The sequence below is a fragment of the Streptomyces aureus genome (assembly GCF_001418135.1).
Lineage (GTDB): Bacteria > Actinomycetota > Actinomycetes > Streptomycetales > Streptomycetaceae > Streptomyces > Streptomyces aureus_A.
On record NZ_LIPQ01000096.1, the window covers coordinates 1 to 43,252 of the forward strand.

At 69.3% G+C, this 43,252-nt stretch carries 41 protein-coding genes, 4 tRNA genes and 1 pseudogene; 30 read left to right on the forward strand and 16 right to left on the reverse strand.

Going from position 1 to position 43,252, the window contains the following annotated elements; genetic code table 11:
* Positions 1-64: 64 nt before the first annotated feature.
* The 11 genes from AOK00_RS09680 (at position 65) to AOK00_RS09730 (ending at position 10,610) form a co-directional block, all read left to right on the forward strand.
* Positions 65-1,033, forward strand: a complete 969-nt coding sequence (locus tag AOK00_RS09680) for a complex I subunit 1/NuoH family protein (RefSeq protein WP_055599902.1) — start codon at positions 65-67, stop codon at positions 1,031-1,033.
* Positions 1,033-1,605 (forward strand): NuoI/complex I 23 kDa subunit family protein, encoded by a 573-nt coding sequence (locus AOK00_RS09685; protein ID WP_055599903.1) that lies wholly within the window; start codon positions 1,033-1,035, stop codon positions 1,603-1,605. The genes AOK00_RS09680 and AOK00_RS09685 overlap by 1 nt, the downstream gene beginning before the upstream one ends.
* A gap of 47 nt (positions 1,606-1,652) precedes the next feature.
* Positions 1,653-2,198 carry an NADH-quinone oxidoreductase subunit J family protein gene (locus tag AOK00_RS09690; RefSeq protein ID WP_055599932.1) on the forward strand — a complete coding sequence of 182 codons (546 nt, stop codon included), beginning with the start codon at positions 1,653-1,655 and terminating at the stop codon, positions 2,196-2,198.
* On the forward strand, positions 2,198-2,587 hold the full coding sequence (gene nuoK / locus AOK00_RS09695) for an NADH-quinone oxidoreductase subunit NuoK (RefSeq protein WP_055599904.1): 390 nt from the start codon (positions 2,198-2,200) through the stop codon (positions 2,585-2,587). Before AOK00_RS09690 ends, nuoK begins: the two co-directional genes overlap by 1 nt.
* The gene (locus tag AOK00_RS09700) at positions 2,584-4,575 is read left to right on the forward strand and encodes an NADH-quinone oxidoreductase subunit 5 family protein (protein ID WP_055599905.1); all 1,992 of its coding nucleotides are present in this window, start codon (positions 2,584-2,586) and stop codon (positions 4,573-4,575) included. The genes nuoK and AOK00_RS09700 overlap by 4 nt, the downstream gene beginning before the upstream one ends.
* 27 nt (positions 4,576-4,602) lie before the next feature.
* The gene (locus AOK00_RS09705; RefSeq protein WP_055599933.1) at positions 4,603-6,156 is read left to right on the forward strand and encodes a complex I subunit 4 family protein; all 1,554 of its coding nucleotides are present in this window, start codon (positions 4,603-4,605) and stop codon (positions 6,154-6,156) included.
* Entirely contained in the window at positions 6,153-7,691 is a 1,539-nt protein-coding gene (locus tag AOK00_RS09710) for an NADH-quinone oxidoreductase subunit N (protein WP_055599906.1), read from the forward strand. The genes AOK00_RS09705 and AOK00_RS09710 overlap by 4 nt, the downstream gene beginning before the upstream one ends.
* A gap of 37 nt (positions 7,692-7,728) precedes the next feature.
* Positions 7,729-8,178: a large conductance mechanosensitive channel protein MscL gene (locus AOK00_RS09715; protein ID WP_055599907.1), complete on the forward strand. Its 450-nt coding sequence runs from the start codon at positions 7,729-7,731 to the stop codon at positions 8,176-8,178.
* 159 nt (positions 8,179-8,337) lie between these two features.
* Positions 8,338-9,201 carry a zinc metalloprotease HtpX gene (htpX, locus tag AOK00_RS09720; protein ID WP_055599908.1) on the forward strand — a complete coding sequence of 288 codons (864 nt, stop codon included), beginning with the start codon at positions 8,338-8,340 and terminating at the stop codon, positions 9,199-9,201.
* A complete protein-coding gene (locus tag AOK00_RS09725; RefSeq protein ID WP_055599909.1) occupies positions 9,198-9,596 on the forward strand; it encodes a YccF domain-containing protein in 399 nt (132 codons plus the stop codon). The genes htpX and AOK00_RS09725 overlap by 4 nt, the downstream gene beginning before the upstream one ends.
* Positions 9,597-10,610, forward strand: coding sequence for a hypothetical protein (locus AOK00_RS09730; protein WP_055599910.1), 1,014 nt, complete (start codon positions 9,597-9,599; stop codon positions 10,608-10,610).
* Here AOK00_RS09730 and AOK00_RS09735 read toward each other — a convergent pair.
* The 4 genes from AOK00_RS09735 to AOK00_RS09750 form a co-directional block, all read right to left on the reverse strand.
* Entirely contained in the window at positions 10,576-11,814 is a 1,239-nt protein-coding gene (locus AOK00_RS09735; protein WP_055599911.1) for an APC family permease, read from the reverse strand. The genes AOK00_RS09730 and AOK00_RS09735 overlap by 35 nt on opposite strands.
* Before the next feature lie 10 nt (positions 11,815-11,824).
* Positions 11,825-12,514: an alpha-ketoglutarate-dependent dioxygenase AlkB family protein gene (locus AOK00_RS09740; RefSeq protein ID WP_107097350.1), complete on the reverse strand. Its 690-nt coding sequence runs from the start codon at positions 12,512-12,514 to the stop codon at positions 11,825-11,827.
* Positions 12,511-13,008, reverse strand: a complete 498-nt coding sequence (locus AOK00_RS09745) for a methylated-DNA--[protein]-cysteine S-methyltransferase (RefSeq protein ID WP_055599912.1) — start codon at positions 13,006-13,008, stop codon at positions 12,511-12,513. Before AOK00_RS09745 ends, AOK00_RS09740 begins: the two co-directional genes overlap by 4 nt.
* 104 nt (positions 13,009-13,112) lie before the next feature.
* Complete coding sequence (locus AOK00_RS09750) at positions 13,113-13,604, reverse strand: YajQ family cyclic di-GMP-binding protein (RefSeq protein ID WP_015035522.1); 492 nt, start codon at positions 13,602-13,604, stop codon at positions 13,113-13,115.
* A 170-nt stretch (positions 13,605-13,774) separates the two neighbouring features.
* On the opposite strand from AOK00_RS09750, the gene AOK00_RS09755 reads away from it, so the two are divergent.
* A tRNA-Tyr gene (locus tag AOK00_RS09755) sits at positions 13,775-13,856 on the forward strand.
* A gap of 199 nt (positions 13,857-14,055) precedes the next feature.
* Here AOK00_RS09755 and AOK00_RS09760 read toward each other — a convergent pair.
* From AOK00_RS09760 to AOK00_RS09790, 7 genes and pseudogenes are all read right to left on the reverse strand, one after another.
* A pseudogene (locus tag AOK00_RS09760) lies at positions 14,056-14,367 on the reverse strand (site-specific integrase); the annotation flags it as partial.
* Positions 14,368-15,215: 848 nt separating this feature from the next.
* Complete coding sequence (locus AOK00_RS09770; RefSeq protein ID WP_159041722.1) at positions 15,216-15,839, reverse strand: hypothetical protein; 624 nt, start codon at positions 15,837-15,839, stop codon at positions 15,216-15,218.
* A 219-nt stretch (positions 15,840-16,058) separates the two neighbouring features.
* The gene (locus AOK00_RS38965; RefSeq protein WP_159041723.1) at positions 16,059-16,475 is read right to left on the reverse strand and encodes a hypothetical protein; all 417 of its coding nucleotides are present in this window, start codon (positions 16,473-16,475) and stop codon (positions 16,059-16,061) included.
* Positions 16,472-16,900, reverse strand: a complete 429-nt coding sequence (locus AOK00_RS09775) for a hypothetical protein (protein WP_055599916.1) — start codon at positions 16,898-16,900, stop codon at positions 16,472-16,474. The genes AOK00_RS38965 and AOK00_RS09775 overlap by 4 nt, the downstream gene beginning before the upstream one ends.
* Positions 16,901-17,573: 673 nt before the next feature.
* Positions 17,574-18,002 carry a hypothetical protein gene (locus tag AOK00_RS09780; protein WP_159041724.1) on the reverse strand — a complete coding sequence of 143 codons (429 nt, stop codon included), beginning with the start codon at positions 18,000-18,002 and terminating at the stop codon, positions 17,574-17,576.
* Between the two features lie 1,046 nt (positions 18,003-19,048).
* The gene (locus AOK00_RS09785) at positions 19,049-19,705 is read right to left on the reverse strand and encodes an SDR family oxidoreductase (RefSeq protein ID WP_055599918.1); all 657 of its coding nucleotides are present in this window, start codon (positions 19,703-19,705) and stop codon (positions 19,049-19,051) included.
* A gap of 2 nt (positions 19,706-19,707) precedes the next feature.
* On the reverse strand, positions 19,708-20,988 hold the full coding sequence (locus AOK00_RS09790) for an amidohydrolase family protein (RefSeq protein ID WP_055599919.1): 1,281 nt from the start codon (positions 20,986-20,988) through the stop codon (positions 19,708-19,710).
* Between the two features lie 207 nt (positions 20,989-21,195).
* Here AOK00_RS09790 and AOK00_RS09795 point away from each other — a divergent pair.
* From AOK00_RS09795 to AOK00_RS09830, 8 genes are all read left to right on the forward strand, one after another.
* Positions 21,196-21,268, forward strand: a tRNA-Thr gene (locus tag AOK00_RS09795).
* Between the two features lie 43 nt (positions 21,269-21,311).
* Positions 21,312-21,384: transfer RNA gene (locus tag AOK00_RS09800), tRNA-Met, on the forward strand.
* A gap of 86 nt (positions 21,385-21,470) precedes the next feature.
* Positions 21,471-21,635: a 50S ribosomal protein L33 gene (gene rpmG, locus AOK00_RS09805; protein WP_003956487.1), complete on the forward strand. Its 165-nt coding sequence runs from the start codon at positions 21,471-21,473 to the stop codon at positions 21,633-21,635.
* A gap of 82 nt (positions 21,636-21,717) precedes the next feature.
* Complete coding sequence (locus AOK00_RS09810) at positions 21,718-22,170, forward strand: MaoC family dehydratase N-terminal domain-containing protein (protein ID WP_055599920.1); 453 nt, start codon at positions 21,718-21,720, stop codon at positions 22,168-22,170.
* A 2-nt stretch (positions 22,171-22,172) separates the two neighbouring features.
* Positions 22,173-22,601, forward strand: a complete 429-nt coding sequence (locus AOK00_RS09815) for a MaoC family dehydratase (RefSeq protein WP_055599921.1) — start codon at positions 22,173-22,175, stop codon at positions 22,599-22,601.
* Between the two features lie 97 nt (positions 22,602-22,698).
* The gene (locus tag AOK00_RS09820; protein WP_173861532.1) at positions 22,699-23,268 is read left to right on the forward strand and encodes a TetR/AcrR family transcriptional regulator; all 570 of its coding nucleotides are present in this window, start codon (positions 22,699-22,701) and stop codon (positions 23,266-23,268) included.
* 98 nt (positions 23,269-23,366) lie between these two features.
* Entirely contained in the window at positions 23,367-24,812 is a 1,446-nt protein-coding gene (locus AOK00_RS09825) for an MFS transporter (RefSeq protein ID WP_055599922.1), read from the forward strand.
* A 70-nt stretch (positions 24,813-24,882) separates the two neighbouring features.
* Complete coding sequence (locus AOK00_RS09830; RefSeq protein WP_055599923.1) at positions 24,883-25,941, forward strand: UDP-N-acetylmuramate dehydrogenase; 1,059 nt, start codon at positions 24,883-24,885, stop codon at positions 25,939-25,941.
* A gap of 36 nt (positions 25,942-25,977) precedes the next feature.
* On the opposite strand, the gene AOK00_RS09835 is transcribed toward AOK00_RS09830, so the two are convergent.
* The 3 genes from AOK00_RS09835 to AOK00_RS09845 form a co-directional block, all read right to left on the reverse strand.
* The gene (locus tag AOK00_RS09835) at positions 25,978-26,610 is read right to left on the reverse strand and encodes an NAD(P)-dependent oxidoreductase (RefSeq protein WP_055599924.1); all 633 of its coding nucleotides are present in this window, start codon (positions 26,608-26,610) and stop codon (positions 25,978-25,980) included.
* 16 nt (positions 26,611-26,626) lie between these two features.
* Positions 26,627-27,649, reverse strand: coding sequence for an adenosine deaminase (locus AOK00_RS09840; RefSeq protein ID WP_055599925.1), 1,023 nt, complete (start codon positions 27,647-27,649; stop codon positions 26,627-26,629).
* 118 nt (positions 27,650-27,767) lie between these two features.
* Complete coding sequence (locus tag AOK00_RS09845; protein WP_055599926.1) at positions 27,768-28,994, reverse strand: pyridoxal phosphate-dependent aminotransferase; 1,227 nt, start codon at positions 28,992-28,994, stop codon at positions 27,768-27,770.
* A gap of 207 nt (positions 28,995-29,201) precedes the next feature.
* Between AOK00_RS09845 and AOK00_RS09850 the strand changes: the two genes are divergently transcribed.
* The 10 genes from AOK00_RS09850 to AOK00_RS09895 all read left to right on the forward strand — a co-directional run bounded on the left by AOK00_RS09850 (position 29,202) and on the right by AOK00_RS09895 (position 42,391).
* Positions 29,202-29,274 (forward strand) — tRNA-Trp (locus AOK00_RS09850).
* Positions 29,275-29,377: 103 nt separating this feature from the next.
* Positions 29,378-29,659: a preprotein translocase subunit SecE gene (secE, locus tag AOK00_RS09855; RefSeq protein WP_055599927.1), complete on the forward strand. Its 282-nt coding sequence runs from the start codon at positions 29,378-29,380 to the stop codon at positions 29,657-29,659.
* 44 nt (positions 29,660-29,703) lie between these two features.
* On the forward strand, positions 29,704-30,606 hold the full coding sequence (gene nusG / locus AOK00_RS09860; RefSeq protein ID WP_055599928.1) for a transcription termination/antitermination protein NusG: 903 nt from the start codon (positions 29,704-29,706) through the stop codon (positions 30,604-30,606).
* Between the two features lie 158 nt (positions 30,607-30,764).
* Positions 30,765-31,199 (forward strand): 50S ribosomal protein L11, encoded by a 435-nt coding sequence (gene rplK, locus AOK00_RS09865; RefSeq protein ID WP_030318720.1) that lies wholly within the window; start codon positions 30,765-30,767, stop codon positions 31,197-31,199.
* Positions 31,200-31,279: 80 nt separating this feature from the next.
* Positions 31,280-32,008, forward strand: a complete 729-nt coding sequence (gene rplA / locus AOK00_RS09870; RefSeq protein ID WP_030318718.1) for a 50S ribosomal protein L1 — start codon at positions 31,280-31,282, stop codon at positions 32,006-32,008.
* Positions 32,009-32,123: 115 nt separating this feature from the next.
* Complete coding sequence (locus AOK00_RS09875) at positions 32,124-33,044, forward strand: hypothetical protein (protein WP_055599929.1); 921 nt, start codon at positions 32,124-32,126, stop codon at positions 33,042-33,044.
* A gap of 284 nt (positions 33,045-33,328) precedes the next feature.
* The gene (gene rplJ / locus AOK00_RS09880; RefSeq protein ID WP_030318714.1) at positions 33,329-33,859 is read left to right on the forward strand and encodes a 50S ribosomal protein L10; all 531 of its coding nucleotides are present in this window, start codon (positions 33,329-33,331) and stop codon (positions 33,857-33,859) included.
* A 109-nt stretch (positions 33,860-33,968) separates the two neighbouring features.
* The gene (gene rplL, locus AOK00_RS09885) at positions 33,969-34,352 is read left to right on the forward strand and encodes a 50S ribosomal protein L7/L12 (RefSeq protein ID WP_055599930.1); all 384 of its coding nucleotides are present in this window, start codon (positions 33,969-33,971) and stop codon (positions 34,350-34,352) included.
* A 549-nt stretch (positions 34,353-34,901) separates the two neighbouring features.
* Complete coding sequence (gene rpoB, locus AOK00_RS09890; RefSeq protein WP_055599931.1) at positions 34,902-38,384, forward strand: DNA-directed RNA polymerase subunit beta; 3,483 nt, start codon at positions 34,902-34,904, stop codon at positions 38,382-38,384.
* A 107-nt stretch (positions 38,385-38,491) separates the two neighbouring features.
* On the forward strand, positions 38,492-42,391 hold the full coding sequence (locus tag AOK00_RS09895) for a DNA-directed RNA polymerase subunit beta' (protein WP_015035542.1): 3,900 nt from the start codon (positions 38,492-38,494) through the stop codon (positions 42,389-42,391).
* A gap of 66 nt (positions 42,392-42,457) precedes the next feature.
* Here the strand turns inward: AOK00_RS09895 and AOK00_RS09900 are convergent, their stop codons facing one another.
* Together AOK00_RS09900 and AOK00_RS09910 are read right to left on the reverse strand one after the other, a co-directional pair.
* Positions 42,458-42,721, reverse strand: a complete 264-nt coding sequence (locus tag AOK00_RS09900; RefSeq protein WP_030318708.1) for a hypothetical protein — start codon at positions 42,719-42,721, stop codon at positions 42,458-42,460.
* A gap of 266 nt (positions 42,722-42,987) precedes the next feature.
* Positions 42,988-43,252: peptidoglycan-binding protein (locus tag AOK00_RS09910; protein ID WP_173861533.1), on the reverse strand; the 265-nt coding region annotated here is incomplete at its 5' end.

Sequence of the window (43,252 nt, forward strand, 5' to 3'; positions counted from 1 at the left end):
CCACCAAGCCGACCGGTCCTAGCGGCCCCACCGACCCCACCACCCCCGCCGGAGGCGATCCCGCGTGAACGACGTACTCGACGTCGCCCTCCGGCTTCTCGTCGTCTTCGCCGTCTTCCTCGTCCTGCCGCTCGTCGTCGGCCAGACCGAGCACAAGGTCATGGCCCACATGCAGGGCCGCCTCGGCCCCATGTACGCCGGTGGTTTCCACGGCTGGGCACAGCTCGTCGCCGACGGCGTGAAGTTCGCGCAGAAAGAGGACGTCGTCCCCAAGGACGCCGACCGGCGGGTCTTCCAGCTCGCGCCGGCCGTCGCCCTCCTCCCGTACCTCCTCGTTCTCGTCGCGATCCCGATCGGTCCGAGCGAAGGCGCCGTCGGGCAGGTCGTCGACGCCGGCATCTTCTTCGTGCTGGCCGTGATGGGCGTCGGCGTTCTCGGCAGTCTGATGGCCGGCTGGGCGTCCGCGAACAAGTTCTCGCTGCTCGGCGGGCTCCGTACCGCCGCCCAGCTCCTCGCGTACGAGCTCCCCATGCTCCTCGCCGCCGCATCCGTCGCGATGGCCGCCGGCACCGTCTCGCTCCCCGGCATCCTCAACGCCTTCGAGTGGTGGTGGGTGCCCTGGCAGATCGTCGGCGCCCTCGTGTTCTTCGTGGCGGGTCTCGCCGAGCTCCAGCGCCCGCCGTTCGACATGCCCGTCGCCGACTCGGAGATCATCTTCGGCGCGTACACCGAGTACACCGGTCTCCGTTTCGCGCTGTTCCTGCTCGCCGAGTACGCCGGCATCGTCGTCCTGTGCGGCCTCACCACCGTCCTGTTCCTCGGCGGCTGGCACGGCCCCTTCGGGGGTGACGGTCTCGGCTGGGTGTGGACCCTGCTCAAGACCGCCGTCCTCGCGTTCGTCGTGATCTGGCTGCGGGTCAGCTACCCGCGCCTCCGCGAGGACCAGCTCCAGAAGCTCGCCTGGACGACCCTCGTCCCGCTCGCGCTCGCGCAGATCGCGCTCACCGGCATCGTGAAGGTGGCGATCCAGTAATGCCTCCGATCCCCGGCTCGGGCCTCGCCAAGGGCCTCGCCGTCACTCTCCGCACGATGACGAGGAAGACCGTCACCGCGCAGTACCCGGACGTCCAGCCCGAGCTGCCGCCCCGCACCCGCGGGGTCATCGGGCTGTTCGAGGAGAACTGCACGGTCTGCATGCTGTGCGCCCGTGAGTGCCCCGACTGGTGCATCTACATCGACTCCCACAAGGAGACGGTGCCGGCGGCCGCCCCCGGTGGCCGCGAGCGCAGCCGGAACGTCCTCGACCGCTTCGCCATCGACTTCTCCCTCTGCATGTACTGCGGTATCTGCATCGAGGTGTGCCCCTTCGACGCGCTGTTCTGGTCGCCCGAGTTCGAGTACGCGGAGACCGACATCCACGAGCTGACCCACGAGCGCGACAAGCTCCGCGAGTGGATGTGGACGGTTCCCGAACCGCCCGCCCTCGACCCCGGCGCGGAGGAGCCGAAGGAGATCGCGGCCGCCCGCAAGGCGGCGGAGAAGGCCGCGGCCGCGGCCGCAGCAGAGGCCGAGGCCGCAGCCCAGGCCCAGGGGGAGCAGTCGTGATCCTCGCCGCAGCTCGGCACGTCGCCCAGCAAGCCGCCCAGCAGCCCGTGCTCAACCAGGAGGCCCACGGCTTCCTCTCGCCCACCGGCGTCGAGATCGCCTTCCTCCTCGTCGGTCTCGTCACCCTCGGCGCCGCCCTCGTCACCGTCACCACCCGCCAGCTCGTCCACGCCGCGCTCTGGCTGGTCGTGGCGCTCGGCGGCCTCGCCGTCGAGTACCTGATCCTGACGGCCGAGTTCATCGCCTGGGTCCAGGTCCTGATCTACGTCGGTTCCGTCGTCGTCCTCCTTCTCTTCGGGCTCATGCTCACCAAGGCCCCCATCGGCCACTCGCCGGACGCCGACTCCCGCAACAGACCGGTGGCCGCCGCCGTCGCGCTCGCCGCCGCGGGCGCGCTCGTCTGGGTGGTCGTCGACGCGTTCCGCACGACCTGGATCGACCTCGACGGAGCCGTGCAGGGCTCCACCGAGGTGTCCGGCGAGATCCTCTTCCGGCACTGGGTGCTGCCGTTCGAGGCGCTGTCCGTGCTGCTGCTGGCCGCCCTGGTCGGCGCCATCGTGCTCTCCCGCAGGAAGAAGGAGGAGCAGCGCTGATGCACCTCGCCTACCCGGCCGTCCTCGCCGCCCTCCTCTTCGCCATCGGCGTGTACGGCGTCCTCGCCCGCCGCAACGCGATCCTGGTCCTGATGTCCGTCGAGCTGATGCTCAACGCCGTCAACCTCAACCTCGTCGCCTTCGACGTCTGGCTCCGCGACACCCTGCACGCCGGTCAGGCCCTCACCCTCTTCACCATCGCCATCGCCGCCGCGGAGATCGGCATCGGTCTCGCGATCGTCCTGATGGTCCACCGCAACAGGGGCACCTCGGACATCGACCGGCTCCGGGACACGGCGGAGCCGCCGCAGCCCTGGGACACCGCGACCGAGGACGGCGCGACCACCGACGACACGCCCACCGGCGAGAAGGCCGAGGCCACCGCGTGACCACCACGACCCTCGCCGTCCTCGTCCCCCTCCTCCCCTTCCTCGGCTCCGTCGCCGGCCTCCTGCTCGGCCGTACCGCTCCCGGCTACGTCCGCCCGCTGGCCGTGCTGCCCACCGTCGCCGCCGCGGTCCTGGCCGTGGTCGTCGCCGTACGGCAGGGCGGCGGGAAGGCCATCGACGCCGCGACCCAGCTCACCCCCACCGGCTCGGTCCCCATCGACCTGTCCCTGTACATCGACGGCTTCGCGGCCCTTGTCGCCGTCCTCGTCGGCGTCGTCGCCACCTGTGTGCAGATCTACTCGACCGGCTACCTCCGCGAGGACCCGCGCTACGCCTCGTACGCCGCGCTCGTCTCCCTCTTCACCTCCGCGATGCTGCTCGTCGTCTACTCCGGCGACCTGATGGTGCTCCTGGTCGGCTGGGAGATCATGGGCATCTGCTCGTACTTCCTGGTCGGCCACTACTGGGAGACCCCCGAGGCGCGCGCCGCATCCCTGAAGGCCTTCCTCGTCACCAAGCTCGGTGACGTCCCCTTCCTCATCGGCCTCTTCGCGCTCGCCACCGACGCGGGCACGTTCCAGATCACGGGCGTGCTCGGCGCCGTCGCGCGCGGCGAGATCGACCACCCCACCGTGATCGCGCTGCTGCTGCTCGCCGGTGTGGCGGGCAAGTCGGCCCAGTTCCCGCTGCACACCTGGCTCCCGGACGCCATGGCCGGCCCCACCCCCGTCTCCGCGCTCATCCACGCGGCGACGATGGTCGCCGCCGGTATCTACTTCACGGCCCGGCTGCTGCCCGTCTTCGCCGCCTCCGCCGCCGCGATGACGGTGCTCGCCGTGATGGCCGCGATCACGATGGTCGGCTCGGCGCTCGCCGCGCTCGCCCAGGACGACATCAAGCGGGTCCTCGCCTACTCGACGATCGGTCAGCTCGGCTACATGGCCGGTGCCCTCGCCGTCGGCGACCGCGGGTCCGCCGTCTTCCACCTCCTCTCGCACGGCGCCTTCAAGGCCCTGCTCTTCCTCGCCGCCGGCACCGTCATCCACGCCGCCGGTACGAACTCACTGACCGCCATGTCCCGCATGAGCGGCCTCGCGAAGCGCATCCCCGACGCGTACTGGACGATGACCGTCGCCCTGCTCGCGCTCGCCGCGATCCCGCCCTTCGCCGGCTTCTTCTCCAAGGAGGCCGTCCTGGTGGCCGCCGAGCACACCGCGCTCGGAGAGCGGACCGTCGCCCCCGCCGGGGCCGGCTGGACCGTCCTCGTCGCCGGGCTGCTGACCGCCTTCCTCACCGCCGCGTACGCGCTCCGTCTCTGGCTGCGGACCTTCCGCGGCCGGGGAGCGGAGGCCCCCGACCACGGTCGCCAGCCGATCGCCATGACGTCCGTGCTGTGGGTGCTCGCGGTGCCCTCCCTGGGCTTCGGTCTGGCGGTCACGTACCTCGACGACTGGTTCGACGGGAACGACCTCACCCCGACCGTCACCACGGCCGTCCTCGGCACCGGCCTCGCCGCGGCCGGCGCCGTGATCACGTACGCGCTGTGGCGCACCCTCGCCGCCAGGACCCGGGTGACGGCCGCCGCCCAGGCACCCGCCCCGCACGTGGCCCACCCGGACGCCGACGCCGGTCTCGTCGAGGCCGAGGCGCTGCACCTGCCGCACCCCGCCGAGGACCCGGCCGACCCCGGCCGCGCCCTCCTCGGCCCGCTGCACGGTCCCGCCTCCGACGGCTTCCACCTGGACGCCGTCTACCGGGCGGCGTTCGTCCGCCCCGTCCTCGCCGCCGCCTCCCTGGTCCGCTTCCTGGACCGCGAGGTCGTCGACACCTACGTCCGCGCCGCGGGCACCTCCGCCAAGGGGCTCGGCTGGCTCGTCCGCCGTGCCCAGACCGGCAACGTGCAGACCTACCTCAGCGCCCTGCTCGCCGGCTCCGTCGTCCTGGCGATCGTCGCCGTCGCCCTCGCCAACGCCGTCGCCGGAGCGTGAGCCGTGATCGATATCAGCGAATCCGTGATGCAGTTCCTTCTGGCGTTGATCGTCGCCGGACCGCTCCTCGGCGCGGCCGCCGCCCTTCTCCCCGCCCCGCCGGGACTGAAGGGGAAGTCCCCGGACCAGGCCGTGCTCCGCCACGGCGTCACCGTCACCGGTGTGATCCTGCTGGCCGCGATCGTCCTCGCGCTGGGCTTCGACCACGACCAGCCGTCGAGGATGCAGGCCACCACGGACATCAGCTGGATCCCCGCACTCGACGTGCGGATCCACCTCGGTGTCGACGGCATCTCCCTCCCCCTCCTGGTCCTGACCGCGCTCCTGAGCTTCCTCTGCGCGCTGTACAGCTACTTCAAGATGCCCTCCGGCCCTTCCCCCAAGGGCTTCGTCGCGCTGCTCCTCGTCCTGGAGTCCGGCACCCTCGCCACCTTCGCCGTCCTCGACCTGGTCCTGTTCTTCCTGGCCTTCGAGATGGTCCTCATCCCGATGTACTTCCTCATCGCCCGCTGGGGCGGCGAGGGCAAGCAGGCCGCGGCCTGGAAGTTCATCCTCTACACGCTGCTCGGCTCCGTCGTCATGCTGCTCGGCCTGCTCCTCATCGGTGTGAAGGCGGGCACCTTCGACATGGTGGCACTCGCCGCTGACAACGGCCGTGGACTGACCACATCCGTGCAGGTCATCGCCGTTCTCGCGATCGGCGTCGGGCTCGCCGTGAAGACCCCGATGTGGCCGCTGCACAGCTGGCTCCCGGACGCCCACACCGCCGCCCCCACGGTCGGCTCGGTCCTCCTCGCCGGCGTCCTGCTCAAGATGGGCACGTACGGCTTCGTCCGGATCGTCCTGCCGATCGCCCCCGACGGCATGCGGATCTTCGCCCCCTACCTCGCCGCCTTCGCCGTCGCCGGGATCATCTACGGATCGCTCGCCTGCCTCGCCCTCGCGCGGCCCGGCAACAAGGGCGACCTCAAGCGCCTCATCGCGTACTCCTCCGTCGGCCACATGGGCTTCGTGCTCCTCGGCATCGCCACCATGACCCCCACCGGGGTCAACGGCGCCCTCTTCGCCAACGTCGCCCACGGTCTCGTCACCGGCCTGCTCTTCTTCCTGGTCGGCGCCGTCAAGGACCGGTACGGCACCGCCGACCTCGACACCCTCGCCGGAGCCACCGGCGCCGCCCTCTACGGCCGCGCCCCGCGCCTCGGCGCCCTCCTCGCCTTCGCCGCCGTCGCCTCCCTCGGCCTGCCCGGCCTGGCCGGCTTCTGGGGCGAGATGCTGGCCCTGTTCGGCGCCTTCGAGCCCGCCGAGGGCCTCAGCCGCCCCGCCTTCCTCACCTTCATGGCGATCGGCGCCTTCGGTACCCTCCTCACCGCCGCGTACCTCCTGCTCGTCGTCCGTCGCGTCTGCATGGGCGGCCCCCGCCCCGCCGGGGAGACGCCGATCGCCGACGTCCAGGGGTACGAGTTCGCCGCCTGGACCCCGCTCGTCGCCCTCACCGTCCTCGCCGGACTCTGGCCCGCGGTCCTCCTCGGCCTCACCGACCCGGCCGTCCAGAAGCTCCTCGCCGGAGGCATCCGATGACCCCAGTGACGGCGTTCGCCGACGACTCGCTCGTCCAGTCCGTCGACTGGCTCACGATCGCGCCCCCCACCCTCACGGCCGTGGTCGCCCTCGTCGTGCTCGTCGCCGACCTGTTCGTCCCCGAGGAGCGCAAGCGGCTCCTCGGCTGGACGGCGATCGCCGGCCTCGTCGCCGCCCTCGCCCTCCTCGTCCCGCTACGGGCCGGCGACCGCTCCACCTTCTGCCTCACCGCGGACACCCGGGCCGGCGCGTGCAGCTACACGGCCGACCACTTCACCCTGGTCATCCAGCTGCTCGTGCTCGGCGGCGCGCTCCTGACGGCGCTGCTCTCCGTCACCGAGACCCGCGAGAGGCTCCCGGCCGGCGAGTACTGGTTCCTGCTGCTCTCCTCGGCCGCCGGGGCCGCGCTGCTGCCCGCCTCACGGGACCTCGCGACCCTGGTCGTCGCCCTGGAGGTGGCCTCGCTGCCCGCCTTCGCGCTCGTCGGCCTCAAGCGCGGCGACCGCATGTCCGGCGAGGCCGCGCTCAAGTTCTTCCTGTCCTCCGTGACCGCGACCGCCGTCACCCTGCTCGGCGTGAGTTTCGTGTACGCGGCGACCGGCACCCTCCACCTCACGGAGCTCGCCCAGTCCCTCGACGACGTCCCCGGCCAGCTCCAGACGCTCGCCGAGGCGGGCGTGGCCCTGACCCTCGTCGGCTTCGCCTTCAAGACGGCCGCCGTCCCCTTCCACTTCTGGGTGCCGGACACCTACGTGGGTGCCCCGCTGCCCGTCGCCGCCTACCTGTCGGTGGTCGGCAAGGCCGTCGGCTTCACCGGGCTCATCCTGGTGACGGTCGTCGCCTTCCCCTCGTACGCCGACGTGTGGGGCCCGGCGCTGGCCGCCCTCGCCGCGCTGACCATGACCGTCGGCAACGTGGCGGCCCTCCGGCAGCTGTCCACGCGCGCGTGGAGCGCGGTCCGGCTGCTCGCCTGGTCCTCCGTCGCCCAGGCCGGCTACCTGCTCGTGCCGATCGCGGCCGCCGCGTACTCCAGCGACGACCAGATCGGTGCCACCGTCGCGTACGCCCTGATGTACGCCGTGGTGAACCTCGGCGCGTTCGCCGTCGTCGCGCTCGTCGCCCGCCGGCACCCCGAGAACCGGATCGCGGACTACCGGGGCCTGTACGCGACGAGCCCCGCCGCCGCCCTCGCGCTCGCCTTCTTCCTCCTGAATCTGGCCGGTTTGCCCCCGGGTATCATCGGCCTCTTCGCCAAGGTGACCGTCTTCTCGGCGGCCGTCGACGCGGGCCTCGGCTGGCTGGCCGTGATCATGGGCGTCAACGTCGTGATCGGGCTGTACTACTACCTCCGCTGGACGGCACTGCTGTTCCGCACGCCGGAGGGCGCGGTACGGGAGACGCCTGCCGGGACCCCCGTACCCCACACGGTCCCCGCGCCGATCACCCTGGCGATCGTGCTGACCGCCGCCGCCGGCGTCGTCCTGTCGGGCTACCCGCAGATCGCGCTCCGCTTCGCGACGGACAGCCTGTTCTGACCCCCCACACGACGAAACACCAGGAGCGGGAAACACCGTGCTGAACGGATTCAAGGACTTCATACTTCGCGGGAACGTCATCTCGATGGCCATCGGTCTGGCCGTCGGAACGGCGTTCACGGCGGTCGTCACCGGCTTCAGCAAGGCCTTCATCACCCCGCTCATCGGTCTCGCCACCGGCACCGTCGGCAACTTCAACGACGCGCAGTTCCACGTCGGCAGGACCGTCTTCCCCTACGGCCTCGCCATCTCCGCCGCCATCGCCTTCGTCATCACCGCCGCGGTCCTGTACTTCCTGATCGTCGCCCCGCTGACGAAGGTCCAGGAGCGGTTCGCGAGGGAGAAGGCGGCCGACCCGAAGTCCGAGAAGCGCGACTGCCCCCGCTGCTTCACGGAGATCCCGGCCATCGCCTCCCGCTGCGCCCACTGCACCAGCGAGGTCGAGCCGACCATCATCTTCGAGGAGAAGATCCCGGCCGCCCGCTGATCACCCGAACGGCCCACACCCCGCCACCGGCGCCCCCGGTGCGGCCGGGGGAACCCGAACCTCCCGCCTGGCGTTGACCAGTACGGAAGGGTCCACTGGACGAGTGGATATGACCACGCAGCAAAGGGTTCCCCTGCCGCACCACTTGGAGGGCGTACCGTGCACCGCCGGCACAACGGGCTGAGGACCGCCGTACTTCTCGGAGGGCTCTCCGCCCTCATCATCGTCATCGGCAGCTTCTTCGGCCGTACGGGGCTGATCGTCGCGCTCTTCGTGGCGCTCGGCACCAACGCGTACGCGTACTGGAACAGCGACAAGCTGGCACTGCGGGCCATGCGCGCCCGTCCGGTCAGCGAGTTCGAGGCACCCGCGCTCTACCGGATGGTGCGGGAGCTCTCCACGCAGGCGCGCCAGCCCATGCCGCGGCTCTACATCTCGCCGACCCAGGCGCCCAACGCCTTCGCGACCGGCCGCAACCCGCGCAACGCCGCCGTGTGCTGCACCGAGGGCATCCTCGCGATCCTCGACGAGCGCGAGCTGCGCGGGGTCATCGGCCATGAGCTGAGCCATGTCTACAACCGGGACATCCTCATCTCCTCGGTCGCCGGAGCGCTCGCCTCCGTGATCATGTTCCTGGTCAACTTCGCGTGGCTGATCCCGGTCGGCCGCTCCAGCGACGACGACGGACCGGGCATCCTCGGATACCTCCTGATCCTCATCCTCGGCCCGATCGCCGCCTCGGTCATCCAGCTGGCCATCTCCCGCTCCCGCGAGTACGAGGCCGATACCTCCGGAGCCCAGCTCACCGGCGACCCGCTCGCCCTGGCCAGCGCCCTGCGGAAGCTGGACGCCGGTACCAAGCAGCTGCCGCTGCCCGCCGAGCCCCGGATCGAGACCGCGAGCCACATGATGATCGCGAACCCGTTCGGGCCCGGGAAGGGCCTGTCCAAGATGTTCTCCACCCACCCGCCGATGGCCGAGCGCATCGCCCGGCTCGAACAGATGGCAGGTCGACGCCCGTGAAGACGATCCTCAACATCATCTGGCTGATCCTCTGCGGATTCTGGATGTTCCTCGGCTACATGCTCGCGGGCGTCCTGCTCTGCATCACGATCATCGGCATCCCCTTCGGACTCGCCGCGTTCCGCATCGGGCTGTACGCACTGTGGCCGTTCGGGCACACGGTCGTGGACCGCCGGGACGCGGGCGCGCCCTCCTGCGTGGGCAACGTCCTGTGGCTGATCCTCGCCGGCTGGTGGCTCGCCCTCGGCCACATCACCACCGGCATCGCCCTCTGCATCACGATCATCGGCATCCCGCTCGGCATCGCGAACTTCAAGATGATCCCGGTGTCGCTGCTGCCCCTCGGCAAGGAGATCATCCCCACCGACCAGGCCTACGGCTACGCGGGCCGCTGAGTGCAGAACCCCCGCTACGCGCTCCTCTCCGGCTCGTACGCCGTCGCCCTCTGCAAGGACGTCGACGGCCTGTACGGGGAGCCCGTGCCGGTGCCACCCGTGCGCTACGAGCTCCGCGGCTGCGAGCCGCGCGGGGAGCTCGCCAGGGCCGTCACCGAGGCGCTCGTGGAGGGCACGGCGCCGCTCGGCACGCTGGACGTGGAGGTTCCCGACGGCCTGTGGCGGCTCGAAGGGGTCCGCGTCCTCGGCGCGCGCGGAGACGCCGTGACCGTCGAGACCACGGGCGGCCCGCGCCGACGGCCCCACGGCTCGCATCCGGCCCGCTGCGCGAACCTGATACGGATCTCGCCCGAACCGCCGCCGGAGGTCACGCACACCGAGGTCACCTTCCGCGGCTGCTCCCCGCGCGGGGCGCTGCGCGACGCGCTCGCCGCCGGGGCGGAGGAGTTCGGGACGGTCGACTACCGCGTCCTGGCCTGGGTGGGGGATCTGCACGACGGCGGCGAGGCGGGCCGCGTCACCGGCTGGGACACCTCGGCCGACCACCGCGGCCTGGTCGACCTGACCGTGGCCTTCCCCCGCGCGCGGCTCGTGCCGCCGCAGACCCGCGAGGTCTGGGACCTGTTCTTCGGCGGCAGGCCCGCCGAGCCCGGTACCTGGCGGCGGTTCACCGGTGCGGCGCGCGGCGAGTGGCTGAGACAGGCCGTCCGTCGGCCGCACGGCGCCCCGGAGATCACCCCGGGGGCCACGTACGACCTCGACGGGACCGATGTCGTCGACGAGACGTCGTTCCTGTGCGCCCTCGGGGAGGCGGTGTACGGCCCCGGCCGCGGGCCCGGTGGTGAGGCCGGGGTGTTCGGGGAGGAGTGGGCGGGCATCACGCTCGTCTGGCACCGGGCCGACGTGGCCCGCGCCTGCCTGGGTGTCCAGCCGTGGCTCGGACACCGTCCCGCGACCTTCGAGGAGCTGACCGACGCCCTCAGGAAGGCGGGGACACGGCTCGTCCTCGACTGATCGCCCACGCCACCACGCCCGCGGCGACCACCCCGGACCCCGCGAGGACGGCGCCGAGCGGCAGCGCGAAGGCGAGGGCCGCGCACCCGGCGAGCCCGAGCGCGGCGAGCGGCCGGCGCGCGGGTCCCAGGGTCCAGGCGGAGGCGTTCGCGATGCCGTAGTAGACGAGCACCCCGAAGGACGAGAAACCGATCGCGCCCCGCACGTCCGCCGTCGCCGCGACGACGGCGACCACCGCGCCCACCGCGAGCTCGGCCCGGTGCGGTACCTGGAAACGGGGGTGGACGGCCGCGAGCGCGGTCGGCAGGTAGGCGTCCCTGGCCATCGCGAGGGTCGTACGGGACACCCCGAGGATCAGCGAGAGCAGCGAGCCGAGGGCGGCGACGGCCGCGCCCACCGCGACCACCGGCACCAGCCACGCGGCGCCCGCCGCCCGGGCGGTGTCCGTCAGCGGCGCGGGGGAGACGGCGAGGGCCTCGGGGCCGAGGACGGTGAGCACGCTGACCGCGACGAGCGCGTAGACGGCGAGCGCGATGCCCAGCGCGAGGGGCACGGCCCGGGGGATCGTCCGGGCCGGGTCGCGGACCTCCTCGCCGAGGGTGGCGATGCGCGCGTACCCCGCGAATGCGAAGAAGAGCAAACCCGCGGCCTGCAGAACCCCGCTGGCGGTGAGCTCCGCGCCGAGGGGGAGCGGGTTCGTCCCGCCGGCCCCGAGGCCGACCGCGGCGACCGCGGCGAGGACCGCGAGGACGATCCCCACGATCACCCGGGTGAGCAGTGCCGACTTCTGAACTCCCCCGTAGTTGACGGCCGTCAGGGCCACCACGGCGGCCACCGCCACCGCGTGCGCGTGCTCCGGCCACACGTACGCGCCGACGGTCAGCGCCATCGCCGCGCAGGAGGCCGTCTTGCCGACCACGAACGCCCAGCCGGCGAGGTACCCCCAGAACGATCCGAGGCATTCGCGACCGTACACATAGGTGCCACCCGAACTCGGGTACCGGGCCGCGAGCCGAGCCGAGGCCATGGCGTTGCAGTACGCGACGACGGCGGCGATCCCGAGCGCGAGAAGCAGCCCGCCCCCGGACCCGACGGCCGCCGCGGCGGGCCCGAGGGCGACGAAGATCCCGGCCCCGACCATGGCACCGAGCCCGATCACGACCGCGTCGAAGACACCGAAGGACCGGCGCAGCTCAGCACTCATGCGCCGCAGCCTAGGCCCTGTCGTCAAACTCCCGTCGTCGCCCCAAGGGGCGCGGAGGGGAGTGCGGCGACAGGGCCGGGAGCCCCGTCTCCCGCAGGGTGATGTTGAGTCGCCCGGCGAGCCCGAGTGCGGGATCGGCCGTACCCGGCCGGACCTTCGGCACCCCGTGATGGACCCACCGCGAGGCCCCGCCGAACACGAACAGATCACCGGAGGCCAGCTCGACGTCCTGGTACGGCCGTCCCCGGCTCTCCTCGTTGCCGAAGCGGAACACGCACCGGTCCCCGAGGCTCAGCGACACCACCGGCGCGCCCGAACGCTCCTCGCGGTCCTGGTGCATGCCCATCCGCGCCCCCGGCGCGTAGAAGTTCACGAGCGCGGTGTCGGGAGTGAACCCGCCGTCGTCCCCGTACGCCTCGACGAGCGCCTCCCGGCCCAGGCCCACGAGCCAGTCGGGAAACGGAACCCCGACGGAGTCGAGATAGCGGTACGGCACCCACTGCCGGCCCAGGCACAGCGACCGCACCGACATGACCCCGCCTCCGGGCAGCACGGTCTGCCGGTACGGCACCGGCCCCCGCCCCCACTCCCGGCAGGCGTCCACCAACTCCCGCTGCCGTGCGAGCGGGAGCCACGCGGGCACGTGCACCGCGCCGGGCGCGACCGTCGTCCGCTCGCGGGGAAACAGCCCCTCGGTCACACCGGGGCTCCCTCCAGGCCGAGGAGCCGCTCCTTGCGGTCGACCCCCGCGGCGTACCCGCGCAGACCGCCGTCGGCTCCGATCACCCGGTGGCAGGGCCGCACCACGAGCAGCGGATTGCGCCCGATCGCGGTCCCCACGGCCCGTACACCCGCGCCCGGGGAGCCGACCCGCCGGGCGATCTCGCCGTACGAGACGGTCGTGCCGTACGGGATCTCCTCCAGCGCCCGCCAGACGCGCCGCTGGAACTCGGTCCCGGCGCCGCCGTCGAGCGGCAGGTCGAACCGGTCGCGCCGCCCGGCGAAGTACTCACCGAGCTGCCCGGCGACCTCGGTGAAGGCCTCGGGCGCCAGGGTCCACCCGCCCTCGACCTCGACGGCGCCCTTCTGGCCCGGCAGGGACAGTGAGCGCAGCACGGCACGGCCCCCTTCGGCGAGCCGCCCGACAAGCAGCATCTCGCCCAGGGGGCCGTCGACGTACGCGTACACGGTCATGGCTGGTTCCTCTCCCCGCACGGGTCTTCCACGTCCAGTGTGCGGGGCCCGCCGAGCCTCGGGCCGGCGGTATTCGGACACGAGCCTCACGACCCGATACGAGGTCAGCGGTAGTTCACGAACTGGATCGCGAAGTCGAAGTCCTTGCCCTTGAGCAGCGCCTGAACGGCCTGCAGGTCGTCCCGGCTCTTCGAGCTGACCCGCAGCTCGTCACCCTGGACCTGCGCCTTGACGCCCTTGGGGCCCTCGTCGCGGATGGCCTTCGCGACCTTCTTGGCGTTCTCCTGGGAGATGCCCTCGGTGACCGACGCGAAGAGCTTGTACTCCTTGCCGGACAGCTGCGGCTCACCCTCGACGTCCAGCGACTTCAGCGAGATGCCCCGCTTGATCAGCTTGGTCTGGAAGATGTCGAGGATCGCCATGACGCGCTCCTCGCCGTTGGCCTGCATGAGGATCTTCTCGCCCGACCACGAGATCGAGGCGTTGGTTCCCTTGAAGTCGTAGCGCTGCGAGATCTCCTTCACGGCCTGGTTGAGGGCGTTGTCGACCTCCTGCCGCTCGACCTTGGACACGATGTCGAAACTGGAGTCGGCCATGACTCGTGGCTCCTTGCTCGGATGCTTGGGGTACAGCCCAAAGCCTAGGGGGTGAGCCACGGCCCGAACCGCTGATCAACCGGGTGGCGAACCACCCCCCGGGATCAGGTATTGTTTACGTCGTTGCCACGGAACACCGCCGAAAAGCGGCTCCACGGCAGCGATCTCATGGCGATGTGCCCGAGTGGCCAATGGGAGCGGACTGTAAATCCGTCGGCTTAGCCTACCCAGGTTCGAATCCTGGCGTCGCCACGCGATAAGAACGGCCCCTGATCTGCGGAAACGCGATCAGGGGCCGTTTGCGTGTGTAAGTGAGACAAGGGGTCGACTGTCTCGCCCTGTACCGCCCGATCACCCTCTCTACCAGCGTGTCTGGACGGGCTGTGGACGGGAATCGAGCCCGCCGCGACCGGCTGAGACCGGGGCGCCGGTTAACGGCCGGCGGCGACGCTCACCGGTGCTGGTTCAGACGGGCGGAGATCTTGGCGTTCGCGGCCTCGTCGCCCCCCTTGAGGAACTTCGCGTACACGCGGAAGAGGACCCCCACGGAGTGCCCGGCTCGCGCGGCGACCAGCTGCGGCTCGACGCCGGAACTCAGCCACGTGGAGACGGCGGCGTGACGAAGGTCATACGGCCGCTTGGCGAGCCTCGTCTCCCGCTCGGCAGGGCTCAGGACGTCCTCACGGGCGCCCGCCCAGACCTCCCCGTAGCCGCTCTCCTGGACCATGCCGCCCCGGGCGGTCCGGAACAGCCGGCCGTCGGGCCACCAGGCCATACATGGGTCGCAGCACGGTTGCAGCAGGACGCGGAGGCCTCGGACCGGTTCCGGGGTCTTCTGCGTGTAGATAGCAGCGAGGCGTTACGGTTCGGCGCATGGGGATTCCAAGGTGGGCCGGTCGCGCGACGGCCGCAGTGGTCGTGGCCGGGGCGTTGATCATTCGGCGTATGCTCCAGGATGCTGCGGCGCAGTCAGAGACCACCTCAGACTCCGGGTACGACTGGTCCCAGAACGAGACCAATTGGCACTGGCGTTGCGAGTGCGGCGCCAAGTCTCGTGGCGGCGACATCAAGGCTGAGACGGAGTACAACGCCCAGCGGCACCAGTGGCGCAAGTGGAGCGCAGGTACGGGGCACCCGATGCCTGAGGTCTATCAGAAACCCTTGTAGATCGTAGCCGCTAGGGGCTGTCGACGGGCAACGCTGGAGGCGCTGTTACCGAAGGGGACGAGGGCGGCGCGGTCTCGGTTGCGGTCTCGCTTGCCACCCGTTCCGGGGCTGTCCGCTCGTGTCCACCGGGGCTTGACAACCCTCGTGACGGTCCGCGGAGCCGACTCCGCAGACGCTCGCGGACGCCCCCGGACCAAGATCGGACAATTCGTAATGCGTAGGTCTCGGGTTCGAATCCCGAAGGCGGCTAAGAAAAAGGCCGGGCCGGGCGATGTCCGACCTGGCCTTTTCTGTTGCGCGGAGGGGTGAAGGCCCGAAGGCCTGGCTGCCCGAGCCCAGCTACCCGACCCGGGCGCCCGGGTCGGGTAGCTGGGCTCGGTGCCTGCGGTCGGGTGCCCCGGGCGGTCGGGGTCAGTGGGTGAGGCCCGGCAGACTGATGGAGGGTTAGCGGGATGGTGACGCCGACGAATCCCCAGAGACGCCGTCACGACTGCTGTCTGCAGAGTCTTCGGAGACCGCGACCGCCTCGCCTCGTCGCATCGTGCCATTGACCCGCTCTTCCCCCTCCCCCGTGATGAGTCGGCGCATCCACCATCGAGCGAACTCGCTTCGGGAAACGAGGCGCAGGCCGATGGTCATGTACGGGATCAGGAAGACCGGGGCGAAGGCACCGATCAGCAGCATGACGAAGCCGACACCAGCAATTTGAGTTACTTGCTTGGCCAGGTCCGGGGATGGGAGCCGTTCGGTGGTGGCCAGCCAACGAATCAAACTGACCTCTGCCCAAACGTGCAACACGGCCAAAACGCCCCATGCCAGACCGAAGCACACCTCAAGAAACCTTGCGAACGGAATTTGCCGAACCGGCCGCCTCCGGGGAGGATCTTCGTGATCCGGACTCTCGGTGCCATTATTGGTGATTCGAGCCAGCGCTGTTCTGACCTCGTGGTCGACTGTCGGCCCTTTGGTGGCAACGAAGACGTTCGAGAGCTTCGTCGCCTCAGCCCAACCAAGCAGCAAGATGATGGGGATGACTGTCACCATTGCTGAGGCGAACTCTTCGGTCATCTCATAAGTGTTCATCACGCCCCCCATGAACTCGGCTGCCCCATCAGGAAGGTAGCGGATGCTCCGCAGCGACTCGCCGATGGGCGTGCTTGTTTCTTGAGATGCCCCAGAGTCTGTAGCCGGCCGCGCGGGACAGCACCCGCCGCCGAGCAACACTGAACAGCCGAGTAAGTGCTGGTAGAGACCCCGGCCATCGCGGTGGTGGCCCCTGACGCCTGATCACCACAGGAGGGATGGAACCTGTTGTGTCAGGTCTGCCTCGCCAAGACTGTCAGCCATCTCCTGGGCTTCGCGAAGTCGCTGCTCTACGGGGCCCCAGTCGTCCTCGTAGCGCCTGAAGATCAATGCAGACGAGGGCCTACGCACATAACGATCGCCGCGTCGGGCGCCGAACCAAAATTCGATGGTGGCTGTCAGGCCGAGCGCGTCCGGGATGATGGCGAGACCCACCAGGCGTGTTATTGGGTCATCGTCCGGCCCGGTGCTGTATGACCATTCAAGGGCCCCATGACGATCGCCTCCACGGTTGATCGTCCTGTAGCGGGACCGATCGGGTACCTTGCCGTACTGCATGTGCGGAGCGGCAAAATCAAACCAGTCCTCGAATATGTGTTCCCTGGCGGATCCATCGGTCATGCCAGCACGACCTCCCACTTGGACAGAATCGACTTGGGTTCGAACCCTGCCAGAAGAATGTATTCGATCCCCAGTCCCCACCAAATAAATCGCGGCCCAGCCACGGTCTCCAGCGAGCGAGGGTCCAAGACGAGGGCGAAGGGTCTCTCTAGGGCAACACCTGGCAGCTCCAGATTGCTGATGACCTGGTCAGGCGGATAGGGCGTCGGCGTGGTGTAGATCTCTCGCGTGGTCCCGAGCCGGAACGTCGACAGGTCGGTCAGACTGCAGTACCGAAGAAGCACCCGACCGCCCAGCTCCCGCCCGATCTCATCCCCATTGCGAACTGGTAGGTCCTCGATTGGCGTATCGGGCGGCGCTATGTTGCGATGCCCGATCATCTGGGCGTCGATGTTGGTCGCCAGCAGGCTGACATGTATACCCATGCGATCACCCTCCTCCTCCAGCGTTGCAGTGGCTGCAGATGATCGCATTCTGGCTCAGAACTCCCTCCACAACGCGGTGTGCCGACTGGCGGCTTCATGGTCACGCCGTCCGGGGCGGCGGCCGGCCGTGGGCAGCGTCAGGCCCTCGCCAGCATCACTCGTTGTCCTGGTCTTTGTCCTGTGCGCTGGTGGACGCCAGGGTTCATCGCCGTCCGTGCACTCGGCTGAGCCGTTACGAGAACGGTGGTGAACGCCCGCGAACAGCCACGCGGACAGTTGGAAAGCGTGTTGGGAGCAACCCCTCACGAGTTCGAATCTCGTATCCTCCGCCAGCTCGAAGGGCCGGACCGCGAAGGCGGCCCGGCCCTTCGTCGCTTCCGGACCAAACACGCGTGCCCGCTTTCCGTAGAGAGGGACGTCGCCGCCGTGCTTGCACGCGGCCAGCGGCGGCGGCCCCTCACGCGGCAGCCCTCCCCACCCACTCGCGCGCTCTGAATTCACGCACCCAAACCGATGACATCCCTCACGCTTCGGCCCCTCGCCGCCCCTCTGACCTGACCTTTCCCCTCCCTCCGCTTCCCGCCCAAGTAGCGGCAGCGGTACGAGTAGCCCGCTGCTTAATGTCCATGAAGCTCCTAGTCGGCGAAGGTTGGGGAACGTTCAGGAAGCAGGCCTAGGGAGACCCGGGTGAGCTGAAGAGTCGTTCCTTGTGGATCCAGTACGTGTTGCGCAGGCGGGTGTAGTCGAAGTCGCCGCCCTGTGGAGTCCGCCCTACGGTCAGTAGCTTGTGTCGTTCGAGTTCCTTCCTTCCCTGGGTCCAGGTGTTGTGGGAGACGCCGTACGCTTCGCGCCTCTCCTTCGGAACATACCGGGGCCGGTCGTACCCGCCCTGAGATTCGAGGAGGATGAGTAGTAGGGCAATTGCTGTGGGGCCAAGCTCCACAATCCACCCCCGGCTCCAGAACTCGGTCGGGACACTGATGTAGCGTGCCAGGGCGCTCGCTCGCGAGTAGGGGAGGGCCGGCATATCGAGTGAAAGCATCTGAATCATGGGCGTATTGCCCTGTCGAGGCTTCAACTCAATGAACTTGTTCGCGGCCAACCACTTGAGATTGCTGTTGATTCGCCGGGGGCCGGTCTCAGAGGGCAGGGCGAGCATTCGGGACCAGAGCTGCGGTGTGGGCGGCCTCCGAATGTCGTGCGGTTCCGCAGTGGCCATCATCGTGATGCACAGATAGAGCTTGAGCCGTACTTCACCCCCGCGACCGCCTTGGATGAGCCGAGCCAGCGGTGGGGCGCCTGCGCCCTCCCTCGCCCTTACGAAGGAGGGCCAGAAGGGCACCTGGGTGCGTCGTGCAGCGGTGGTTACTGCCTTGTCCAGGAGCGTGACGGCAGACGGGAACAGGGGGTTCGGCAAAACTCGTCGACCTTTGCGAAGGAGAGACAGGCGGTACCAGGGGTACCAGGGGTCACGGGGGTACTAGTAGTCCTCTTCTTCCTTTCCTGCGCGAAGGGTTGGTCCTTCAATCGCATCGGTCATAGAGCTACTTCACGGCAGTCGTGCGTGTCCAGCAGGAGCGCTTAGTGACACCTTCGCAAAGGTGTATCCATTGCTTTGACCTGCGGTTTTGTGTCTGGCACGGTCGTCGTTGTGATCCCGATGGTCGTCGGGAGACCGTGCGAGCCTGGCGCGCAAACGCCAGGGAGGAGGGCAAGTGAGCTCAACTACCGCTTCGCAGCATGGGGTTTGGCTGGCCGTCATCATGCTCAGCAGCGTGTGTGCGGCGGTTGCTGCGGGAGTGCTCTTCTACGCGCTCGGCGCCGAGCCGACAGGAGTCGTCGCAGGGGCGGGTGGAGCCTTCGTGGCCACAGCGACGTTGGGGATGGCGGCGTATCGCTTCATGAATGAGCGGCCTGACACTGAAAGTTCATGAGCGCTGGACGAGGCGCGGACGACTGCTTCGCCTATGTGAGAACTGGCGCGCTTCGTCGCATGTCAGCGGCACTCCTGAGTGGCAGAAGCCAGAAGACTGTAAATCCGTCGGCTTAGCCTACCCAGGTTCGAATCCTGGCGTCGCCACGCGAAACGGAAGGTCCCCGGTGCTTGCACCGGGGACCTTCCTTCGTTTCGGGAGTGGCGCCCGCCCGTCAGTTTCCGGCCACGTCCTTCACGGCGACCGCGAGCGGGGTCGAGCCCGAGACCAGTTCCAGGGTCAGACCGGCCGTCGCCGGGGTGTCCAGGAGTTCGGCGATCGTCGCCGCCACGTCGTCGCGGGGGACCGGGCCGCGGCCCGTGCGGGCCTCCAGGCGGACCAGGCCGGTGCCCGCGTCGTCCGTGAGGCTGCCGGGGCGCAGGATCGTCCAGTCCAGGGCCGTACGGGACCGGACCTCGTCGTCGGCCGCGCCCTTGGCGCGCAGGTAGGCGTCGAAGACCCCGTCACCCGCGTGCGTGGCGTCCGCGCCCATCGACGAGACGACGATGTACCGGCGTACGCCCGCGCGTTCGGCCGCGTCGGCGAACAGGACCGCCGCCGCGCGGTCCACCGTGTCCTTGCGGTCCACGCCGCTGCCCGGGCCCGCGCCGGCCGCGAAGACGGCCGCGTCGGCGCCCTGGAGCACGGCGGCGACCATCTCGACCGACGCCGACTCCAGGTCCAGGACGACGGGCTCCGCCCCCGCGTCCCGCAGGTCCCCGGCCTGTTCCGGTTTGCGGATGATCCCCGCGACCTCGTGCCCGTGCGCCGAGAGCAGCCTCTCCAGGCGCCGGGCGATCTGTCCGTGTCCTCCAGCGATGACGATGCGCATACTCACGACCGTACGACGGGACCGGCCGGAGGGCTTCCCGGCTCGGGCGGGCGCTCCGGGCGTGCCTGGCGGGGCAGGTCGAGCGCCGCCGCCGAGTCGCAGTACTCGCGCACCGCGCTCGTCCGGGCCACCACCCGCCCCCGGTGCACCACGATCCGGCTGTACGCGAGGGACAGCACGCCCGACAGGCGCTCGCCGCGCACCGCGAGCAGCTCCGCCGGGAAGCCGGCCTCGACCCGCACCTCCGGCAGCCCCATCGATGCCCGTGCCTCCGTGCTCACCGCCGCGTACGCCTCCTCGGGCGGCAGTCCGCCGAGCGAGGCGAGGAGGTACGCCGCCTCCAGCGGATCGCCGCGTCCCACCGGGTTGGCCACGTCCCGCATCGCCCCGCTGCCCGCCGCGAGCCGCACCCCGGCCGCCCGCAGCAGCCGTACCGGCGCCGCGCCGCGCAGCTCGGTACCCCCGCAGCCGCCCTGCGGCAGGCACACCACGGTCACACCGGCCGCGGCGAGCCCGTCCGCCGCGCGCCGTGCCGCGTCGGAGGGGAGCCGGCCGAGGCCCGCGCAGGGTCCGATCGTCACGCCGGGCCGTAGCCCGCCGGCCATCGCCGCGAGCCGGGCGAGCCGTGCCGGGTCGTCCCCGTCGGTGTGCAGGTCGACCGGTACGCCGTGCTCGGCCGCGACCTCCAGGACCGCCTCCACGTACCCCGCCGGGTCGGGGTCGAGGTCCGGGCAGCCGCCCACCACCCCGGCGCCCATCTTCACCGCGTCCCGCAGCATCGCGAGGCCGTCCGCCCCGGCCGCCCCGGTGAGCAGTCTCGGCACCGCGACCGCGGTGAGGTCCACGAGGCCGCGGAGCGAGCGCCTGGCCTGGAGGACGGCTTCGAGCGGCCCGAGCCCGTGGACGTCGCCGATCCGCACGTGGGCGCGCTGCGCGGTCGCGCCGTGGCCGAGCTGGAGCAGCGCCGCCTCGGTGGCCCGGCGCTGCACCTCCTCGGGGGCGTACGAGACGGGCCCGGGGGAGTCGGCGGAGAGTGCGGTGTCGGAGTGGGCGTGGGGTTCGGCGGCGGCGGGCAGCAGCAGATAGCCGGCGAGGTCCACGCGCGCGCCCACGGCGGTGAGGCTGCCGGCCGTGCCGACCGCCTCGATCCGGCCGCCGACGAGCCGTACGTCCACGGTCCGACCGTCGGTGAGGCGTGCGTGGGAGAGCAGGAGCGAGGTCGAGTCGGCCGTGGTGGCGGCCCCGTCCTCGGGCGGCTGGGGCTGCTTGCTTTCGGCTGACATCGGGGCTCCTCAAGGCTCCTCAAGATCAAGATCACGAAGCGTGGGGCAGAGCCTAGGGGCGCCCGGACCGAGCTTCGAGGAGGAGCGCAATAGTCGTACCGATGAGGCCACGAGTGGCGTACGGGACGCCTGGTGAGGAGCGTCGCGGGGGCGTCGCGAAACGGATTTGGGTGATGGGCCGGAGACCGTGTAATGTCTTCCTCGCTCGCCCCAATAGCTCAGTCGGTAGAGCGTCTCCATGGTAAGGAGAAGGTCTACGGTTCGATTCCGTATTGGGGCTCTGGTGAGAAGGACCCGCCTTCGGGCGGGATCCGGATCATCAAAGCGGTGTAGCTCAGTCGGTAGAGCAAGCGGCTCATAATCGCTGTGTCACCGGTTCAAGTCCGGTCACCGCTACACACGGTAGCCGATTGTGGGGTCGGTCCTTCGATCGGCTACTCTTTTATGCGTTCATCCGTCCCATCCGTCCAAGGAGCACTCACGTGGCTGCCACCGACGTCCGCCCGAAGATCACGCTGGCCTGCGTGGAGTGCAAGGAGCGGAACTACATCACCAAGAAGAACCGGCGTAACAACCCGGACCGTCTTGAGATGAAGAAGCACTGCCCCCGCTGCAACTCGCACACTGCACACCGCGAGACGCGCTAACCAGGCTCGTACACGAGGCCGTCCCCACTCGGGGGCGGCCTCGTGTCGTTTGTCGGCAACAAATCCAGGAGGTATCGAGTCCATGGCGCTCGACCAGTCCTTCGTGGGCCGGACTTATCCGCCCACCCCGGCCTACGAGGTCGGCCGCGAGAAGATCCGCGAGTTCGCCGAGGCGATCGGGGACGCGAATCCCGCGTATGTCGACCAGGAAGCGGCCAAGGAGCTCGGGCACCCCGATGTGATCGCTCCGCCGACCTTTGTGTTCGCCATCACGTTCAAGGCGGCCGGCGCGGTCATCGAGGACCCCCAGCTGGGTCTGGACTACAGCCGGGTCGTCCACGGCGACCAGAAGTTCGCCTACGCGCGGCCGGTGCGTGCCGGGGACCGGCTCTCGGTCACCTCCACCATCGAGGCGATCAAGTCCCTCGCGGGCAACGACATCCTGGACATCCGCGGCGAGGTCCACGACGAGTCCGGCGAGCACGTCGTGACCGCCTGGACGAAGCTCGTCTCCCGCGCACCCGAGGGGGCCTGACCATGACCGCGAAGATCGCCTACGACGAGGTCGAGGTCGGCACCGAGCTGCCCGCGCAGACCTTTCCCGTGACGCGCGCCACACTCGTCCGGTACGCCGGCGCCTCCGGGGACTTCAACCCCATCCACTGGAACGAGAAGTTCGCGGTGGAGGTCGGTCTCCCCGACGTCATCGCCCACGGCATGTTCACCATGGCCGAGGCGATCCGCGTCGTCACCGACTGGGCCGGCGACCCCGCCGCCGTCGTCGAGTACGGCGTCCGCTTCACCAAGCCCGTCGTCGTCCCCAACGACGAGGCCGGTGCGCTGATCGAGGTCAGTGCCAAGGTCGCCGCGAAGCTGGACGACCGGCAGGTGCGGGTCGACCTGACCGCGATGTGCGGGGGCCAGAAGGTCCTGGGCATGTCCCGGGCCGTGGTCCGGCTCGCGTAGTCGCACCGATCCATCCCGATCAGGGGCGGGCGGCCGCGGAGAGCGGCCGCCCGCCTTTCCCGTTGCCAAGTTAGTGATTGAGTACTAACTTGGTCGCATGGTCAGGATGAGTGCGGAGGAGCGGCGCGAGAGCGTCATCCGCGCGGCGATGAGCGAGTTCAGCCGCGGTGGGTACTACGGCACGTCCACCGAGGCGATCGCCAGGCGCGTCGGCGTCTCGCAGCCGTACCTCTTCCGGCTCTTCCCGGGCAAGAAGGCCATCTTCCTGGCCGCCTCCGAGCGCTGCATCAGCGACACGATCCGGGTCTTCGAGGAGGCCTCGGAGGGGCTGACCGGCCAGGAGGCCCTGCATGCCATGGCCGCCGCGTACACCCGGATCATCACCGAGGACCCCGACCGGCTCCTCATGCAGATGCAGGTGTACGTGACCGTCGCCGCCGCCGAGGCGGCCGGTGACCACGAGTTCGGCGAGGCCGTACGGGCCGGCTGGACGGCGCTCTGGGAGACCGTCCACCTCGCGCTCGGCGCGGACGCCGACGAGACCACGACCTTCTTGGCGTACGGGATGCTCATCAACACCCTCGTCGCCATGGGCTTCCCGCCCGACCATCGGGTCTGGGAGGGGTTCTACCCCTCCGTCCGGCGCCCCGGCGATCCGGAGGAGTAGCGCCGGCGCACGCCGCCGCGTGTCACGCCCGTACGTCCCCGCTCTTTCATGGGCCCGAAAGTTAGTCAGCAATAACTAACCTAGTCTGAGGGGCAGTAATGAACCAGCCAGCAGCCCGCCGCGGTTCCGCCGCCTGGGCACTCGTCATCACCAGCGCCGCCGGCTTCATGGCGGCCCTCGACAACCTCGTCGTCACCACCGCCCTCCCCTCGATCCGCGAGGACCTCGGCGGAGCACTGCACGACCTCGAATGGACGGTGAGCGCGTACACCCTCACATTCGCCGTCCTCCTCATGTTCGGCGCCGCCCTCGGCGACCGCTTCGGCCGCCGCCGCCTCTTCATCGTCGGACTCACCGTCTTCACCGGCGCCTCCGCCGCGGCCGCCCTCGCCCCCGGCATCGACGCGCTGATCGCCGCCCGCGCCGTCCAGGGCGTCGGCGCCGCGATCATGATGCCGCTCACGCTCACCCTGCTCACCGCGGCCGTCCCGGCCGCCAAGCGCGGGACCGCCTTCGGCATCTGGGGCGCCGTCCAGGGACTCGCCGTCGCCTCGGGCCCCCTCATCGGCGGCGTCCTCACCGAGCACCTCTCCTGGCAGTGGATCTTCTGGCTGAACGTCCCGCTCGGCCTCGCCCTGCTGCCGCTCGCCCGGCTGCGTCTCGCCGAGTCGCACGGCACCGGCGCCCCCCTCGACATCACCGGCACGCTCCTCGCCAGCGGTGGCCTCTTCGGCATCGTGTACGGGCTGATCCGCGGCCCGATCGACGGCTGGACGTCGCTCACCGTCCTCGCCGGACTGATCGCCGGCACCGCGCTCATCGGCGGCTTCGTCCACCACGGCATACGCGCCAAGGCCCCGATGCTGCCCATGCGGCTCTTCCGCAACCGCGCCTTCTCCGGGATCAACGCGGCCAGCCTGCTGATGTTCCTCGGCATGTTCGGCTCGATCTTCCTGCTCAGCCAGTACATGCAGGGCGTCCTCGGCTACTCGCCCACCGAGGCAGGGCTGCGGATGCTTCCCTGGACCGGCATGCCGATGATCGTCGCGCCGCTCGCGGGCGCCCTCTCCGACCGCGTCGGCGGCCGCCCGGTCGTCGCCGCGGGCCTCGCCCTGCAGGCGATCGGCCTCGCCTGGTTCGCGCTCGTCCTGACTCCCGACGCCTCGTACGCCGCCCAGCTCCCCGCCCTCGTCGTGAGCGGCATCGGCATGGCGCTGTACTTCGCGCCGGCGGCCAACCTCGTGATGTCCAGCGTCCGCCCCTCCGAGCAGGGCATCGCGTCCGGCGCCAACAACGCGCTGCGCGAGGTCGGCGGCGCGCTCGGCGTCGCCGTGATGGCCTCGATCTTCGCCGCCCAGGGCGGCTACGAGTCCGGCGAGAGCTTCGTCGACGGCCTGCTGCCCGCGCTGTGGGTCGGCGCGGGAGCGGTGGCCCTCGGCGCGGTCGCGGTGCTGTTCGCGCCGTCGCGGCGCCAGGAGGCCCGGCGGAAGGCGGAGGCGGCGGCCGAGGCGGAGGCCGGGGAGAAGGACCTGATCGCCGCGTGATCGGGACCCGGGCCGTCCCGGCCGGAGACGAGACGTCTCCCGGCCGGGACGGCCCCGTACTCTTGAGCCCGTGCAGCCTCTTCTCGACGCCCCCCTCGCGCCCCTGACCACCTTCCGGCTCGGCGGTCCCGCGGCCCGGCTCGTCACCGCCACCACGGACGACGAGGTGGTCGCGGCCGTTCGCGAGGCCGACGCCACGGGGACGCCGCTGCTGATCATCGGCGGCGGGTCCAACCTCGTCATCGGGGACAAGGGCTTCGACGGCACCGCCCTGCGGATCGCGACCAAGGGCTTCGCCCTCGACGGGACGAGGCTGGAACTCGCCGCCGGTGAGGTCTGGACCGACGCCGTCGCCCGCACCGTCGAGGCCGGGCTCGCCGGGATCGAGTGCCTGGCCGGCATCCCCGGCTCGGCCGGCGCGACCCCGATCCAGAACGTCGGCGCGTACGGGCAGGACGTCTCCGCCACCGTGACCGAGGTCGTCGCCTACGACCGGCGCGCCGACGAGACCGTCACCCTCACCAACGCCGAGTGCGCCTTCTCGTACCGCCACAGCCTCTTCAAGGACCACCCCGAGCGGTACGTGGTCCTGCGCGTCCGCTTCGAGCTGGAGGACGCGGAGGGGCTCTCCGCCCCGATCAAGTACGCGGAGACCGCCCGGGCCCTCGGCGTCGGGGCCGGCGACCGGGTGCCGCTCGCGAAGGCCCGTGAGACCGTCCTCGCGCTGCGCGCCGGCAAGGGCATGGTCCTGGACCCGGAGGACCACGACACCTGGTCCGCGGGCTCCTTCTTCACCAACCCGATCCTCACGGCGGGGGAGTACGAGACCTTCCTCACGCGCGTGGCCGGGCGCCTCGGCGCGGACGTCACCCCGCCGGCCTTCCCCGCGGGCGAGGACGGCGCCGTGAAGACCTCCGCCGCGTGGCTGATCGACAAGGCCGGGTTCACCAAGGGGTACGGCTCCGGGCCCGCGCGGATCTCCACCAAGCACACGCTCGCGCTGACCAACCGGGGCGAGGCGACCACCGAGGACCTGCTCGCGCTGGCCCGTGAGGTCGTCGCCGGGGTCCACGAGGCGTTCGGCATCACGCTGGTCAACGAGCCCGTGACCGTCGGCGTCGCCCTGTAGGAGGTCCCGGGCGTCCCGGTCGCCCAGTACGCGGGTCTAGTACGCGACTCCCACGCCCTGCCGGACCGTGGCCGGGTCGTCGATCATCGCCAGCATCGCGTGCGCCACGTCCGCGCGGGCCAGCGAGCGACCCCGCGACGGGGTGCCGCCGACGACCGTGCGGTAGCGGCCGGTGCCCTGCCTGTCCGTCAGCCTGGGCGGGCGTACGGACGTCCAGTCCGCACGGCTCGCGGCGAGGTCCGACTCCATGAGCCGCAGATCGGCGTAGACGTCCTTCAGGACGCTGTTGATCACCGCGAGGACGGCCTTGTCCAGGACGCCCTGACCGTCCGGTACCGGGCCGAGCGGGGCCGCGCTCACCACGAGGAGACGGCGGACCTTCTCCGCCTCCATGGCCGTGAGCACCGAACGGGTCAGCCGGGCGGCCACGCCCGCGTCGGCGCGGGACCGGGCCCCGAGGCCCGACAGCACCGCGTCCCGGCCCCTGAGAGCCCCGCGCAGGCGCTCCGGGTCCGAGAGGTCGGAGCGGAGGACCGTGAGCCGCGCGCCGGAAGCCGTGAGCCGCGCCGGGTCCCGTACGACCGCCGTCACCTCGTGGCCGGAGGCCAGTGCCTGGGTCACGACCTCGCGGCCGATGCCGCCGGTCGCGCCGAAGACCGTGAGCTTCATGTCGCACCCTCCCCGATCACGCGGCCAGCCAGTCGTCGATCCCGGACAGCAGCTTCTCCTTGATGTCCTCCGGCGCCGCCGAGCCCCGTACCGACTGGCGGGCCAGTTCCGCCAGTTCCGGGTCCGTGAAGCCGTGGTGCCTGCGGGCGATCTCGTACTGCGCCGCCAGACGGGAGCCGAAGAGCAGCGGGTCGTCCGCGCCGAGGGCCATCGGCACCCCCGCGTCGAAGAGCGTCCGCAGCGGGACGTCCTCGTGCTTCTCGTACACCCCGAGAGCCACGTTGGACGCCGGGCAGACCTCGCACGTCACCCCCCGCTCCGCGAGCTTGCGCAGCAGTCGTGGGTCCTCGGCGGACCGGACTCCGTGGCCGACGCGGGACGCCCGCAGATCGTCCAGGCAGTCCCGTACGGACGCGGGCCCCGTCAGCTCGCCGCCGTGCGGGGCCGCGAGCAGACCGCCGTCGCGCGCGATGGCGAAGGCCCGGTCGAAGTCCCGCGCCAGGCCGCGCCGCTCGTCGTTGGAGAGCCCGAAGCCGACCACGCCCCGGTCCGCGAACCGCACCGCGAGCCGGGCGAGCGTCCGTGCCTCAAGGGGGTGCTTCATCCGGTTCGCCGCGACGAGCACCCGCATCCCGAGCCCGGTCTCCCGCGAGGCCGCCTCGACCGCGTCCAGGATGATCTCCAGGGCGGGGATGAGTCCGCCGAGGTGCGGGGCGTACGAGGTGGGGTCGACCTGGATCTCCAGCCAGCCCGAGCCGTCCCGGACGTCCTCCTGGGCCGCCTCGCGGACGAGCCGCTGGATGTCCTCGGGGGCGCGCAGGCAGGAGCGGGCGATGTCGTACAGCCGTTGGAAGCGGAACCAGCCGCGCTCGTCGGTCGCCCGCAGCTTCGGAGGCGTACCACTGCTCAGCGCCTCGGGAAGGTGCACGCCGTACTTGTCGGCCAGCTCGATCAGGGTGGTGGGCCGCATCGAACCGGTGAAGTGCAGGTGCAGATGGGCCTTGGGCAGCTGAGTGAGATCGCGGTAAACGTGCTCCATCGGCTGATCCTGCCGCACCCGAACGGAGGAAGGCACCCCGTTTCCCCGATCGGGACCTTGCTAGAACGCAAAAACGGGCCCCCGGCTCCGAAGAACCGGGGGCCCGCGAGGAGTGCGATCAGTTCTTCGCCTCGGCGAGGAGCTTCTGCAGGCGGGACACGCCCTCCACCAGGTCCTCGTCACCCAGCGCGTACGACAGGCGCAGGTAGCCCGGCGTGCCGAAGGCCTCGCCCGGCACGACCGCGACCTCGGCCTCGTCCAGGATCAGGGCGGCCAGCTCGACGGAGTTCTGCGGGCGCTTGCCGCGGATCTCCTTGCCGAGCAGGGCCTTCACCGAGGGGTACACGTAGAAGGCGCCCTCCGGGGTCGGGCACAGGACGCCCTCGATCTCGTTGAGCATCCGCACGATCGTCTGGCGGCGGCGGTCGAAGGCGCGCCCCATCTCCGCGACGGCGTCCAGGTTGCCCGAGACGGCGGCGAGGGCGGCGATCTGCGCGACGTTGCTCACGTTGGACGTGGCGTGCGACTGCAGGTTCGTCGCTGCCTTCACGACGTCCTTCGGGCCGATGATCCAGCCCACGCGCCAGCCGGTCATCGCGTACGTCTTCGCGACGCCGTTGACGACGATGCACTTGTCGCGCAGCTCGGGCATGACCGACGGCAGGGAGACGGCGGACGCGCCGCCGTAGACCAGGTGCTCGTAGATCTCGTCCGTGAGGACCCACAGACCGTGCTCGACGGCCCAGCGGCCGATCGCCTCGGTCTCGGCCTCGCTGTACACCGCGCCGGTCGGGTTGGACGGCGAGACGAAGAGGACGACCTTGGTCCGCTCCGTACGGGCCGCCTCCAGCTGCTCCACCGAGACCCGGTAGCCGGTGGTCTCGTCGGCCACGACCTCCACCGGGACGCCGCCCGCGAGGCGGATCGACTCCGGGTACGTCGTCCAGTACGGCGCCGGGACGATGACCTCGTCGCCCGGGTCGAGGATCGCGGCGAACGCCTCGTAGATCGCCTGCTTGCCGCCGTTGGTCACCAGGACCTGGGAGGCGTCGACCTCGTAGCCGGAGTCGCGCAGCGTCTTGGCGGCGATGGCGGCCTTCAGCTCGGGCAGACCGCCGGCCGGCGTGTAGCGGTGGTACTTCGGGTTCTTGCAGGCCTCGACGGCCGCGTCGACGATGTAGTCCGGGGTCGGGAAGTCGGGCTCACCCGCGCCGAAACCGATCACCGGGCGCCCGGCGGCCTTGAGGGCCTTGGCCTTGGCGTCGACGGCGAGGGTGGCGGACTCGGAGATCGCACCGATCCGGGCGGAGACCCGACGCTCGGTGGGAGGGGTAGCAGCGCTCATACGGCCCATCGTCCCAGACCTCATCAAGGCCCGGCACACAGGTTTCACGGACCGGACAGGACCGGTCATTCCCGGTCGTACGCGCGTCCGACGGCAGGCCGGTCGTGGTTTCTGTTCGACGCGGGGGCCTCTGACCACGTATGCTCACTCCTCGTTGGCCCGCACCGACCACATCTCACGATGCGGTACGTTGAGGGACACCAGCAAAGGGTCGTAGCTCAATTGGTAGAGCACCGGTCTCCAAAACCGGCGGTTGGGGGTTCAAGTCCCTCCGGCCCTGCTACACACACCGCCAGGTGTTGTGCGCATGTACGTACTTCATTGCACCGCCGTGCGGCTCCACCCGGGCGCGGCACGGCCGACCCGGAATCAGGTGAGAGATCGTGACGGACGCCGTAGGCTCCATCGACATGCCTGATGCCGATGACGAGGCCGAGAAGAAGAAGTCCCGCAAGGGCGGCAAGCGCGGAAAGAAGGGCCCCCTGGGCCGTCTCGCGCTCTTCTACCGCCAGATCGTCGCCGAGCTCCGCAAGGTCGTCTGGCCCACGCGCAGCCAGCTGTCGACGTACACCACTGTGGTGATCATCTTCGTCGTCATCATGATCGGCCTTGTCACCGTGATTGACTATGGCTTCCAGGAAGCAGTCAAGTACGTCTTCGGCTGACTTTTTGTTCCACCCCATCTGTATCGCAGGAAGAAGCAGCCACCGTGTCTGACGCGAACCTGAACGACGCCTTCGAGTCCGAGTCCGTCGAGGACGAGCTGGACATCGTCGAGGCCGCCGACGAGGACCAGGCCGACGCTGCTGACGACGTTGCCGGCGAGGCCGCCGAGGAAGCCGCTCTCCAGGTCGAGGACGAGGACCAGGACGAGGCGGAGACCGACGAGGACGCCGAGGCCGAGGCCGAGGGTGACGAGGACGACGAGTCCGTCGCCGACGAGGTCGAGGACGCCGAGGAAGAGACCGAAGAGGAGGCCGAGCCGGCCGCCCCGGTCGACCCGGTCGCCGCGCTCCGCGAGGAGCTGCGCACCCTGCCCGGCGAGTGGTACGTCATCCACACCTACGCGGGCTACGAGAAGCGCGTGAAGGCCAACCTCGAGCAGCGTGCCGTCTCGCTCAACGTCGAGGACTTCATCTACCAGGCCGAGGTCCCCGAGGAAGAGATCGTCCAGATCAAGGGCGGCGAGCGGAAGAACGTCAAGCAGAACAAGCTTCCCGGCTACGTGCTCGTCCGCATGGACCTGACGAACGAGTCCTGGGGCGTCGTCCGCAACACGCCCGGTGTCACCGGCTTCGTGGGCAACGCCTACGACCCGTACCCGCTGACCCTGGACGAGATCGTCAAGATGCTCGCCCCGGAGGCCGAGGAGAAGGCCGCCCGCGAGGCCGCCGAGGCCGAGGGCAAGCCGGCTCCGGCCCGCAAGCTGGAGGTCCAGGTGCTGGACTTCGAGGTCGGCGACTCGGTCACCGTCACCGACGGCCCCTTCGCCACCCTCCAGGCGACCATCAACGAGATCAACCCCGACTCGAAGAAGGTCAAGGGCCTCGTCGAGATCTTCGGTCGCGAGACCCCGGTCGAGCTCAGCTTCGACCAGATCCAGAAGAACTGATCCCACAAGTTTCCGACCAGGTCAGAGTGGCTCTTGCAGCCGCTCTGACCTGCTCGGTTTTTGGCCGCGCGTCTATACCCGTTATCGTTGTGCGGTATGCCTGCATCCGGATGACCGGATGGCGGGCTGAACACTCTCACTAGGACCCGGAGAGAGCAATGCCTCCCAAGAAGAAGAAGGTCACGGGGCTTATCAAGCTCCAGATCAACGCTGGTGCGGCCAACCCGGCCCCGCCGGTCGGTCCCGCGCTGGGCCAGCACGGCGTCAACATCATGGAGTTCTGCAAGGCCTACAACGCCGCGACCGAGTCGCAGCGTGGCATGGTCGTGCCGGTGGAGATCACGGTCTACGAAGACCGCTCCTTCACCTTCATCACCAAGACTCCGCCGGCCGCCAAGCTGATCCTCAAGGCCGCTGGTGTGGACAAGGGCTCCGGCGAGCCGCACAAGACCAAGGTCGCCAAGCTCACGGCTGCCCAGGTCCGCGAGATCGCCACGGTCAAGCTCCCCGACCTGAACGCCAACGACCTGGACGCCGCGTCCAAGATCATCGCTGGCACCGCCCGTTCCATGGGCATCACGGTCGAGGGCTGATCACCTCCCCCTCGTGACCTAGTGGTAGGGCCAGCGCTGGCCCGCACCACGACTCCACACCTGAACCAACAGGAGAAGCAGTGAAGCGCAGCAAGACCCTCCGCGCAGCGGACGCCAAGATCGACAGCGAGAAGCTCTACGCTCCTCTCGAGGCCGTCCGTCTCGCCAAGGACACCTCCAGCACGAAGTTCGACGGCACCGTCGAGGTCGCCTTCCGCCTGGGCGTCGACCCGCGCAAGGCCGACCAGATGGTCCGTGGCACCGTGAACCTTCCGCACGGCACCGGCAAGACCGCCCGGGTCCTGGTCTTCGCGACCGGTGACCGTGCCGAGGCCGCGATCGCCGCGGGCGCCGACATCGTCGGCTCCGACGAGCTCATCGACGAGATCTCCAAGGGCAACCGCCTGAACGAGTTCGACGCCGTTGTGGCCACCCCGGACCTCATGGGCAAGGTCGGCCGCCTCGGCCGCGTCCTCGGCCCGCGTGGTCTCATGCCGAACCCCAAGGTCGGCACCGTCACCCCCGATGTCGCCAAGGCTGTCAACGACATCAAGGGCGGCAAGATCGAGTTCCGCGTCGACAAGCACTCGAACCTGCACTTCATCATCGGCAAGGTCTCCTTCGATGACACGAAGCTGGTCGAGAACTACGCCGCGGCCCTGGACGAGATCCTCCGTCTGAAGCCGTCCGCCGCGAAGGGTCGCTACATCAAGAAGGCGACCATCACGACGACGATGGGCCCCGGCATCCCGCTGGACTCGAACCGCACCCGCAACCTCCTCGTCGAGGAGGACCCGGCCGCGGTCTGAGCCCTTCCGGCTCGCTGAGTGGTCAGCCGGCCCCGCACCTCTTCGGAGGTGCGGGGCCGGCTTTTTGTTACGGTTCGAGGGACCGTACGAGGGTGCTCAAGGGGTGGGGGAACAGATGAACGTGTCCGTGTGGAAGCGCGCGGGGGTCGCCCTGACGGCCGTGGCCGTCGTCACCGGTGTCGCGGGGTGTCAGGACGGCGACGGGAAGGCCGCGGGCGCCGACAAGGCGCAGACGCAGAGCCTCGGCGACATCACGAAGGTGATCCGGACCGCGTACGAGAAGACCTCGGCCGCCAAGTCCGCGAAGATCCGGATGACGATGGACCTGCCGGCCGGTCTCGAGGGCGGCGGAACCATGGAGATGACCGGCGTCCAGGGCTGGGACCCGGCCGTCATGGACATCACCGTCAAGGGCTCGATGCTGGGCGCGGCCAACGCCGGCGGCCCCGACACGATGCGCATGATCATGCTCGGAAACGTCATGTACATGGACATGGGTGCCGAGCAGGCCGCCCAGATGGACGGCAAGCGCTGGATGAAGCTCGACGTGCGGGCCGCCGCGGAGGCCTCCGGCGACAAGGCCCTGTCGAAGTCGATGACCGGCGGCCTGGAGAACATGAACCAGGACCCGGCCAAGCAGCTCGCCCTGCTCCTCGACTCGCCCAACCTCAAGCACCTCGGTGCCGAGAAGGTCGACGGCGTCGAGGCCCAGCGCTACAAGGGCACGCTGACCCTGGAGCAGATGGTCGCCGCCAACAAGTCCCTGGAGGTGCTGTCCGAGAAGGACCGCGCGGACCTGGTCGAGAGCGTCAAGAAGGCCGGCATCACGGCGTACGACACCGAGGTCTGGGTCCGTGAGGACGGCTACCCGGCCCGGATGGACATCGGTACGAAGACGGCGCAGGGCACGGTGACGATGGGGATGCACTTCTCCGACTACGGCGCCAAGGCCACCGTCCAGGCTCCGCCCGCCAAGGACACCGTCGACCTCTTCGAGATGCTCAAGGGTCTCGGCGCGGGGGGCGGTCAGGCCTGACGCGCGGCAGGCGTCCGGGGGCGGTCAGGCCGGATTTGCCCCCGGGCGTGACGGTCGCGTACTCTTCCGAGGAAGCCAAAGACCGCTGGTCGTCACTGTGCCGTCAAGGTGCGGTGGCCGAAGGATTCGCTGCGACGCGAACGACCCGCGCAGGTGATTGTGGATGAGTTCCCGGATCTTCGTGATGCGGTTGAGCTGAGCCCCGAGCGCCTGCGCCCGGGGCGTTTTTGTTGTGGCAGTGCCTTCTGAGCGGTCCTCATCACCCGGAAGGAGGCCGACGCTCTATGGCAAGGCCCGACAAGGCTGCCGCGGTAGCCGAGCTTGAGGACAAGTTCCGCAGCTCGAACGCCGTCGTGCTGACCTCGTACACGGGGCTCACCGTGGCGCAGCTGAAGACGCTGCGTCGTTCGCTCGGTGAGAACGCCCAGTACGCCGTGGTGAAGAACACGCTGACCAAGATTGCGGCCAACCAGGCCGGCATCTCCGCGCTGGACGACCAGCTTGCTGGTTCGACCGCGGCCGCCTTCGTCACCGGTGACCCGGTGGAGTCGGCGAAGGCTCTGCGTGACTTCGCCAAGGAGAACCCGAACCTCGTCATCAAGGGCGGTGTCCTTGACGGCAAGGCGCTGTCCGCCGACGAGTTCAAGAAGCTCGCGGACCTCGAGTCCCGCGAGGTTCTGCTCAGCAAGCTGGCCGGCGCGTTCAAGGGCAAGCAGTCCCAGACTGCCTCGCTCCTGCAGGCGCTGCCGTCGAAGTTCGTCCGCACCGCGGAGGCGCTTCGCGTCAAGCTCGCCGAGCAGGGCGGTGCCGAGTAATTCGGCTCGCGTCATGATCTGCGCCGCCTAGGCACAGGTCGTAGCGGGCCGTAACGCCCGCCTCTCTATACATCCGGCACCTGCCGAATTAGTGGAAGGATCGCCCATCATGGCGAAGCTCTCTCAGGACGACCTCCTCGCCCAGTTCGAGGAGATGACCCTCATCGAGCTCTCCGAGTTCGTGAAGGCCTTCGAGGAGAAGTTCGACGTCACCGCCGCCGCGGCCGTCGCCGTTGCCGGCCCCGCCGCGGGTGGCGCTGCCCCCGAGGCCGCCGAGGAGCAGGACGAGTTCGACGTCATCCTCGAGGGTGCCGGCGACAAGAAGATCCAGGTCATCAAGGTCGTGCGCGAGCTCACCTCCCTGGGCCTCAAGGAGGCCAAGGACCTCGTCGACGGCACCCCGAAGCCGGTCCTCGAGAAGGTCGCGAAGGAGGCCGCCGAGAAGGCTGCCGAGTCCCTCAAGGCCGCCGGCGCCTCCGTCACGGTCAAGTAAGACCGTTACGAGTCGCTGAAGCTGACTCCTGCCCCCGTGTAACGCGGGGGCATCGAAAGGCGATCACCCTTCTGGGTGGTCGCCTTTCGGCGTTCCCCGGGAAGGGCGTGGCGGGGGGCCCGAGGGCCGTCGGCGGCGGAGTATGGTGATCTTCGCCGTGCGCCCCGCAGACCGGGGGGCCTTGACGAACCGCACGCAGCGCGCAATTCTCAGGACGCGTCGTCACAACGATCCGTTTCCGAGGCATGGATCGACGACTGAACGGGCAGTATCGAGGTGCGCCGCACGGCGCGAGGTACCGCGGAGTTGAGAGCAACGAGGGTCGCGAATTATTCGCCCTGGACATCAGTGAGCCAAGTGGCTACACTGACCCTTTGCGCTGCCTGTTAGCTGCCCCCTGCCCGTCACCAGGGGCATACCTTCGCATCCGCTACTCGGACCGACCCCGTCTGACCTGGCTTTTTGGCCATATCAGGAAAAGTCTGCCGTGAAGCGATGCAGGGGACCGGTACGCGCGTAGTGAGTCCGAGCCCTCGGAAGGACCCCCTCTTGGCCGCCTCGCGCAACGCCTCGACCAATACGAACAACGGCGCAAGCACCGCCCCGCTGCGCATCTCCTTTGCAAAGATCAAGGAGCCCCTCGAGGTTCCGAACCTCCTCGCGCTGCAGACCGAGAGCTTTGACTGGCTGCTCGGTAACGCCGCCTGGAAGGCTCGCGTCGAGGCTGCCCTTGAGTCGGGACAGGACGTCCCCAGGAAGTCCGGTCTGGAAGAGATCTTCGAGGAGATCTCGCCGATCGAGGACTTCTCCGGGTCGATGTCGCTGACCTTCCGCGACCACCGCTTCGAGCCGCCGAAGAACTCGATCGACGAGTGCAAGGACCGTGACTTCACGTACGGTGCCCCGCTCTTCGTCACCGCCGAGTTCACCAACAACGAGACCGGCGAGATCAAGTCCCAGACGGTCTTCATGGGCGACTTCCCGCTCATGACGAACAAGGGCACCTTCGTCATCAACGGCACCGAGCGTGTCGTGGTGTCGCAGCTGGTCCGTTCGCCGGGTGTCTACTTCGACTCCTCCATCGACAAGACGTCCGACAAGGACATCTTCTCCGCCAAGATCATCCCGTCCCGGGGTGCCTGGCTGGAGATGGAGATCGACAAGCGCGACCTGGTCGGTGTCCGCATCGACCGCAAGCGCAAGCAGTCCGTCACCGTCCTCCTCAAGGCTCTCGGCTGGACCACCGAGCAGATCCTGCAGGAGTTCGGCGAGTACGAGTCCATGCGCGCCACCCTGGAGAAGGACCACACCCAGGGCCAGGACGACGCGCTGCTCGACATCTACCGCAAGCTGCGTCCGGGCGAGCCGCCGACCCGTGAGGCCGCTCAGACGCTGCTCGAGAACCTCTACTTCAACCCGAAGCGCTACGACCTCGCCAAGGTCGGCCGCTACAAGGTGAACAAGAAGCTCGGCGCGGACGAGCCGCTGGACGCCGGCGTGCTCACCACCGACGACGTCATCGCCACGATCAAGTACCTGGTCAAGCTCCACGCGGGCGAGACCGAGACGATCGGCGAGAACGGCAACGAGATCGTCGTCGAGACCGACGACATCGACCACTTCGGCAACCGTCGTCTGCGCAACGTCGGCGAGCTCATCCAGAACCAGGTCCGCACGGGTCTGGCTCGTATGGAGCGCGTCGTGCGTGAGCGCATGACCACCCAGGACGTCGAGGCGATCACGCCGCAGACCCTGATCAACATCCGGCCGGTCGTCGCCTCCATCAAGGAGTTCTTCGGCACCAGCCAGCTGTCGCAGTTCATGGACCAGAACAACCCGCTGTCGGGTCTGACGCACAAGCGTCGTCTCTCGGCGCTGGGCCCTGGCGGTCTGTCCCGTGAGCGGGCCGGCTTCGAGGTCCGAGACGTGCACCCGTCCCACTACGGACGCATGTGCCCGATCGAGACCCCCGAAGGCCCGAACATCGGTCTGATCGGTTCGCTCGCCTCGTACGGCCGCGTCAACGCGTTCGGCTTCATCGAGACGCCGTACCGCAAGGTCGTCGACGGTCAGGTCACCGACGAGGTCGACTACGGCACCGCCGACGAGGAGGACCGCTTCGTCATCGCGCAGGCCAACGCCGCGCTCAACGACGACCTGCAGTTCACCGAGCCCCGTGTCCTGGTGCGTAAGCGTGGCGGCGAGGTCGACTACGTCGAGCCGTCGGACGTGGACTACATGGACGTCTCGCCGCGCCAGATGGTGTCGGTCGCGACCGCCATGATCCCGTTCCTCGAGCACGACGACGCCAACCGTGCCCTCATGGGCGCGAACATGATGCGTCAGGCGGTGCCGCTGATTAAGTCGGAGGCCCCGCTCGTCGGCACCGGCATGGAGTACCGCTGTGCCACCGACGCCGGCGACGTGCTCAAGGCCGAGAAGGACGGTGTCGTCCAGGAGCTCTCCGCGGACTACGTCACCGTCGCCAACGACGACGGCACGTACATCACGTACCGCCTGCACAAGTTCTCGCGCTCGAACCAGGGCACCTCGGTCAACCAGAAGGTCGTCGTCGACGAGGGCGACCGCGTGATCGAGGGCCAGGTCCTCGCCGACGGTCCCGCCACCGAAGACGGCGAGATGGCGCTCGGCAAGAACCTGCTCGTGGCGTTCATGCCGTGGGAGGGTCACAACTACGAGGACGCGATCATCCTGTCGCAGCGCCTCGTGCAGGACGACGTCCTCTCCTCGATCCACATCGAGGAGCACGAGGTCGACGCCCGTGACACCAAGCTCGGCCCGGAGGAGATCACCCGGGACATCCCGAACGTCTCCGAGGAGGTCCTCGCGGACCTCGACGAGCGCGGCATCATCCGTATCGGTGCCGAGGTCGTCGCCGGCGACATCCTGGTCGGCAAGGTCACGCCCAAGGGTGAGACCGAGCTGACCCCGGAGGAGCGCCTGCTCCGCGCGATCTTCGGTGAGAAGGCCCGTGAGGTCCGTGACACCTCGCTGAAGGTGCCGCACGGCGAGATCGGCAAGATCATCGGCGTGCGCGTCTTCGACCGCGAGGAGGGCGACGAGCTTCCCCCGGGCGTGAACCAGCTGGTCCGCGTCTACGTCGCCCAGAAGCGCAAGATCACCGACGGTGACAAGCTCGCCGGCCGTCACGGCAACAAGGGCGTCATCTCGAAGATCCTGCCGATCGAGGACATGCCGTTCCTCGAGGACGGCACCCCGGTCGACATCATCCTCAACCCGCTGGGTGTCCCGTCCCGAATGAACCCGGGACAGGTCCTGGAGATCCACCTCGGCTGGCTCGCCAGCCGCGGCTGGGACGTCTCCGGCCTCGCGGACGAGTGGGCGCAGCGCCTCCAGGTGATCGGCGCCGACAAGGTCGCCCCCGGCACCAACGTCGCGACCCCGGTCTTCGACGGTGCGCGTGAGGACGAGCTCGCGGGTCTGCTGAACCACACCATCCCGAACCGCGACGGCGAGCGCATGGTGCTCCCGACCGGTAAGGCGAGGCTGTTCGACGGCCGCTCCGGCGAGCCGTTCCCGGACCCGATCTCCGTCGGGTACATGTACATCCTCAAGCTCCACCACCTGGTCGACGACAAGCTCCACGCCCGGTCGACCGGTCCGTACTCGATGATCACCCAGCAGCCGCTGGGTGGTAAGGCCCAGTTCGGTGGCCAGCGCTTCGGTGAGATGGAGGTGTGGGCGCTGGAGGCGTACGGCGCCGCTTACGCCCTCCAGGAGCTGCTGACGATCAAGTCCGACGACGTGACCGGCCGCGTGAAGGTCTACGAGGCCATCGTCAAGGGCGAGAACATCCCTGAGCCCGGCATCCCCGAGTCCTTCAAGGTGCTCATCAAGGAGATGCAGTCCCTGTGCCTCAACGTGGAGGTGCTGTCCTCGGACGGCATGTCCATCGAGATGCGCGACACCGACGAGGACGTCTTCCGCGCAGCGGAGGAGCTCGGCATCGACCTGTCCCGGCGCGAGCCGAGCAGCGTCGAAGAGGTCTGACGGGAGTTCGGTCGGGGACCCGGCGTTTCACCGCTGAGTCCCCGGCCGGCCCCAGGACCCCCGTATCAGACCCCAAGCCTTACAACCCTGAGAGGGATTGACGCATAGTGCTCGACGTCAACTTCTTCGACGAGCTCCGGATCGGTCTGGCCACCGCTGACGACATCCGTCAGTGGAGCCACGGCGAGGTCAAGAAGCCGGAGACCATCAACTACCGCACGCTCAAGCCCGAGAAGGACGGACTCTTCTGCGAGAAGATCTTCGGTCCGACCCGGGACTGGGAGTGCTACTGCGGCAAGTACAAGCGTGTCCGCTTCAAGGGCATCATCTGTGAGCGGTGTGGCGTCGAGGTCACCCGCGCGAAGGTGCGCCGTGAGCGGATGGGCCACATCGAGCTCGCCGCTCCCGTCACCCACATCTGGTACTTCAAGGGCGTTCCGTCGCGTCTCGGCTACCTGCTCGACCTCGCCCCGAAGGACCTCGAGAAGGTCATCTACTTCGCGGCGTACATGATCACGTACGTCGACGACGAGCGTCGTACGCGTGACCTGCCCTCGCTGGAGGCGCACGTCTCCGTCGAGCGTCAGCAGATCGAGAACCGTCGCGACTCCGACCTGGAGGCCCGCGCCAAGAAGCTCGAGAACGACCTCGGCGAGCTCGAGGCCGAGGGCGCCAAGGCCGATGTGCGCCGCAAGGTGCGCGAGGGTGCCGAGCGCGAGATGAAGCAGCTGCGCGACCGTGCGCAGCGCGAGATCGACCGTCTGGACGAGGTCTGGTCGCGCTTCAAGAACCTCAAGGTCCAGGACCTGGAGGGCGACGAGCTCCTCTACCGCGAGCTGCGTGACCGCTTCGGCACGTACTTCGACGGTTCGATGGGTGCCGCGGCGCTGCAGAAGCGCCTGGAGTCCTTCGACCTGGAGGAGGAGGCCGAGCGCCTCCGCGAGATCATCCGTACCGGCAAGGGCCAGAAGAAGACCCGTGCGCTCAAGCGCCTCAAGGTCGTCTCCGCGTTCCTGCAGACCGCGAACAGCCCCAAGGGCATGGTTCTCGACTGCGTGCCGGTCATCCCGCCGGACCTGCGTCCGATGGTGCAGCTCGACGGTGGCCGCTTCGCGACCTCCGACCTGAACGACCTGTACCGCCGCGTGATCAACCGCAACAACCGTCTGAAGCGTCTGCTCGACCTCGGTGCCCCCGAGATCATCGTGAACAACGAGAAGCGGATGCTCCAGGAGGCGGTCGACGCCCTCTTCGACAACGGCCGTCGTGGTCGCCCGGTCACGGGCCCCGGCAACCGTCCGCTGAAGTCCCTCAGCGACATGCTGAAGGGCAAGCAGGGTCGTTTCCGTCAGAACCTGCTCGGCAAGCGTGTGGACTACTCCGCGCGTTCCGTCATCGTCGTCGGTCCGCAGCTGAAGCTGCACCAGTGCGGTCTGCCGAAGGCCATGGCGCTGGAGCTCTTCAAGCCGTTCGTGATGAAGCGCCTGGTCGACCTGAACCACGCGCAGAACATCAAGAGCGCCAAGCGGATGGTCGAGCGCGGCCGCACGGTCGTGTACGACGTCCTCGAAGAGGTCATCGCCGAGCACCCGGTTCTGCTGAACCGTGCGCCCACGCTGCACCGCCTCGGCATCCAGGCCTTCGAGCCCCAGCTGGTCGAGGGCAAGGCCATCCAGATCCACCCGCTCGTCTGCACCGCGTTCAACGCGGACTTCGACGGTGACCAGATGGCCGTGCACCTGCCGCTCTCCGCGGAGGCGCAGGCCGAGGCCCGCATCCTGATGCTGTCCTCGAACAACATCCTGAAGCCGGCCGACGGCCGTCCGGTCACGATGCCGACCCAGGACATGGTCCTCGGTCTGTTCTTCCTGACCACCGACGGTGAGCTCCGTGACACCAAGGGCGAGGGCCGCGCGTTCGGCTCCACGGCCGAGGCGATCATGGCGTTCGACGCCGGCGAGCTCGCGCTGCAGTCGCAGATCGACATCCGCTTCCCCGTCGGCACCGTCGCTCCGCGTGGCTGGGTTCCCCCGGTCACCGAAGAGGGCGAGCCGGAGTGGCAGCAGGGTGACTCGTTCCGCCTGCGCACCTCGCTGGGCCGCGCGCTCTTCAACGAGCTGCTGCCCGAGGACTACCCGTTCGTCGACTACTCCGTCGGCAAGAAGCAGCTCTCCGAGATCGTCAACGACCTCGCCGAGCGCTACCCCAAGGTCATCGTGGCGGCGACGCTCGACAACCTGAAGGCGGCGGGCTTCTACTGGGCGACCCGTTCCGGTGTCACCGTGGCCATCTCCGACGTCGTCGTGCCCGAGGCCAAGAAGGCCATCGTCAAGGGCTACGAGGAGCAGGACGAGAAGGTCCAGAAGCAGTACGAGCGCGGTCTCATCACGAAGGAAGAGCGCACTCAGGAGCTCATCGCGATCTGGACCAAGGCGACCAACGAGGTTGCCGAGGCGATGAACGCGAACTTCCCGAAGACGAACCCCATCTTCATGATGGTTGACTCGGGTGCCCGAGGAAACATGATGCAGATGCGTCAGATCGCCGGTATGCGTGGTCTGGTGTCGAACGCCAAGAACGAGACGATCCCGCGTCCCATCAAGGCGTCCTTCCGTGAGGGCCTCACCGTTCTGGAGTACTTCATCTCCACGCACGGTGCCCGTAAGGGTCTGGCGGACACCGCCCTGCGTACCGCCGACTCGGGTTACCTGACCCGTCGTCTGGTGGACGTCTCGCAGGACGTGATCATCCGCGAGGAGGACTGTGGCACCGAGCGCGGTCTGAAGCTGCGGATCGCCGAGCGCGGCGCCGACGGTGTCCTGCGCAAGACGGACGACGTCGAGACCTCCGTGTACGCGCGGATGCTCGCCGAGGACGTCGTCGTCGACGGCAAGGTCATCGCGCCTGCCAACGTCGACCTGGGTGACGTGCTCATCGACGCCCTCGTGGGCGCCGGTGTCGAGGAGGTCAAGACCCGCTCGGTCCTGACCTGTGAGTCCGCCGTCGGTACCTGTGCGTTCTGCTACGGCCGTTCGCTCGCCACCGGCAAGCTGGTCGACATCGGTGAGGCGGTCGGCATCATCGCCGCCCAGTCCATCGGTGAGCCCGGTACCCAGCTGACGATGCGTACCTTCCACACCGGTGGTGTGGCCGGTGACGACATCACCCAGGGTCTGCCCCGTGTCGTCGAGCTCTTCGAGGCTCGTCAGCCCAAGGGTGTCGCCCCGATCTCGGAGGCGGCCGGCCGCGTCCGTATCGAGGAGACCGAGAAGACCAAGAAGATCGTCGTCACCCCGGACGACGGCACCGACGAGACGGCGTTCCCGATCTCGAAGCGTGCCCGTCTGCTCGTGGGCGAGGGCGACCACGTCGAGGTGGGCCAGAAGCTCACCGTGGGTGCCACCAACCCGCACGACGTGCTGCGCATCCTCGGTCAGCGTGCGGTCCAGGTCCACCTGGTCGCCGAGGTCCAGAAGGTCTACAACTCGCAGGGCGTGTCGATCCACGACAAGCACATCGAGATCATCATCCGGCAGATGCTGCGCCGTGTGACGATCATCGAGTCCGGCGACGCGGAGCTGCTGCCGGGCGAGCTCGTCGAGCGCTCGAAGTTCGAGACCGAGAACCGTCGTGTGGTCACCGAGGGCGGTCACCCCGCCTCCGGCCGTCCGCAGCTGATGGGAATCACCAAGGCCTCGCTGGCGACGGAGTCCTGGCTGTCGGCCGCCTCCTTCCAGGAGACGACCCGAGTCCTGACGGATGCGGCGATCAACGCCAAGTCCGACAGCCTCATCGGCCTCAAGGAGAACGTCATCATCGGTAAGCTCATCCCGGCCGGTACGGGTCTGTCCCGCTACCGCAACATCCGGGTCGAGCCGACCGAGGAGGCCAAGGCCGCGATGTACTCGGCCGTCGGCTACGACGACATCGACTACTCGCCGTTCGGCTCGGGCTCCGGCCAGGCCGTTCCGCTGGAGGACTACGACTACGGTCCGTACAACCAGTAAGTAGTGCGAAACCGAAGGGCGGTCACCCCCGTGGGGGTGGCCGCCCTTCGGCGTGTCCGGCCGCCCCTAGCGGGCGGCCAGCTCCCAGACGGCGACGAGCACTCCGGCGCTCGCGGCCAGCGCGGCGATGCTGGTCAGCGGCCAGCGGGCGCGTTCCAGGTCGTCGAGGCGGGCCTCGTGGTCGGCGAGCTGCCGGTCGGTCTGGTCGCTGCGCTGGACGAGCAGCGCGAGCGAGCCGTCGACGCGGGCGAAGCCGGCCTCCAGGGTGCCGCGGAGCCGTTCCAGTTCGAGGGCGACGGCGACGGGGTCGTTCGGGTCAGGATCGGTCATCGGCACCGCCCTCGGCCGGGCCGCTGATCGGGCCGCGGGTGCCGCCGTCGGTGCGGAGCCAGGACGGGAGCAGGTTCTGCACCGGGTCCAGGGCCATCACCCGGGCCAGTCCGCCGGCGACGGCGAGGGCGCNNGGAGGGTCGCGGGGACGCCGGAGGCGTCGACGATCGCGGGGAGCACGACGGCGATGCCGACGGCGGTCTGGAGGACGGTACGGGCCGTGCGCTGGGCGGCATCGGACATCGGGGTCTCCTCTGGTGCGGTGGTTACTTCGTGTACGGGACCTTCAGCGCGCTCCAGGACGCGGCGCCGGGTATGCCGTCGGCGTCGGAGCCGCGGAAGCCGAGCTTTCGCTGCCACTTCGCGTAGCTGAGCCGGTCGGCCTCGCTCCAGCGGGGGCCGGGGCCGACGGTGTACGCGGCGCAGCCCTCGGCGACGAGACGGCGGCCCATGGCCGTGATGACCGGGGAGCTCGTCTCCTTGCGGAAGAACGAGGTGCCCGGGAACGGCTGGAGGCGGGGGGTGGCGGGC

Bases quoted from the DNA above. Each gene is read 5' to 3' on its own strand.
- AOK00_RS09790 (WP_055599919.1), bottom strand. From the start codon at position 20,988: ATGTCAGCCGAAAGCAAGCAGCCCCAGCCGCCCGAGGACGGGGCCGCC.
- AOK00_RS09810 (WP_055599920.1), top strand. From the start codon at position 21,718: ATGGCGCTCGACCAGTCCTTCGTGGGCCGGACTTATCCGCCCACCCCG.
- AOK00_RS09685 (WP_055599903.1), top strand. From the start codon at position 1,033: ATGCCTCCGATCCCCGGCTCGGGCCTCGCCAAGGGCCTCGCCGTCACT.
- rplK (WP_030318720.1), top strand. From the start codon at position 30,765: ATGCCTCCCAAGAAGAAGAAGGTCACGGGGCTTATCAAGCTCCAGATC.
- AOK00_RS09770 (WP_159041722.1), bottom strand. From the start codon at position 15,839: ATGACCGAAGAGTTCGCCTCAGCAATGGTGACAGTCATCCCCATCATC.
- AOK00_RS09745 (WP_055599912.1), bottom strand. From the start codon at position 13,008: ATGACCGTGTACGCGTACGTCGACGGCCCCCTGGGCGAGATGCTGCTT.
- AOK00_RS09820 (WP_173861532.1), top strand. From the start codon at position 22,699: ATGGTCAGGATGAGTGCGGAGGAGCGGCGCGAGAGCGTCATCCGCGCG.
- AOK00_RS09845 (WP_055599926.1), bottom strand. From the start codon at position 28,994: ATGAGCGCTGCTACCCCTCCCACCGAGCGTCGGGTCTCCGCCCGGATC.
- AOK00_RS09705 (WP_055599933.1), top strand. From the start codon at position 4,603: ATGCAGTTCCTTCTGGCGTTGATCGTCGCCGGACCGCTCCTCGGCGCG.
- AOK00_RS09900 (WP_030318708.1), bottom strand. From the start codon at position 42,721: ATGACCGATCCTGACCCGAACGACCCCGTCGCCGTCGCCCTCGAACTG.
- AOK00_RS09775 (WP_055599916.1), bottom strand. From the start codon at position 16,900: ATGGGTATACATGTCAGCCTGCTGGCGACCAACATCGACGCCCAGATG.
- AOK00_RS09785 (WP_055599918.1), bottom strand. From the start codon at position 19,705: ATGCGCATCGTCATCGCTGGAGGACACGGACAGATCGCCCGGCGCCTG.
- AOK00_RS09835 (WP_055599924.1), bottom strand. From the start codon at position 26,610: ATGAAGCTCACGGTCTTCGGCGCGACCGGCGGCATCGGCCGCGAGGTC.
- AOK00_RS09815 (WP_055599921.1), top strand. From the start codon at position 22,173: ATGACCGCGAAGATCGCCTACGACGAGGTCGAGGTCGGCACCGAGCTG.
- AOK00_RS09825 (WP_055599922.1), top strand. From the start codon at position 23,367: ATGAACCAGCCAGCAGCCCGCCGCGGTTCCGCCGCCTGGGCACTCGTC.
- AOK00_RS09750 (WP_015035522.1), bottom strand. From the start codon at position 13,604: ATGGCCGACTCCAGTTTCGACATCGTGTCCAAGGTCGAGCGGCAGGAG.
- rplL (WP_055599930.1), top strand. From the start codon at position 33,969: ATGGCGAAGCTCTCTCAGGACGACCTCCTCGCCCAGTTCGAGGAGATG.
- nuoK (WP_055599904.1), top strand. From the start codon at position 2,198: ATGCACCTCGCCTACCCGGCCGTCCTCGCCGCCCTCCTCTTCGCCATC.
- AOK00_RS09710 (WP_055599906.1), top strand. From the start codon at position 6,153: ATGACCCCAGTGACGGCGTTCGCCGACGACTCGCTCGTCCAGTCCGTC.
- AOK00_RS09875 (WP_055599929.1), top strand. From the start codon at position 32,124: ATGAACGTGTCCGTGTGGAAGCGCGCGGGGGTCGCCCTGACGGCCGTG.
- AOK00_RS09840 (WP_055599925.1), bottom strand. From the start codon at position 27,649: ATGGAGCACGTTTACCGCGATCTCACTCAGCTGCCCAAGGCCCATCTG.
- rplJ (WP_030318714.1), top strand. From the start codon at position 33,329: ATGGCAAGGCCCGACAAGGCTGCCGCGGTAGCCGAGCTTGAGGACAAG.
- AOK00_RS38965 (WP_159041723.1), bottom strand. From the start codon at position 16,475: ATGACCGATGGATCCGCCAGGGAACACATATTCGAGGACTGGTTTGAT.
- AOK00_RS09735 (WP_055599911.1), bottom strand. From the start codon at position 11,814: ATGAGTGCTGAGCTGCGCCGGTCCTTCGGTGTCTTCGACGCGGTCGTG.